This is a genomic window from Amycolatopsis sp., from assembly GCF_036008905.1.
Classification (GTDB): domain Bacteria; phylum Actinomycetota; class Actinomycetes; order Mycobacteriales; family Pseudonocardiaceae; genus Amycolatopsis.
In genome coordinates this window covers 56656-114124 of the sequence record NZ_DASYMU010000225.1, presented here as the reverse complement: position 1 = coordinate 114124, position 57469 = coordinate 56656, and the positions used below count along the sequence as shown (strand labels likewise).

Sequence of the window (57469 nt, the reverse complement as noted above, 5' to 3'; positions counted from 1 at the left end):
GGACCCGGCTGTGCTGCCTCACGTCTTCGACCGGTTTTCCAAGGCCGACAGCTCCCGCGCGCGCTCCGAGGGCAGCGGGCTGGGCCTGGCCATCGCACTCGAGAACGCCAGGCTGCACGGCGGCACCATCAAGGCCATGAACACCGGCAGCGGCGCGAAATTCGTGCTGACACTGCCCCTGATCCGGCGGCTCCCATGAGCGTGCGCCGCTTCGCCGCCTTCATGACGCTGCTGGCCGTCACCGCCTGCGGGGTGCAGCCGACGGGCGTGATCAACGCGGGGGACGCGCCGGGCCTCCCCGACGACCGCGGCACCACCGGTTACGTGATCCTCTACTTCGTCATCAACGGCAGGCTCACCGGCCTGTCCCGGCAGACGCCGAGCTCCTCGAGCATCCCCGTGGCGCTCGACCTGCTGCTGAAGGGGCCCACCAGCACCGAACGCGCGAACGGGGCCACGACCTTCCTGCCCACGACGTCCTCGAAGGCGTCGGTGTCCTACGACGACATCCCGATCGTGAAGGTGTCGTTCCCCGTGCTCGACCTGCCCCAGCTCGCCGTGTCGCAACTGACCTGCACCGCGCTCGCGACCGCCCGGCCGTCGAACACCGCCGATTTCGCGGTCACGCTGGTCGGGACGGACGGGAAAACCGAGCCGAGGCAGTGTCTGCCTTGATGGTGCACGCCGGACGGGGTGGGCTTGGAAGTACCCCAATGCGGCGTTGGGGTCGTTCAATGCCCCCAACGCCGCATTGGGGGCACGACACGGCGCGCTTTCTCACGAAAGTGCCTCTCTCGCAGGGTCCACCGCTCACGATGGCCCGCCAGGGCCCCACAAAGCTGTCGACTGATGGGGAAGGCTTTCTCTAGGCGAGGGTCTTCGCGAGGCGGTCGAGGCTGCGCGGGAGACCGGTCGCGAGCAGGTCGAGCTCGGTGTCACCGGCGATGAGCGGCGGGGACATGGCGAGTCCCTTCGCGAGTGGGCGCATCAGCAAGCCCTCCTCCCGGGCGGCCCGCTGCCAGAGGCCCACCGCGCCCGCGTTGGCGGCGAAGACCTCCGGCGCGAGGTCGACGGCGGCCAGGAAACCGAGGCCTGCCCGGACTTCGCCGACGAGTGGATGGCCGGCGAGCCCCGCGAGTGCGTCGGCCAGCGGCTTCTCCAGCTCGCGGCCACGCGGGATCAGGCCGTCACGCTCGTAGAGGTCCAAAGTGGCGTTGCCCGCCGCGCACGCGACCGGGTGCCCGGCGTAGGTCGCGCCGTGCCGCAGGATCGGCGCGCCCGGCTTGCCGGTGAAGAACGGCTCGGCGACGCGCGGCGCCACGATCAGCGCGCCCAGCGGGATGGTGCCGCCGGTGATGCCCTTGGCCACGGTGATCATGTCCGGCTGAACCGGCCACCGGTCGATCCCGAACCACGTGCCGAGCCTGCCGAACCCGGCGATCACGCAGTCAGCCACGAACAGCACGTCGTGGCGTCGGCAGATCTCCGCGACAGCCTCGATGTACCCGTCCGGCGGCAGCAGCACGCCCCCGGCGCCGATCACCGGCTCGCAGAAGAACGCGGCCACCTTGTCCGCCCCGACACCGACGATCTCGGCCTCCAACTCCTCCGCGCTGTCGTACGGCACATGCGAAACCGGCCCCGGCAACGGCCCGAACCCGACCGCGTTCGCCGCGATCCCGCCGACGGCCGTGCCGAACCCGTGCGTCCCGTGATACCCCTGGGTCCGCCCGATGAGATGCACCTTCTCGGGCCGCCCGGTGTGGAAGAAGTGCGCGCGAGCGACCTTCGCCGCCGTGTCGATGACGTCCGCGCCGCCGGACCCGAAGAACACCTTCGACCCCGGCGTCGGCGCCAGCGCGGAAACCCGCTCCGCCAGCCTGAGCGCCGGCTCGTTCGCGTAGTAACCGAACAGGTTGTACGAGTCGAGCTTGCGCAGCTGTTCGCTCACGGCCTGCGTGATCTCCTCACGCCCGTGCCCGAAGTTCGCGTACCAGAGCGACGCCGTCGCGTCGAAGTACCGCGTGCCCTGGTCGTCCCAGACATACGACCCCTCGCCACGGGTGATGACCATGCGATCACCGTCGACCGCCCCCATGTCGGCGAACGGATGCCACAACGGGTTCCCCGGCTGCTCTGTCACCATCGTCAGTCCTCCTCGGTTCACGTAGTCCTCCCCATCCTTACCCTGATCCCCCGCGCGCGCCTGGCCCGGCCCTAACCCTCCAGGAACCCGGCGATCTCCTCGGCCGTGTACCCGGCCTCCGCCAGCACCTCCGCCGTGTGCTGCCCGAGCAGCGGCGGCGCCGACGTCGGCCGCGCGGGGGTGTCCGACGCCTTCACCGGAAATCCCGTCCCCACATAGGTCCCCATGCCCGGATGCGGCAGCCGCACGATCTGCTCCCGCTCAGCCGCCCACGGATCCGCGTAAATATCGTCCACAGTGTTGATCGGCGCCGCCGGGATACTCGCCGCGTCGAAGATCTTCATCCACTCGTCGGCCGGCTTCGTCACCAAGACCGCCGACAACATCGCGTTCAGCTCGTCCCGGTGCGCCGCCCGAGCCGCGTTCGTCACGAACCGCGGCTCCTCGGCGATCCCCAACCCGAGCACCCCGCAGAACGCCCGCCACAGTTTCTCGCTGCCGATGGCGATGATCAGCCAGCTGTCGGCGACCTGATAAGCCTGGTACGGCACGATGCTCGGATGCGCGGACCCCATCCGCCGCGGCCTCGGCGCGTCGTAAAACGTCGCGCCGGCGGCGTAAACATGCCAGGCCAGCTGAGTGTCCAAAAGGGACACATCGAGGTACTGCCCGCGCCCGGTGAGATGCCGCGCCTGCAACGCCATCAGCACGCCGATGATCCCCCAGGTCCCCGCGTTCAGGTCCGCCACCGGCAGGCCGACCTTCGCGGGCGGGCCGTCGGCTTCGCCGGTCAGGTCCATCACCCCGCCCATGGCCTGCGCGACGAGGTCGTAGCCCGGCCGGTCGCGGTACGGCCCGGTCTGCCCGAACCCGGTGATCGACAGGTGGATCAGCCGCGGGTTCACCGCCGACAGGCTCTCGTAGCCGAGACCCCATTTCTCCAGCGTCCCGGGCCGGAAGTTCTCGACGAGCACGTCCGCCGAGGCCGCCAACCGGCGAACAGCTTCCTGACCGCGCTCACTCTTCAGGTCGAGCACGATCCCGCGCTTGTTCCGGTTCGCCGCCAGGTAGTACACCGCTTCGTCGGTCTCGCCGACGAACGGCGGCCCCCAGTTCCGCGTGTCGTCGCCGTGCCCCGGCGGTTCGACCTTGACGACGTCGGCGCCCATCTCGCCGAGGTACTGGGTGCAGTACGGCCCAGCCAGGATCCTTGACAGGTCGAGAACCTTGACGCCGTCCAACGGTCGCACGCTACGTCACGGAGCGGGCACCGGGAAACCGACGGGACTCCGGTGACCGGCCCGGTCCATCGCCCGCACCCCGAAGAACACGTTGTCCTTCGACAGCGCCACGGTGTACGCGGTGACCTCGCCGACCGGGATCGCGTGCGTCCAAGTGGGCTCGGTGGTCGGACGCCACACGATCTCGTACCCCGCCAGATCCGGCTCGGTGCCCCGCTCCCAGACGAGGTCGGTCTCGTTGGTCAGCCTGCTCGTGCGGATTTTGACGCCCTTGGGCGTGCCCGGCGCGATGGCCAGCGACCACACCGCGGCCGCGTTCACCCTGGCGACCCTTGCCAGGTAACGGAAATCGCAGAACTCGACCAGATCCCCGTACTGGACACCGTTTTCGAAGCGGACGTCCTGGTGCTGGTGTGCGTAGTCCTCATGCGGCTCGGTGAACCGCGCGGCCGGGAACCCCTGCTGCAGGAAGGAAATATGGTCACCACCGCGCAGGTACCGGTCTCGCCGGTAGACAACCTCGACGTTCATGTCCGTGGCGCTGTTGTCCGCCACCTCGGTGACGAACCGCGCGAGCTGACGGCTCGGCGAGTCGTTCTCGCCGCCGACGGACTGCCGGGTCGCGGCCTGCGCCGGGGTTTCCGACGTCGGAACGCCTTCCGCGAACAGCCGGACGACGTGCGGGTCCTTCGTGCCGTCGTCGGCGGTGCTGCTGCCGACGATGTCGTTGGTGAACATGCCCTGGACGTCGGCACCGGCGGCTTTCAGTTGTTTCGCCAGGTAGTCCGAGCCGAAAAGGCCCTGTTCCTCGCCGGCCACCGCGGCGAAGACGATCGTCGCCTCGGGCGCACGCGTGGCCATCACGCGGGCCATGTCCAGCACCGCCGCCACCCCGGAAGCATCGTCGTCCGCGCCGGGAGCGTCGCTGGTGGCGTTCATGACGTCGGTGACCCGCGAGTCGTAATGCCCGGCGACCACGTAGACGCGGTTGGGCGCGACCGAACCCCGCAAGGTCGCGACCACGCTGGTGATCGTGGTGGGGACGGGAATCCGCGGCCCGGCGGGCTGGACGTACGACTGCAATTCCACCGTCATCCGGCCGCCCGAAGTCGCCGCGTACCGCTGCAGCTCGGCGAAAATCCAGTCACGCGCCGCACCGATCCCGCGCTGCGGATCGGTCTGGCTCGACAGCGTGTGGCGCGTGCCGAACGACACGAGCCGCCGGACGGAAGCCTCCATCCGGCGCTCGTCCAACTCCGCGAGGAGCGATCTCAGCTCACGATCCGGCGCCTGCGGCCGGGTGCGCACACCAGGTCCCGGCGGCCAGACCCGTCCCGAGCCGTCTTCGGCCGCTTGGGCGGTGTGGCCCATCGCGGCCGAAGCCCCGAGGACGGCCGCCGACGCCGTGAGAAAATTCCGCCGGCTAGTGCCGGGGCGAGGGTTACTTTCCACCATCCACTGGGTCTATAGCAGGCGGAACCCCACGTCTACCGCTGGATGGCCTTGATCTCGAAGAACTCGTCCAACCCGAACCGGCCCAGCTCGCGCCCGTTGCCCGACTGCTTGTAGCCACCGAACGGCGCCACCGGGTTGAACGCTCCACCGTTGACAGTGACCTGACCGGCGCGGATCCGCTTCGCGACGGCTGTCGCGTGCTCGACGTCGCCCGCCCAAACACCCGCCGCGAGGCCATAAGCCGTGTCGTTGGCGATCTCGACAGCCTCGTCTTCGGTTTCGTAAGTCAGCACGGCGAGCACCGGCCCGAAGATCTCCTCACGCGCGATCGTCATGTCCGAGGTGACATCGGCGAAAACCGTGGGACGGACGTAGAAACCGGTCCCCATGCCGTCGGGAGCTTCCGAGCCCCCGGTGACGAGGGTCGCGCCCTCGGCGACGCCCTTGTCGATGTACCCGCGCACCCTGTCGCGCTGCACCGCGGAAACCATCGGCCCGAGCCGCGTCGACGCGTCGAGCGGATCGCCCGCGATGAACTTCTCGGCGACGCCCTTGAGCAGCGCCACCACTTCGTCGCGCTGGTCGCGGTGCACGATCATCCTGGTGAGCGCGGTGCAGGTCTGGCCACCGTTGAGATAAGCGTTGTTGACCCCGGCTTTGACGGCCGTCGCGAGGTCGGCGTCCGGCAGGATCACGTTCGGCGACTTGCCGCCGAGTTCGAGCGTGACCCGCTTGACCGTCGGCGCCGCGACTTCCGAAACCCGGGAACCCGCGCGAGCGGAACCGGTGAACGACACCATGTCGACGTCCGGGTGCGCGGCGATGGCCTCGCCGACGACCGGGCCCAGACCGCTGACCATGTTGAAAACCCCGGCGGGCACGCCGACTTCCTCGACGATCTCGGCGAACAGGTACGCGGCCAGCGGCGCGACCTCGCTCGGCTTGAGCACGATGGTGCAGCCGGCGGCGAGCGCTGGCGCGACCTTCGCGACGATCTGGTGCAGCGGGTAGTTCCACGGCGTGATCGCGCCGACGACCCCGATCGGCTCGCGCAGGATCAGCGAGTTGCCGACCTCTTCGGCCAGCTGCGGCACGACGGCGGGATCGGCGAAACTCGCCGACACCATCATCGGCGCTCCGACCTGCACCTGCTGCGCGATCTTGAGCGGGCAGCCCATGTCCTTGGAGATGGTTTCGGCGATCTCGGGCAGCCGTTCCTTCAGCTTCGCGGAGATCGCGCCGATGTACGCGCAGCGCTGCTCGACCGGCGTCGCGGCCCACGCCGGGAAAGCGCGCCGCGCGGCGATGACAGCGGCGTCGACGTCTTCGGCGGTACCCGCGGGAACGCGGTCGATGACTTCCTCGGTCGCCGGGTTGACCACGTCCAGCGTTTCGGCGGAGGTGGAGGCGATCCATTTGCCGTCTAGATAAAGAACATCACGCATCGAACGAACACTCCCTCTGACCGGCGACACTGCCCGACACAACTACTGTCTTTCTACACGCCCGAGGTTCCTTTGCGTTGATACGCGAGGAGTAACTGTTTCTCGGCGTCACGGAGATAACGGTCCAGCGCCTGCTCGGCGAGGTCGAACCGCTTACGCTCCAGGTGTTTCACGATCTTGTGGTGCCGCGCGATGTAGGGCTCGAAGAACCCGCGCGTGTTTTCGGTCAGCACGAAGAACAGCCGTGTCTCGGCGAGTACCTGACGCATCGTCGTGCTGACCCGCTCGCTGGCGGCGAGGTCCGCGACACCTTGGTGGAAGCCCATACTCGCCGTCCCCACGGCGATCCAGTCCTGTAGCGCGGCGGCTTCGCGGCCGTCGGCGACACTTTGTTCGACCGCGGTGAGGTCCAGCTCCATCAGCTCGGCGGCCCGGCGCACCGCGCCGCATTCGACGAGCCGCCGGACAGCGTAGAGGTCGCCGATGTCGTCCGCGGTCAGCTCCCGCACGAAAACCCCGCGGTTCAGCTCGTGGATCGCGAGGCGTTCATGCGCCAGCAGCTGGAATGATTCGCGCAGCGTGTTGCGCGAGACCCCGAGCGCGGTGCTGATCGCGGGTTCGGAAAGCTTTGTCCCCGGCAGGAAAACGCCTTCGGTGATGCGCTGGCGCAGGATCCCCGCGACCCGTTCCGCGGTACCACTGCGTTCCAGCAGATGTCTGTCTTCCTGCAGCGCCTCGGCGGCGTCCTGAGTAGACATGGCCGCTACCGCACGCCGAGTTCGAAGTCCAAGCTATAGCGGTTACCGGGCATCGCGCCGGCCGACTTCGCGCCGTCGATCGGCAGCACGATCCCGCTGATGAACCGGGATTCGTCACTGGCGAGGAAAACTACGGCCTTCGCGACTTCCCACGCCTCGCCGACCCGCGCCGCCGGGGTGCTCGCGACGAGCTGGTGCTGCTTGGCCTCGAAGTCTTCTGGCGACGCCAGCGTGCTGCGCAGCATGTCCGTGTCGATCGCGCCGGGGTTGACGGTGTTGACCCGGATCCCCTGGTGCGCGTGCGCGACGGCGAGCGACTTCATCATGCCGACCAGCGCGTGCTTGGTGGCGTTGTAGACCGGGTCGCCGGGGCGGCCCATCACCCCGCCGTTGGACGACGTCGTGATGATGCTGCCCGCCTTGCGATCGATCATGTGCGGCAGCACCGCGCGGGTGCCGAGGAACGCGGCCCGCACGTTGAGCGCGAAGATGTGGTCGAACTCGTCGAGGGTGGTGTCCGCCAGCGATTTCCCGAGGTGGATGCCGACGTTGTTGAACAGCACGTCGATCCGGCCGGCCTTGGTCAGCACTTCGAGCACGAACTGGCTGACCTGGAGCTCATCGGTCGCGTCGACGATGGTGTGCGTGTAGTTGACGTAGTCGAGCTTCTCGGCGGGCTCGCGGATGTCACTCGCGAACACCGTGGCGCCCTCGGCGAGGAACTCCTTCACCGTAGCGAGGCCGATCCCCCGCGCTCCGCCGAAAACCACCGCGACCTTGTCGTCCAACCGGCCCATTACTGTCCCTTTCCCCTCAACGACTGTGTCGCTTTTCCTTTTTTCCTCAACGACAATGTGGCCCGCTCGTCAACGCGGTAATCCTCCGGCAGCCGGACGAGCGCGTCCGCCTTGCCGGTGTACTGAATCTCGACGCCGTACCGCGTGCGAGCGGCCTCGATCGACACGTATCCGTCGACCACGTCCGCGAGCACCGCGCCCACCGCCCGCTCGTGCGGATCGCCGTAACCGCCCGCTCCCGGCAGGACGACGTCGACGACGTCAGATCCTCTCAGTGTCACGCGAGTTTTGCCCGGTAGATCGCCTCCCTGGGTGAGCCCGAATCTGCCGACGGTTCCTTCGCCACCGCCGTCCACGCCCGATGCCGGTCTGCGCGTGCGGTCGATGTTGCCGTTGACGCTCCACGAGATCTCCCCGCGCGCGGCCATCGTGGTGGACTGGCCGAGCCCGCCGCGCTGACGCCCGGCCCCACCGGAGTCGACGCGCAGCACCCGCTCCCGCTGGACCAGCGGTGCCATCGTCTCGATCACTTCGGTCGGCGTCGAGCGCAGGCCGCTCGGGAAACCGGTCGTGTTCAGCCCGTCCTTGGTGGCACGGGCGCCGATCCCGCCGGTCTGGAACACGTTGAGCATGAACTCCCGGCCGCCCGCGTCGGCCCCGCGCCAGATCGTCATCCACAACGCGTCGGCGCTGTGGGCCGATCCGTTGCCGGGCAGGGCTTCGTGCAACGCACTGAGCAGGAGCGACGGCAGGAAGTGCCCGATGAGATGCCGCGAGGCGACCGGCGCCGGAGGATCGCAGTTGAGCACGGAACCCGCGGGCGCGGTGACGTGGACCGGGCGGAACGAGCCCGCGTTATGCGGCACCTCGGGCGAAATCGCCGCTTTGATCGCGAAAGAGGCATACGCCCGGGTGTAGTTGAGGACGACGTTGATCCCGCGGCGGCTTTGCGGTGACGAGCCCGCGAAGTCGACGTGGATGTCCTCACCCGCGATCGTGACCTTCGCCTTGAGCACGATGTCTTCGTCGGTCGCCAGTTCGCTGGTGTAGACGCCGTCGGGCAGGTTGGCCAGCGCGTCCCGCAGGGCGCGCTCGGACCGGTTCATGATCTCGGCGGCGACCGGGTCGATCGAGTCGAGCCCGAATTCGTCCAGCAGCCGCACCAAACTCGCCGCGCCGACCTCGTTGCCGGTGACCTGCGCGTAGAGGTCGCCGATCGTCTCTTCGGGCGTGCGGACGTTCGCGCGGATCAGGAGTTCGAGATCAGCGTTGACCTCGCCCGCGCGGAGGAACTTCATGATCGGCAGGCGCAGGCCCTCTTCGAAGACCTCGTTGGCTTCCGCCGACACCAGCCGTCCGCCGATGTCCGGCGCGTGGCAGCAGGACGCGAACCACGCGACCAGCGTGCCGCGCAGGAAAACCGGGGTGGCCACGGTGATGTCGTTGATCTGCCCGGCCGTCTGCCACGGGTCGTTGGTGAGCAGCACGTCCCCGGGTTCGAGCTTCTCGGGCGGATACGCGGCGACGAAATGATGCATCCCGGTCGCCATCGCGTTGATGTGACCGGGAGTGCCGCCGACGGACTGGCCGATCATCTCGCCATGGGAGTCGAACACCGAGCACGCCAGGTCCAGCGATTCCCGGACCACCGAAGAAAACGCGGTGTTGACGAGCGCGTTCTGCTGTTCGGCGAGGATCGACCGCAGCCGGTTGCCGATGACGCCGACCAGAATCGGATCGGCGCCGGATGCCGCCTCCGCGGGAAAGAATGCGTCGGCGGTCATACCGTCACCACCAGGCTGGAGTCCTCACGCACAACACAGGAAGCGCCCGGCGGGACGACCACAGTGGACTCACGTTCTTCCACAATGGCCGGACCGCCGACGCGCACGCCCGGCTTCAGCCGATACCGGTCGAACACCGCGGTGTCGACAAATCCACCCGCGACAGAGAAGTACGCGGACCTGGAACCCTTACGCGCCTCACCTTCGGCGTCCCCGGTCTTGAGCCGCAACGCCACCTCGGGCACCGGACCGGAGGAAACGACCCGCCAGTTCAGGACCTCGACCGACACATCCGGTCCGCTGCGTTGGTACAGCGCCCGATAAGTCGTGCCGAAATCGTCGATCAGTGCGTCAGGCCAGTTCGCCGCACCGACCGTCACCGGTACGCGGATCTCGTAGCCCTGCCCGGAATACCGCATCTCGGCGACCCGGCCGTGGGTGATCTCCGAACCGTCCACTCCGGACGCTTTGAGCAGCTCCGTGCCTTCGAGTTCCATCTCGGCGAAGAGCGCGTCGACCTGTTCCCAGGTCAGGTCCAGCACATTCGCGCGCGCCGAACGCACGAAGTCGAACGCCAGCGGCGCGGTCAGGAACCCGACCGCGCTCATCACCCCGGCGGCCGGAGGCGCGACGACCCGCGGTGCGCCCAGAGCTCGCGCGACCCCGGCACCATGCACGGGACCCGCCCCGCCAAAAGTGAACAGTGGCAGCTTCGCCGGGTTCTTGCCACGCTCGACGGCGTGCACCCTGGCCGCGTTCGCCATGTCCTCGTTGACGCTGGCATGGATCCCGTACGCCGCTTCCTCGACGCTGACGCCCAACGGCTCGGCGATGCGGACCCGGATGGCTTCACGGGCCGCGTCGGCGTCCAAAGCCATTGTGCCGCCGAGGAAGTAGCCCGGGTCGAGGTAACCGAGCACGAGATCCGCGTCGGTGACCGTGGGCTCGGTGCCGCCCCGGCCATAGCACGCGGGACCAGGCTCGGAGCCCGCGGAATCGGGACCGACGGTGAGCAGGCCGAGCGAGTCGATCCGCGCGATCGACCCACCGCCGACGCCGATCTCGATCATGTCCGTCACCGGGACCTTCACCGGCAACCCGGACCCGGGCAGCAGCCGGTACTTCCGGTCGACCTCGAACTCGTGGGTCACCAGCGGGGCGCCGCCGGTGATCATGCACAGTTTCGCCGTGGTACCGCCCATGTCGAACGCGAGCAGGTCGGTCTCCCCTGACGCCGAACCGAACGCGGCCGCGGCGAGCGCGCCCCCAGCCGGTCCGGATTCCAGGATGCGGATCGGGTACCGGGCGGCGGTGTCCACAGTGGCTATTCCGCCGTTGGACAACATGATGTGCGGCGGCGGAACAACTCCCGTGCGATGCAGGCGGCGTTCGAGGTCACGCAGGTAGCGCTCGGTGAGATCCTGGACGTAGACGTTGGCGACCGTCGTGGACATCCGCTCGAACTCGCGGATCTCGGGAACGACCTCGGACGAGACCGCGATCCGCAGGCCGACGCTTCGCAGGATCTCGGCGGCTCGGCGTTCGTGCGCGGGATTCGTGAACGCGTGCAGGAAACAGATCGCGACAGCTTCGATCCCGCGCTCGGCGAGTTCGCGGCCCAGCCGTTCGACGTAGCCCTCGTCCAGCGGGGTGCTCACGGAACCATCGGCGAGAATCCGCTCCGGCACGTCGAAGCGCAAGTGCCGGGGCACCAACGGCGTCGGCAGCTCGATGAGCAGGTCGTAGAGCTCGTACCGATGTTCGCGGCGCATCTCCAGGACGTCGGAAAACCCGGCCGTCGCCAGCAAAGCCGTCCGCGATCCCTTGCGCTCGATCAACGCGTTGGTGACCAGCGTCGTCCCGTGCACCAGCTGCTCGACGTCCTCAGTGGACAGTCCGGTGGCACGCAGCGTGTCGACCAGCACGACCTCCACCGCGCGGGCGGGCTCGTCATGCGTCGTCAGCACTTTGCCGACGGCGACGACCCCGGTCTCGTCCAGCACGCAAAGGTCGGTGAACGTGCCACCGATATCGACTCCGACGCGGAGCCCGCTCACGTCCGATACCAGCGCGGGGAGGTGTTCACCGGCGGCGTGAGCTTCGCGCGCACCACGAGCACGTTCGGCTCGTCGGCGTCGATGAACTCGCTCAGCAGCCGCCGGAACGCGCGCCCGAACCCGGACACCCGCTCCGCGTGAACACCGAAAGACCTTGCCAGGCCGACGAAATCGGGGCTGTCGAGGTCGACCCCGCGATGCGGCAGGTTCTCCCGATCCTGGTCGTAGCGCAGCATTCCGTAGCCACCGTCGTCGACGACGACCACGGTGACCGGCAGTTCCTCCTGCGCGAGCGTGGCGAGATCCCCGCAGCCGTAAAGGAATCCGCCGTCACCGCTGATGCAGATCGTGCGCCCCTGCCCGGCCGCCGCGACGCCGAGCGACGCGGGGAAGCCGTAGCCGAGCGTGCCCCAGCCCATCGGATAGGCGAGCTTGCCGGGCGACGGGACGCGGTGGAACCCGCCGACCCAATAACCCGCGACGCACATGTCGGCGACGATCGCGGAATTCTTCGGGACCACTTCTTCGAGCGTCGACAGGAGATCCGCGGCCTGCGGCTCCTCTTCGCGGACGCGGTGGCGGAGCTTGTCGCCGATCTTCTTCAGCCGCACACTCAGGTCGTGCAGTCCCGGGCGTTCGGGCACGACCAGCGCTTCGACGGTGTCGCGGGCGTCGCCGAGCAGCATGATGTCGGGCGGGTAGTTCTTGGCCGCGTCGAGCGCGTCGACGTTGATCGCGATGAGTTTCGGCGGCTGCGGCATGGCCCAGTTCTGGGTCATCAGGCCGTCGAAGTCGGTGCCGACGGCGAGCACGACGTCGGCCTCGTCCCAGAGCGCGCCGACCTCGGGCGCGTGGACGGGGTTCGGCGCCAGGCACGGATGGTCGGGCGGCAGCAGCCCGCGGGCGGCGAACGTGGTGATCACGGGCGCGGCGAGCTTCTCCGCCAGCAAGCCGATGGCGGGCCCGGCGCCCGAGCGCAGCGCGCCACCGCCGGCCCAGATCAGCGGCCGCTTCGCGCCGATCAGGAGACGCTCGGCCTCCAACGTGTCTGGCAGCGCCAAAGCCGGCGGCGCCGCCGGCTTACGCCGATGGGTCGCGGCCGGCTCCTTGAGGAAGTCGGTCGGAATGCCCAGGTAGACCGGGCCGGTCTGCGGCCGCATCGCGAGCTCCGCGGCCTCACGGACGGTCGTCGCGATCTCGTCGGCGCTGATGACGGTGAAGCCGCCCTTGGTGACCGGGGTGAACATCGCCTGCTGGTCGGACGTCTCGTGCAGCACGCCCCGGACCACACCCGGCCGCCGCAGCGTCGACGGGATGTCCGTGGCGATGATCAGGATCGGCGCGCCGGACGCCTTCGCCTCACCGGCCGCGGCGAGCGTGTTGGCCGCGCCGGGCCCGGTGGTCACGATCGCGACGCCGAGCTTGCCCGTGGTGCGGGCATAACCGTCCGCCGCGTAACCGGCCGTCTGTTCGTGACGGACGCCGATGACGCGGATGTCCGTATGTGCCAAGGCTTCCCAGATCGGGAGGTTGTGCACACCGGGAAGGCCGAAGACGACCTCGACCCCGAGAGCCGTCAGAGTGTCGGCGAGATGCTGGGCACCAGTGGGTTTGGGCACCGGGCGAGGGTAGTGGATCGTTGAACGATCCAGCAACCACCATCGCGCTCACCTGCCATGGTGGCACTTCAGGGCGTTAAGTGACCGTCAGGTGTAGAGCTTCTTCGCGTACGCCGGGCCGTAGTAGCGCTCCAAGTCCTCCACGGACTGCTCCGGCGACTCCAGCGTCTGCGCGATACATGCCCGCGACGGCACATCACCGGAGTCCCAGGTCTCCGGCTTCCACAGCGACGAACGCAGGAACGCTTTGGAGCAGTGGTGGAAAATCTCCTCGATCTCCACCAGCAGCGCGAGTTTCGGGCGATGCCCCTTGACGACCATGTCGTCGAAGAACGGCGCGTCGCGCAGGAGCCGGGCGCGGCCGTTGATGCGCAAGGTGTCGCCGCGGCCGGGGATCAGGTAGAGGAGCCCGACGTGCGGGTTCGTCAGCACGTTGAGGAACCCGTCCAGACGCCTGTTCCCGGGTCGCTCCGGGATGGCGATCGTGGTGTCGTCGAGTACCAGGGTGGCCCCGGCGGGATCGCCCTTCGGCGAGACGTCGCAGGTGCCGTCCGCGGCGGCCGTCGCGACCAGGCAGAAGGGCGACGCGGCGAGCCACTGGCGGTCCAGCTCGTGGAGCCGCGGGCGCGCCTTGTTCGCCGCGCGCGCCATCGGCTCGGGGACCAGCTCCCGCAGCTCGGCTTCCGAAGTGACTTCCACCAGCTCGGCACTATCCACCCAAACCACCCCTCAAGGTTCCGGCGAGAGGTCTGGACCAGCGAAAACCGGTCAGCCGCCCCGCGTCGATCGCACAACCAAACGTAGCAGTGTGAGTAGACTCACGCCCCCAGCGTGAAAAGTCTCGGCAACGCCGCCGTAGCACGGAAGGTGGTCTTCGATGCCCTTGATGCCGGTGACCGACTCGATGTTCCTCCTCGTGGAATCACGCGAACATCCCATGCACGTCGGCGGGCTTCAGCTGTTCAAGAAACCCGACGGAGCCGGCCCGGACTACCTGCGGGACGTCCGCCGCAACCTGCTCGACAGCGACAACATGCGTTCGGTCTTCCGCCGCCGCCCGGCCAGGCCGGTGAACACCCTCGGTCACGTCGCCTGGACGACCGACGCGAATCTCGAGCTCGACTACCATTTCCGCCACTCCGCGCTGCCCCAGCCGGGCCGGATCCGCGAGCTGCTCGAGCTGACATCGCGGTGGCACGGCACGCTGCTGGACCGCCACCGGCCGCTCTGGGAGATCCACCTCATCGAGGGCCTGCAAGACAACCGGTTCGCGATGTACACCAAGGTCCATCACTCCCTTATGGACGGCGTCTCGGCACTGCGGCAGCTGCAGGGCACGCTCAGCGACGACCCCGCCGACATGGACTGTCCCCCGCCTTGGGGATCTCGCCGCGAGGCGGGCTCCAAGCGTCCGGCGCGGGCGTCCGGTTCCCTGTTCCAGAACGCGCAACGCACGCTCAGCCAGGTCGCCGGACTCGCGCCCGCCGCGGTCAAGGTGGCCAACGAAGCCTTCCGCGAGCACACGCTGACGCTGCCGATGCAGGCTCCGAAGACCATGTTCAACGTGCCGATCGGCGGTGCCAGGCGGTTCGCCGCGCAGTCCTGGTCGCTCGACCGCGTCCGCAAGATCGCCGCGAACGCCGGGATGTCCCGCAACGACGTCGTGCTCGCGATGTGCGCGGGTGCCCTGCGTGACTACCTCATCGAGCACAGCGCGCTGCCCGACGCGCCGATGACGGCGATGGTGCCGGTGTCGCTGCGCCGGAAGACCGACCCCGGCGAGGCCACCGGCAACAACATCGGCGCGTTGCTGTGCAATCTCGCGACCGACAAGACCGACCCCGCCGAACGCCTGACCGCGATCCACCAGTCGATGCGGGACGGTAAGCGACTGTTCTCCGAGCTGACACCGTTGCAGACGCTCGTACTGTCCGCGGTCAACGTCGCCCCGCTCGGTATTTCGCCGATCCCGGGCGTCGTCAAGAACACGCGGCCGCCGTTCAACATCGTCATCTCGAACGTGCCGGGCCCGCGCAAGCAGATGTACTGGAACGGTGCCCAGCTCGACGGCATCTACCCGGCGTCGGTGCTGCTCGACGGCCAGGCGCTCAACATCACGCTGACCAGCAACGGTGACAACCTCGACTTCGGCATCACCGGCTGCCGCCGCAGCGTCCCGCACCTGCAGCGCATCCTGATCCACCTCGACACCGCACTCGCCGAGCTCGAAGCCGCCACCAGGTAAGCGTCCGGGTGTTGCACGTCCTGATTCACCAACATGAACACCGATAGGCAGAGATCTTTACGAATAACGTGCAGACTTCGGTCATACACCTGGCGTTCCGGGGGCGGTCGCTCTTACTGTGACGGTGTTCATACCGAGCTCTCCAGGTGATCGCCTGAGCCGAGGCGACTGATGATCCGAGGAGTACATCATGATCGAAAGCACCCCCACCGAGGTCTGGACCACCCCGGACTTCGTCGAATACGAGGTCCCCATGGAGGTCACCGCTTACGCGGCACGCATGGAGTGACGACCCGGCGGGGGCCGGGCAGAGCCGGTCCCCGCTCTCCGCCAGTTCCCCGGGAGCACAGGAGGCAGTCGTTGTCCACGCCGATGAGCAGCACCGATTTCGTCGCCGCGTTGCGCGGCCTTTCGCACCGCTACTGGGGAACGCACCCGTTCCACCACCGTCTGCACGACGGCGACCTCAGCGAGCACGAGCTGAAGATCTGGGCCGCGAATCGTTACTACTACCAGTGCGTGCTGCCGCAGAAGGACGCGGCGATCATCAGCAACTGCCCACTGCCGGAGATCCGGCGCCAGTGGCTGGACCGGATCGTCTACCACGACGGAACGGCCGCGGGTGACGGCGGAATCGAGCGCTGGCTTCGGCTTTGCACGGCTGTCGGGCTCGACCGCGAAGAGGTTCTCGACGAACGCCACCTCGCACCCGGGGTCCGATTCGCCGTCGACGCCTACGTCACCTTCGCGCGCACCAAGCCGTGGGTCGAGGCGATCGCGTCCGGGCTGACCGAGATGTTCGCCGGTCACCTCATGCAGAAACGCGTCGCCGACATGCTCGCCAACTACTCCTGGATCGCCCGCGACGACCTGGCGTACTTCACGAACCGGATCGACGCGGTGTCCGGCGAGGGCCAGGCGACCGTCGACATCGTCGTCGAGCACTGCGTGACACGCGAGCAGCAGGACAAGGCCATCGCGGCGCTTTCGTTCAAGTGTGACGTGCTGTGGTCCATGTTGGACGCCATCGAGCGTGCGGGAGCCAAGTCATGACCACGATCGGCACCGATTCGGTTCCCCGGCTCCGGCGCGGGGTGCGGCTCACCTACGACAAGGTCCGCGAGACGCATGTTCTCCTGTTCCCGGAAGGGGTTCTGGTCCCCAATCCGACGGCCGCGGCAGTATTGAAACTGTGCGACGGGACCGCGACCGTCGCCGCGGTGACATCGGCGTTGCGGACGCAATACTCGGGCGTGCAGGACCAAGAGATACTGAATGTGTTGGCACGCTTGGAAGAACGGCGGGTCGTCGAATGGAAGTAGCCGCGGAACCGCCCTTGGGCATGCTCGCCGAGCTGACCCATCGCTGCCCGTTGCACTGTCCCTACTGCTCGAACCCACTTGAGCTGATCGCCCGCGACGGCGAGATGTCCACCGAGCAGTGGAAATCCGTCATCACGCAGGCCCGCGAACTCGGCGTGCTGCAGATCCACCTGTCCGGCGGGGAACCGTTGGCCCGCCCCGATCTCCCCGAGCTCGTGCAACACGCGAGCGATCTCGGCTGCTACGTCAATCTTGTGACGTCCGGCCTCGGGCTCACCGAAGCGCGACTGGCGGACCTCGTCGACCGCGGTATCGCGCATATCCAGCTGTCCGTGCAAGCCGCCGACGCGAAGCGCGCGGACCTCATCGCCGGGACCCGGGCGCACGACCACAAGATCGTCGTCGCCGGGATGATCAAAAAGGCCGAGCTGCCGCTGTCGGTGAACGTGGTGCTGCACAAGGAAAACCACGACCAGCTCGCCGGGATCATCGACGTCGCCGAGCGGATGGGCGCGGACAGGCTGGAGTTGGCCAACACGCAGTACTACGGCTGGGCGCTGCGCAACCGCGACGCGCTGATGCCGACGCCCGGGCAACTGGCGGCCGCCGAGCCGATCGTCCGTGCCGCGGCCGAGCGTCTGCGCGAGAAGATGCAGATCATCTACGTGGTCGCGGACTACTACGAGCCGTATCCGAAACCATGCATGTACGGCTGGGGCGCGAGGCAACTCACCGTCGCGCCCGACGGAAACGTGTTGCCCTGTCCCGCCGCGACGGCGATCAAGACGTTGAAACTCGACAACGTCCTCGAGACGTCACTGGCCGACATCTGGTACAAGTCCAGCTCCTTCAACGCTTATCGCGGTGAGGACTGGATGCAGGCGCCCTGCCGAAGCTGCGATCGACGCGGTGTCGACTTCGGTGGCTGCCGCTGTCAGGCGTTCCTGCTGACCGGCGACGCCGCCGCGACCGACCCGGTCTGCTCACGCTCGCCGCAACGCGGCCTCGTCGACGTGATCCTGGCCGCGCCCAAGGGAAATCCGGAACTGGTCATGCGAAAGGCGTCGCGGTGAGAGTGTTGCTGCTGGGCACCGCGGCGGGCGGCGGCTTCCCCCAATGGAACTGCGCCTGCCGACTGTGCAAATCCGGTGCCACGCCACGAAGTCAGGACTGTGTCGCGATCAGTGCGGACGGCAAGGGCTGGTACCTGCTCAACGCGTCACCGGATATCCGCTCGCAAATCCTTTCGACACCAGTGCTCGCCGCGGGTCCGGGTCCGCGGGAAATCCCGATCCTCGGTGGACTCCTGACCGACGCCGAACTCGACCACTCGCTCGGCCTGCTGATGCTGCGCGAAGCGGGCGGCGGCCTGCCGATCCGGGCGCCGGACGCGGTGTTGCACGCGTTGCGGGACTGCTTCGGAATGCGGGAGATCATCGACGGTTACGCGGGCTGGGAGTGGCTACCGATCTCGTCCGGCACGACTCTCGGCAGTCTTATGGTGCAAGTACTTCCGGTGAGCGACAAGCATCCCAAGTACGCCCGATCCTCCACTGTGGATGGACCTTGGGTGGTCGCGTACCGGATCGAAGACCCCGCGACGGGCGGCGTGCTCGTCTACGCGCCTTGTCTCAAGTCGTGGCCGGACGGTTTCGACGAGTTCGTCGAGGGTGCCGACTTGGTGCTCTTGGACGGCACCTTCTACTCGCCGAGCGAGATGTCCGGCGCCACCAGCGCCGGGGTCGCCGACGGCGTGCAGCACGCCATGGGTCACCTCCCGATCGCCGGTGAGCACGGCAGCCTCGCCCGGATCGCCGCGTCGCGCGGCACCACCCGCTGGGCCTACACCCACCTCAACAACACGAACCCGGTTCTCGACGCCACCTCCCCCGAGCACGCCGAAGTCCTCGCCTCCGGCGCCGAACTTCCCCTCGACGGCACCGAGTTCAAGCTCTGACCCCCGAGAACCTCCAAAGGAGTGTTTGGGGGTGTGGCATACTCGAAGACGTGCCTGAATCACCTCCGCTGGACGACCTGCGCGTACTCGCCCATCCGTTGCGGATGCGCATCCTTTCGCTGCTCACCGGTACCGCGATGAGCGCGTCCGAGGTCGCCAGGGAACTCGGCGAGTCCCAGGCCAACGTCAGTTATCACCTGCGGCGCCTGCATGTCGCCGGGTTGCTGCACATCACCGAGGAGGTCCGGATCCGCGGTGGTCAGGCCAAGCGGTACCGGCACGATCCGGAAAGCGGCCCCGACCTGACCAAGCGGGATCCGGCCGAAGAACAGGTGCTGGTGGCCATGCTCGCCGGGGAACTGCGGCGACGCGGCGCCGACCGCGACCCGGCCAAACTCAGCACGCTCACCGACGCCGAACTGTGGGTCGACCCGATCGTCTGGGAACAGGTCGTCGACCAGGCGCGTGAGCTGAGCCGCCTGCTGCACGCCGCCGCCGAACCGCCGCACACGGCGGGCACCGTCCGGGTCAGCGCCACCCTCGCCCTGTTCGAGATGAAGTGAAAGCGGGCCTGACCGCACCATTGCGGCATCACAACTTCCGCTGGCTGACCACCGGCCGCACCTTCGGCGAATTCGGCAACTCCGTCGCGCCGGTCGCGCTCGCGTTCGCGGTACTGGACCTGACCGGCTCGGCGATCGACCTCGGCCTGGTCGTCGGCGCGCGGTCGCTGGCCAGCGTCCTGCTCCTGCTGTTCGGCGGTGTGCTGGCGGACCGGCTGCCGCGTTCGGTGATCCTGCAAGGCACCGAACTCGCCGCGACGCTGACCCAGGCGACCATCGCCGCGAGCATCCTCTTCGGCTTCGCGTCGATCCCGCTGTTCATTTCGCTGAGCCTGGTCAACGGCGCCGTCGCCGCGTTGTCCTTGCCCGCGGCGGCTTCCATCACCCCGCAAACCGTGCCGCCCGAGTTGCTCACCCAGGCCAACGCGCTCGCCAGGATGCTGTCCAGCAGCGGCCGCATCGCCGGAGCCGCGCTCGGCGGGATCCTGGTCGCCGCCCTCGGCTCCAGCTGGGCGATCGCCGCGAACTCCGTGCTGTTCCTCTGCGCGGCCATGGCCTATCGCGGCGTGAAACTCGCCCGCGCCACGCGGACCGTCAAGACGCATCCCCTCACCGACCTCCGCGAAGGCTGGCACGAGTTCATCTCGCGGAACTGGGTCTGGGTGGTGGTCATCCAATTCATGGTGGTGAACGCCGTCGCCGTCGGCATGACGCTGGTGCTCGGCCCGATCATCGCCGACGACACCTTCGGCCGCGCCGGCTGGGGCTTCGTCCTCGCCGCCGGAACCGCGGGCGCGTTCGTCGGCGGCATCGTGGCGTCGAAATGGCAACCGCGGCGCGCGCTGATGATCGGGGTCGCGGCGATCTTCCTCGAAGTCATCCCGATGGTCACCCTCGCCGAAGCGCCCCGTGTGCTCCCTCTCCTGATCGCGATGTTCGTCGCCGGGGTGTCCATCGAACAGTTCGGCGTCGCCTGGGATGTCTCGCTGCAGGAGAACATCCCGCCGGACAAACTCGCGCGGGTCTACTCCTACGACATGCTCGGCTCGTTCATCGCCATGCCCATCGGCGAGGTCGCGGCCGGCCCGCTCGCGGAACACTTCGGCCGCGAGAACACCTTGCTCGCCGGTGCGGGCCTGATCGCACTGACCACGGCGTTGACTTTGTGCAGCAGCCAGGTCCGCGGGCTGGCCCGCAAACCCGTTAACCAGACGACACCACACCGTGGCTAGCGGTACCTTCCGCGCATGGCCATGACCGAGGAAGACACCGCCGAACGGGACGAGTTCCGCCGCGCGCAGGTCGACCGATTCCTCGAAGAGGACGCCGAACTACTCGACCTGCTGTCCCGATGATCGACTACTCGACCCTGGCCGACCTGGAGTACCTCATCGAGCGGGGGCTCGGCCAGCAGCCGAAGGTCGTCGTCCGGGACTGGGGGCTGCTGGACTCGGCGCTGCACCGGCCGGGCTCGACGGTGTTCGGCGACGAGGCGTACCCGACCCTGGACCTGAAAGCCGCGTCACTACTGCATTCCCTCGCGCGAAACCACCCACTGCTCGACGGCAACAAACGGCTCGCGTGGCTGGCGACAAAGCTCTGCTACGTCCACAACGGCCGCGACCTCCGCGCACCCGACTCGCGCGAGGCCGACGCCCTGATCCGCGCGATCGCCTCCGGCGACCACGAAGTCGAGGCCCTGGCTGTGCTCCTGGCCGCCTGGGTCCACAAACTTGTCTGAAGGGACCTTTCGTACGAATCATTCGTACGAAAGGTCCCTTCAGACCACGTGATGTGTACGAAAGGTCCCTTCAGGCGAACGAGTCAGCTGTGCAGGACCTCTTCGAGGAGCTTCGCGACGGCCAGCACGAGGTCGTCGGAGTGCCGCGGGCCGACGATCTGCAGGCCCACCGGCAGTCCTTCGGTCGTGAAGCCGACGGGCACGCTGATCGCCGGCTGCTGCGTCATGTTGAACGGGTAGGTGAACGGCGTCCACTCCGGCCAGCCCTCGAACTTGCTGCCCGGCGGCACGTCGTGGCCCGCTTCGAACGGCGAGATCGGCATGGTCGGGGTGATCAGCACGTCGTAGCGGGTGTGGAACTCACCCATCTTGATGCCGAGCGCCGCCCGTTCCGCGTTGGCGTCGAGGTAGTCGCTCGCCGAGTACGTCAGGCCCTGCTCCCACACGCGGCGCAGGCCGGGATCGACGAGTTTGTCCGAGCCCTCCGGAAAGGTACTGAGCCACTTCGCCGCGCCGGTCGACCACAGCACACCGAACGCGTCGAGCGGATCGGTGAAGCCGGGGTCGGTCTCTTCGACCTGCAGCCCGGCTTCGGCGAGCTTCGTCACCGCGGCCGCGACCAGTGTGGCGATCTCCGGTTCGACGTCGACGTAACCCAGTGTCGGCGAGAACGCCGCGATCAGGCCGCGGACATCCCGGCGCACGGCCTCGCGGTACGTGCCGACAGGCGGCGCGAGTGCGGCCGGGTCGCGGTGGTCCGGCGTCGCGAGGATGTCGAGCAGCAGCGCGATGTCGTCGACCGAGCGGGCCATCGGGCCCGCGTGCGAGAGCGGGCCGAACGGGCTCGCCGGGTACAACGGGATCCGGCCGTGGGTCGGCTTGAACCCGACGATCCCGCAGAACGAAGCCGGGATCCGGATCGAGCCGCCGCCGTCGGTGCCGACCGAAAGCTCGCCCATCCCGGCGGCGACGGCCGCCGCGCTGCCGCCGCTCGAACCACCCGACGTGCGCGAGGCGTCCCAAGGGTTGCGGGTGATGCCGGTGCGCGGGCTGTCCGTGACGGCCTTCCACGCGAGCTCGGGCGTGGTCGTCTTGCCGAGCAGCACCAAGCCGTTTTCGCGCAGCCGCGCGGTGACCGGGCTGTCGACGTCCCACGGCTGGTTCGCGTCGATGCAGTTCGAGCCGCGCAGTGTCGGCCAGCCCTGGGTGAGGAACATGTCCTTGATGGACGTCGGCACCCCGTCGAGACCGCCGATCGGGTTCCCGTCACGCCAGCGGGCCTCGGACAGTTTCGCCTGCGCCAGCGCGCCTTCCGGGTCGACGAGGCAGTACGCGTTGTACTTCTGGTCGTGCTCCTCGATCGCCCGCAGCGCGACCTTGGTGGCTTCGACCGGCGAGAGCTCCCCAGTCGAATAGGCGACGACGAGCTCACTCGCCGTCAGAGAAGTACTCACGTTGTTCATGCCCCTCCTGCACTCATGAGGGCTCACCGCGCCGACGGCACGTAACCCAGCTGCTTGTCCACCACGTTATCGAGCGGCTGCCCGGCCAGCCAGCGGTGGAAGTTGTCCGCGAAAACCTCGACGAGCGTGTTCCGCCAGCCGACGAAGTCACCCGACATATGCGGCGAAAGGAGCACGTTCTCCATGCTCCACAAGGGATTGTCGGCGGGCAGCGGCTCGGTCTCGAAGACGTCGAGCGCGGCACCGGCGATTTCGCCCGCTCGCAGGGCGTCGATCAGGTCGCCGGTCACGACGAGTTCGCCGCGGCCCACGTTCACGAACCGGGCGGTCGGCTTCATCGCGGCGAACGCGCGGGCGTCGAAGAGGCCCTTCGTCTGCTCGGTCAGCGGCGCGACGGCCACGACGTAGTCGAACTGCGGCAGGTTGTCGACAAGGTCGGCCGACGCGCGCACGGTCCCGAAGTCCGGGTCTCCGCCCCGCGCCGTCCGGCCCGAACCGGACACCTTCATCCCCGCGGCCCGCAGCAGGCGCGCGATGGCCCGGCCGATCGGGCCGGTGCCGACGACGAGTACCTCACGACCGGCGATCCGCTCTGTTTCCCTATGTTTCCAGCAGGTTTCACGTTGGAGGGCGCCTGATCGAGTGAAATCCTTGGCGAACGCGAGGACCACGCCGAGCACGTACTCGGCGATCGAATCATCGAAGACGCCCCGCGAATTCGTCAGCACGACGTCGCTTTCGACGAGTCCGGGGAAGAGCACCGGATCGACGCCGGCACTGGCGATATGCAGCCACCGCAGGCGATCCGCGGCGTGCCAGGCGCCGGGGACCGCTGTCGAGAGGAAGTCGTAGACGAACAACGCGTCGGCTCCGCGCAGGGCCTCGGCGAGATTGTTTCCCTCGGTGTAACGAACGGCGGCTACCTTTTCGATGCTGTCCATGTCCGGCGGCCGGTTGTCGCCGCAGAGGACTGCGAGCACAGGAATATCCACGCCGATCACGTTGACACCGTATGAGCCGCTCGTATGATTGTCAACAATCCGAAGATCTACCGGAGGGCACGTCATTGGAGTTCGACTTCCCAGGGTTCGACGGCCCGATGGCCCAGCGTGGCATCGGTGTGATCGCGCCCTTCGACCTCGCGCTGGAGCGCGAGCTGTGGCGCTGGGTACCGATGGAGGTCTCCCTGCATCTCGCACGTACCCCGTACGAACCCGTCCCGGTCAGCATGGAAATGGCGCAGCTGGTCAGCGACAGCCGCCACCTCGCGGCCGCGACGAGGGACGTGCTGCATGTCGAACCCGAAGTGGTCGCCTACCTGTGCTCCTCGGGCAGCTTCGTGAACGGCGTCGACTACGAGCGCTCGCTGGTCAAGGCGATCTGCGACGCGGGCGCCCCGGACGCGGTGACGACCTCCGGCGCGCTGGCCGAAGTCCTGCAGCAGCTCGACCTCACCCGGGTCTCGGTGCTGACGCCGTACGTCGGTGACCTCACCGAGAAGCTGCACGACTTCCTCACCGAACTCGGCGTCAAGACCGTGTCCAGCGACCACCTCGGACTCGGTGGCGGCATCTGGAAGGTCAGCTACCGGACCATCGCCGAGCACATCCTCGCCGCCGACCATTCCGACGCGGAGGCCATCTTCGTCAGTTGCACGAACCTCCCCACCTACGATCTCATCGAGCCGCTCGAAACCGCGCTCGGCAAACCCGTCTTCACCGCCAACCAGCTCACGATGTGGGCCTGCCTCAAGCGGATGGGCCTGCCGATCGTGGGTCCGGGCAAGTGGCTGCGGGAGGTCTCTTGACGCCTCCGTTTAGGATTGTCGACAATCTACGGAGGTCCGTGTGCCCACGATCGGTTTCATCTATCCAGACCACGCCGCCGAGGACGACTACCCCCTCGCCGAGCAACTCCTCGGCAGCGACCTCGGAGACGTCGCGCTGCGGGTGGAACACATCTACGGCACCGATCTCCACGCCGTGCCCGAGCTGCTCGACCTGGGCAGCGAGCAGCGCCTCGCCGAGGGTGCCGCGCTGCTCGCGAAGCACGGGCCGGACGCCGTCGTCTGGGCGTGCACGAGCGGCAGCTTCGTGTATGGCTGGGAAGGCGCCCGCGAACAGGTGGACAAGCTTTCCGCCGCCGCCGGCGTACCCGCCTCCAGCACCTCCTTCGCGTTCGTGCACGCGGCGCGCGCGCTCGGCATCTACCGGGTGGCCGTGGCGGCCAGCTACCCGGACGACGTGTCCCAGCTGTTCGTCGAGTTCCTCAACACCGGCGGCATCGAGGTCGTCTCGATGGGCCACGCCGACATCCACACCGCGGCCGAGGTCGGCGACCTCTCCGCCGAGGACGTCGTCAAGCTCGCGTTGAGCTACGACCACCCCGCCGCCGAGGCCGTCCTCGTGCCCGACACCGCCATGCGCACCCTGGCCGAGATCAACACCATCGAAACCGCACTGGGCAAGCCCGTGCTCACGGCGAACCAGGTCACGGTGTGGGAAGGACTTCGGCTCACGGGTGAGACCAAGCTGGTGCGCTCCCTGGGCGCCTTGTTCCGGAGAAGGAGCGAATGACGATGCCCTTGGCGGATATCGAGCCGGTCAACCGCGAGTCGACGGCCGGGATCATCGCGCGCCAGTTGCGCGACGCGATCATGACCGGCGGCCTGCCACCCGGCACCCAGCTCGGCGAGACCGAGCTGGCGTCGAGGTTCCAGGTATCGCGGGGACCGCTGCGTGAAGCCATGCAGCGCCTGGTTTCCGAAGGCCTCCTTCGTAGTGAGCGGCATCGCGGGCTGTTCGTGATCGACCTCGAACCCGGCGACGTCTTCGACATCTATTCGGCCCGCTGGGCCATCGAGCGCGCCGCCGCCTTCCAGATCATGAAAGGCGACCGGGAGGCCGCCGCCGCGGCACTGGACATCACCGTCAAGGCGATGGCCGAGGCCGCCGACGGCGACGACCCGACAGCGCTCTCCGCGGCGGACCTCCACTTCCACGAGACGCTGATCAGCGCGTCCGGCAGCAAACGGCTGGTCCGCATGGCCAGCACCCTGCTCATCGAGACCAGGATGTGCCTGGCCGCGTTGCAGAGCACGTATCAGCGCGTCGAAGAACGGGTCAACGAGCACAACCAGATCATCGAAGCCATCCGCGGCGGCGACTTGGACACCGTGCTGTCACTGCTGGAAGCCCATATGGAAGACGCCGTGCTGCGGCTCGCCCCCGGCACGAGCCTCCACGCGTAGCCGGACATACCAGATATCACTGGAGATCACCGGCTTCTCGGGCCGAGGACGGGTTGGCCGCCGCGATAGCCGGGTTCCCACGGCCAGTGGCCGCGCGCGTCGGCGTGCACGAGCTGGATCGCTTGGATGCCGGGGCCGTAGAGGCTGACGGCCGTGTGGAGATGCGCGGACGGCTCCGACAGTTCGACGACTTCGATGAGCGGGCCGCCGCAGAGCGGGATCTGGTCCCCGTGCTTGGGCGCGGTGTCGTGCAGGACGTGCGCGGCGACGCCACCGAGCAGCGCGCTCGCCTCGCGGAAGTCCATGCCGGTGACCACCAGCTCCGGCTGTCTGCGCCGGGTCAGGCCGACGGTATACGCCCAAGGCGGATGGATCCGGTCCCCTTCAACGCCTTGCACGGTGTAGCCGTGTTTGTCGATGAGACCTTCGAGCAGGTTCAGGTAGTCGTGCGGACCGGCATCCGGGTGGTCGCAATCCCAGCACATTCGGTTTCCCCTCTTGCGGTAGTGGGCGTACATCCACCTTGCGGAGGGGCACCGACAAATTCCGGGGCCAGGAGGTGCGAACGGTCATCTCGTGCGGCCTAGCCGCACGAGATGACCGTTCGCGGCGTCAGCCGAGTGCTTCGGCGATCGCCTTGCCGAGATCCGTGGTACTCGCGCGCCCGCCGAGATCCGGGGTCAGGACCGCACCTTTGGCGAGCACCCTCTCGACCGACGTGGTGATCGCTTGCGCCGCAACGGTTTCCCCGAGATGGTCGAGCATCATCGCGCCGGCCAGAATCTGCGCGACGGGGTTCGCGATGCCCTGTCCGGCGATGTCCGGCGCGCTGCCGTGCACCGCCTCGAACATCGACGGGTACTCCCCCTGCGGGTTGATGTTGCCCGAGGGCGCCATGCCGAGCCCGCCCGTGACGGCGGCGGCGAGGTCGCTCAGGATGTCGCCGAACAGGTTCGAGCCCACGACGACGTCGAGCCGGTCCGGTTGCAGAACCATGCGTGCGGCCAAGGCATCCACGTGACACTGCTCCGCTTTGACGTCCGGGTATTCGGCGGCCACCTGGGCGAAAATCTCGTCCCAGTAAGGCATCGAGTGGATCAGGCCGTTCGACTTGGTCGCCGAGCAGACCCGGCCTGTCCGCGTACGCGCCAGGTCGAAGGCGTACCGGATAATCCTTTCGACACCCACACGAGTGAAAACCGACTCCTGCAAGACGAATTCACCGGGCTGGCCGGCGTTGTGCCTGCCGCCGATTTCCGAGTACTCACCCTCGGAATTCTCCCGTACGATCACCATTTCCAGCTCGTCCGCGGTGCGGCCGGCGAGCGCCGAAGTGGTTCCCGGGAGCAATCTCACCGGCCGCAGATTGACGTACTGTGAAAACGCGCGCCGCACCGGGATCAAGAGTCCCCACAGTGAAACGTGGTCCGGCACCCCAGGAAAACCCACCGCCCCGAGGAAGATCCCGTCGAATGCCGAAAGCCGCTCGATCCCGTCGTCCGGCATCATCTTGCCGGTTTTCGTGTACCGCTCACAGCTCCAGTCGAACTCTGTCCACTGTAGACCGAAGTCGTGCAGCTCGGCCGCGCGGTCGAGCACCTTGCGGGCCTCGATGGTGACGTCGACACCGATGCCGTCGCCGGGGATGCTCGCTATCCGATAGGAGTTCACAGGTTCACCGCGATGTACTTGATCTCGAGGAACTCCTCGATGCCCATCTTGCCGCCCTCACGCCCGAGGCCGGATTGCTTGACGCCGCCGAAGGGCGCCGCCGGATTGGAGACGATGCCTTGATTCAGCCCGATCATCCCGGCGTCAAGGCGCTCGGAAACACGCAGCCCGCGCTTGAGATCACTGGTGTACAAGTAGGAAACCAGCCCGAACTCGGTGTCGTTGGCCGCCGCGACGACCTCGTCTTCGGTGTCGAAGGTCAGAATCGGTGCTACGGGACCGAAAATCTCCTCGAACACCAGCTTCGCGCCCGAGGGGACGTCGACGAGCACAGTCGCCGGGTAGAAGTTCCCGGGGCCGTCCACGGCCGACCCGCCGGTGAGCACCTTCGCGCCGCGATCCACGGCGTCCTTGACGAGCGAACTGACCTTGGTCACCGCGGCTTCGTCGATGAGCGGCCCGACGACGACACCGTCTTCGGTGCCACGGCCCATCGGCAGCGCGGACATCCGCTCGGTCAGGCGCCGCGAGAACTCGTCGACAAGGCCGCGCTGCACGTAGATCCGGTTCGCCGCGGTGCACGCCTCGCCGATGTTGCGCATCTTGGCCTGCATCACACCGTCGAGCGCGGCTTCGAGATCGGCGTCCTCGAAGACCACGAACGGCGCGTTGCCGCCGAGTTCCATCGACGTCCGCAGCACCTTCTCCGCGCACTGCTCCAGCAACTTGCGGCCGACGGCGGTGGAGCCGGTGAACGAAAGCTTGCGCGCGCGGCCGTCGCGGATCAGCGGCTCCATCACGCCACCCGAGTCGGTGGTGGTCAGCACGTTGAGCACGCCTTCGGGCAGTCCTGCCTCGACGAGGATCGCGGTCAGCGCGAGCATCGAAAGCGGGGTCTGCGCGGCGGGTTTGATCACCATCGTGCAGCCCGCGGCGATCGCCGGGCCGATCTTGCGGGTGCCCATCGCCATCGGGAAGTTCCACGGCGTGATCAGCAGCGTCGGCCCGACGGGCTGGCGCGTGACCAGGAACCGCCCGGCGCCATTCGGCGCGACGGCGTAATCGCCGCCGATCCGGACGGCTTCCTCGGCGAACCACCGGAAGAACTCGGCCGCGTAGGTGATCTCGCCCTTCGCCTCGGCGAGCGGCTTGCCCATCTCCAACGTCATCAGCAGCGCCAGCTCGTCGCGGCGCTCGATGAGCAGCGCGTAGGCCCGGCTCAGAATTTCGCCCCGCTCGCGTGGCGCGACGGCAGCCCAGTCCGCCTGCGCGGCGACGGCGGCATCCAGTGCCGCGACCCCGTCTGCCGGGGTGGCGTCGGCGACCTCACACAGGACTTCGCCGGTCGACGGGTCCTTGACGGGGAAGGTCTTTCCGCCGCTGGCGGAGACCCACTTCCCGCCGATGAACAGGTCCTTGTCGACCGATCCGACAACCCCAGTCTCGCTGATCGCGCTCATTCAGACCGCTCCTCGATTGATTGCAGTGCGCCTCAGGGCCATGCTATGGATATTGTCAACAATCGACAACCAGTCAAGCCGACCTAGGAGCCCGCTGCCATGGCCCAGCTCTCCCCGCTGCTCAAGCAGGCAACGCCCATAGTCGTCGACCACGGCGAGGGCGTCTATCTCTACGACGTCGACGGCAACCGTCATCTCGACTTCACCGCCGGCATCGGCGTGACCAGCACCGGACACTGCCACCCGAAGGTGGTCGAAGCGGCCCGTGAGCAGGTCGGCAAGCTCATCCACGGCCAGTACACGACGGTCATGCACCAGCCGCTGCTCGAGCTCACCGAGAAGCTCGGCGACGTGCTGCCGACGGGCCTCGACTCGCTGTTCTTCGCCAACTCCGGCAGCGAAGCCGTCGAAGCGGCGTTGCGTCTTTCGCGCCAGGCCACCGGCCGGCCGAACGTCATCGTCTTCCAAGGAGGGTTCCACGGAAGGACAGTTGCCGCAGCCTCGATGACGACGTCCGGCACGCGGTTCAGTGCCGGGATCTCGCCGCTGATGGCGGGCGTGCACGTGGCGCCGTTCCCCTACGCGTTCCACTACGGCTGGGACGAGCAGACAGCGACGAAGTTCGCGCTGCGCGAGCTGGATTACCTGTTCGCAACCGTTTGCGCCCCGAACGAGACGGCCGCGTTCTTCATCGAACCCGTCCTCGGCGAAGGTGGCTACGTCCCGGCGAACACGGAATTCATGGCCGGACTCCGGGAGCGCGCCGACGCCCACGGAATCCTGCTCGTGATGGACGAGATCCAGACCGGGTTCGGCCGGACGGGCAAGTTCTGGGGACACGAGCACTTCGACGTCCACCCGGACATCGTGCTGATCGCCAAGGGCCTCGCGAGCGGCTTCCCGCTGTCGGGCATCGCGGCGTCGAAGGAACTGATGGCGAAGGCGCTGCCGGGCTCGCAGGGCGGGACGTATGGCGGCAACGCGGTTTCGTGCGCGGCGGCCGTCGCGACGCTCGGCGTCATCCAGGACGAAGGCCTGGTCGAGAACGCCGCCGAGCGCGGACGGCAACTGCTCGAAGGCGCGCGGCTCATCGGCGACAAGACCCCGGGGATCGGCGATGTCCGGGGACTCGGGCTGCTCGTCGGCTCCGAGTTCACGAAACCGGACGGCGAGGCCGACCCGGCCACCGCGGCCGCCGCGCAGAAGACCGCCGCCGCAACGGGACTACTGCTGTTGACCTGCGGCGCGTACATGAACGTCGTCCGGATGGTGCCGCCACTGGTGGTCAACGCGGAACAGATCGAGGACGCCCTGCGCATCTGGGCGGACGTCGTCGCAACAGTCACAGGGAGCTGACACATGGCCCGATACATCACCATCAGTCTCGACAAGCGCGGTGTGTCCTGCCGCGCCCGCCTGCTCGACGCGGAAGCACCGCGCACCTGCAAGGCCGTGTGGGAAGCACTGCCGCAGAGTGGGTCGGCGTACCACGCGAAGTACGCCCGCAACGAGGTGTACGCGCTGGTGCCGCCGTTCGCGGAACCCAAGCCCGGCCGGGAAAACCCGACGGTCACGCCGATTCCCGGCGACGTCGTCTACTTCGGCTTCGAGGCCTGGGAGATCGGCAACCCCGCATACGGCTACGACACCGGGAGTGAGGCCCACGGCGATCAGGGCGCGACGGACCTCGCGATCTTCTACGGTCGCAACAACCTGCTGATCAACGGCGACGCGGGCTGGGTCCCCGGCAACGTGTTCGCGACGATCGAAGAGGGCCTCGCCGACATGGCCGCCGCCGCCCAGGACCTCTGGCTACGCGGCGTCGAAGGCGAAACCCTCTCCTTCGCCCGCGCCGACTAAAACTCCGGAATATGTCGACAACTTCCGTTAGCTTGCCTAACGGAAGTTGTCGACATATTCGGAAGATCAGGCGATGTTTTCGCGTTCGCAGTAGTTCAGGACGTCGTCGGAGCGTCGGTCGCTGTAGTTGTAGAGGTTCTGGACGCTCGCGATGGGACCGATTTCGCGAGCCGCGACAAGTTGCTCGACAGTGACCTCGGAGAGGCCGATTCGGGCGATCTTTCCTTCCTCTCGGAGCCGCAAGAGGGCGCCGATCTGGTCGCTGAGCGGGACCTTCGGGTCGATCCGGTGCAGCTGGAACAGCTCGATCCGTTCGACGCGCAGCCTGCGCAACGAGAGTTCCGCCTGCTGACGCAGGTACTCGGCCCGCCCCAGCGGCACTCATTCCCCCGCACTCGGGCGGCCCTGTCCCGCTTTGGGGTGATGCCGAGGTCGGCGGCGCGCCGGGCGACGGCGAGCGCGTCGGCGTGTTCGGCGGGCGGTTTGCGGTCGTACCCGGTGAGCCGCATGGCCCCGAAACCCAGCCGTGGCACGGAAAGATGCTCGTCGAAGGTGGACTGAGAAGTCATGTCGCCAGCGTAGGCCCAGCCGATCCTCGGGCCCACAGATTTAGTTTCACGTGAATCCAACAACATGAAAATCTTTCATCACTACGGTCAGGGGTTCCGTACTACGCTCTTGTGACCAGGCAATGACGCGAGGAAGAAGGCTCAGATGGGCGACGTTGCGGCAGTGCTCGCCGAGATCGTCGGTGACAAGCACCTGCTGACCGGGGACCAGATCTCGGAGGACTACGCGCATGACGAGGCGCTCTCCTGCGAGCCGGTGAAGCCGAAGTACGTGGCGAAGCCGGCCAGTACCGAGGAAGTCGCCGCACTGTTGGTCGCCGCTTCCGAGAACAGCCTCCCGGTGACCGCCCGCGGCTCCGGAACCGGCCTGTCGGGCGCGTCGAGGCCCCGCCAAGACGGCCTACTGGTGTCCTTCGAAAGGATGAACTCGATCCTGGAGGTCGACGTCGACAACCAGGTCGCCGTCGTCCAGCCCGGTGTCACCCTGACCGAACTCGACGAGAAGACGGCCGAAGCCGGGCTGATCTACACCGTCCACCCCGGCGAACTGGCCGCGAGCGTCGGCGGCAACGTCGGCACGAACGCGGGCGGGATGCGCGCGGTCAAGTACGGCGTCACGCGCAACAACATCCTTGGCCTGCAAGCGGTTCTCCCCACCGGCGAGATCATCCGCAGCGGCGGCAAGACGGCGAAGATCTCCACCGGCTACGACCTGACCCAGCTGATCATCGGCTCGGAAGGCACCCTCGCACTGGCCACCGAGATCGTCGTCAAGCTCCACCCGCGCCTCGCCCACGGCGCGACGGTGCTGGCGCCGTTCGGCGATCTCGACCAGGTCATGAACGCCGTGCCGAAGGTCATCGCCAGCGGCCTGAGCCCGAACATCCTCGAGTACATCGACGCGTTCACCATGGCCGCGATCACCTACACCGCCGATCTTTCCCTCGGCATCCCCGACGCCGTCCGCGACGCCACGCAGGCGTATCTGGTGGTGGGATTGGAAAACGCCGAAGACGGACGTCTCGCGGAGGACGTGCAGCGAGCCGGCGAACTGCTCACCGAACTCGGCGCCGCGGACGCGTATGTGCTCGACGGGCCGTCCGCGCGCAAGCTCATCGAAGCCCGCGAGAAAGCCTTCTGGACGGCCAAGAACGCCGGTGCCGACGACGTGATCGACGTCGTCGTCCCGCGCGCGGCGATGCCGAAATTCCTCAGCAGCGCAAGGGAACTCGCCACGGCCGCCGAGTCAGGCGTGGTCGGCTGCGGGCACGCCGGAGACGGCAACGTGCACCTCGCCGTCTTCTGCAAGGACCCCGAAAAACGGCACAAGCTGTTGCACGACATCTTCGCCGTCGCGATGGACCTCGGCGGCGCGATCTCCGGTGAGCACGGCATCGGCAACACCAAGAAGAGCCATTTCCTCGAACTCGAAGACCCGGCGAAGGTCGAACTCCTGCGGCGCATCAAGCAGAGTTTCGACCCCAAGGGCATCCTCAACCCCGGAGTCCTCTTTGACTGACACGAACGAAAAGGCGAGCAGCATGAACGGCGCACAGGCCCTGATCCGCACTCTGGTCGACTCGGGTGTCGACGTGTGCTTCTCCAATCCCGGCACCTCGGAGATGCATTTCGTCGCCGCGCTCGACACCGTGCCGGAGATGCGCGGCGTGCTCGGCCTGTTCGAAGGCGTCGTGACCGGTGCCGCCGACGGTTACGCCCGCATCGCCGACAAGCCCGCCGCCACGCTGCTGCACTTGGGACCTGGCCTCGGAAACGGGCTCGCGAACCTGCACAACGCGCGGCGCGCGAACACCCCGATCGTCAACGTCATCGGTGACCACGCGACGTACCACAAGCAGTACGACGCGCCGCTGGAGTCGGACATCGAGTCCGTCGCGAGCTCGCTGAACGGCTGGGTCCGCCGCTCGGAGAGCACCGCCGACGTCGGCGCCGATGCCGCGGCCGCGGTTGCCGCGGCGCAGGACGCGCCCGGCCGGGTCGCGACGCTCATTCTTCCGGCCGACGTTTCTTGGGGCGACGGTGGAAAACCGTCCGCTCCCGCACAGGTTCGCGGCCCGCGCGGCGTGGAGGAGTCGACGGTCAAGTCGATCGCCGACGTCCTGCGCTCCGGCGAGCCGATCGCGCTGCTCATCGGCGGCCGCGCCTGCCGCGAAGAAGGCCTGCGCGCGACCAGCCGGATCGCCGCCGCCACCGGCGTCAAGGCGTTCGTGGAAACTTTCCCGAGCCGGTTGGAGCGCGGCGAAGGCCTGCCGACGATCGAGCGGCTCGGCTACCTCGCCGAGCAGGTCGCGTACCAGCTCGACGGCGTCAAGCACGTCGTCATCGCGGGCACGCGCGCACCGGTTTCGTTCTTCGCCTACCCCGGCAAGCCGAGCGACCTGGTACCCGAAGGCGCGAAGGTGCACGTGCTCGCCGAGATCGACGAAGACGCGACAGCGGCACTCGTGGCGCTCGCGGAGCAGGTCGCGGCGGACACGGAACCCGTGCTGCAGCAGGCTTCCCGGCCCGCGCTGCCGTCTGGTGACCTGACGCCGCAGAACTGGGTCGACGTCATCGGCGCGCTGCTGCCGGAGAACGCGATCATCGCCGACGAGGCCAACACGTCCGGCCTGCTGCTCCCCGGCGCGACAGCCGGAGCGCCTCGCCACGACGTACTGACGCTGACAGGTGGCGCGATCGGCTTCGGCATCCCCGTGGCGACGGGTGCGGCCATCGCGGCGCCGGACCGGCCGGTGATCAACCTGCAGTCCGACGGCAGCGCGCTGTACACGATCTCCGGGCTGTGGACGCAGGCGCACGAGAACCTCAACGTCACCACGGTGGTGCTGAACAACCGCGCGTACGCGATCCTGCGTCTGGAGCTGCAGCGCGTCGGCGCGGAAGGTTCCGGCCCGAAGGCGAAGGCATTGCTGGACCTTTCGGGTCCGGACATGGACTTCGTCAAGATCGCCGAAGGCCTTGGCGTCCCCGCGACCCGCGCGACCACCGCCGAGGAACTCGCCGAACAATTCGCCGCCGCACTTGCGGAGCCCGGCCCGCACCTGATCGACGCCATCATCCCGCCACTGTTCTGACCCTGCGTGGCTCGTGGCGACAAGTGTTCTATTGATGGGTAAGGCAAACATGGAGTGCTGTGCGGTTAGCAGCCTTCGCCATCTGTCGACAGATGGCGGTAGTTGCGGACGGTGGCTCGTGAGTGGCTACAAGTGTTCTAACACTCGTAGCCACTCACGACTCCGACAGTTACGGGTGATGCAAAGCCGTAACGTGCGGCTCCGGACGTGTGAATTGGTCGCGTCATGACGGCGAATTCGAGTGGCGTGGACTTACGTTGGGGCGATGACCACGTGGAAGCCTGTGATGTCGACCGGGCGCGGCCGTGAACTCGGTGGCGAGCTCAGACGTCTTCGTGAGCGCGCGCATTACAGCGGGCATGAGCTCGCGCGCAAGGTCGGGTGGAACCCGGCGAAGATTTCGCGGATGGAGACGGGGAAGTGTGAGCCGTCCGAAGTGGATGTGGCCATCTTCCTGACCAGCTGCGGAGTTTCGGGTGATGAGCTCGAGCGGCTGCTTGATATGGCGACGGAGACGAGCGAGGGTTATTGGTATCGGCAGCATGATCAGCAACTGCCGGACGAATTGCGTTCGCTGGTGGTGCAGGAAAACACCGCCGAGACCATCACCGACTTAGAACTGACACGAATTCCCGGACTGTTACAGGACGAGCACTACGCTCGCGCACTACTTGTAGGCGCCGGGATAGTTTCGGCTGAAGGTATCGAGCCGCGGGTCGAAGCGAGGATGGCAAGACAAAGTCTGCTCAAGCGCCGAGATCCCCCGCGTTGTGTCTTCTATATCCACGAGCACGCGTTCCGCCTGACCGTCGGCAGCGCCGAGGTCATGCGGCATCAGATCTGGCATCTTCTGATGGCGACCTCGCATCCCCGATGTGCCATTCGGGTGATCCCTGTAACCGCCGGTGCACACGCGGGCATGGCCGGGCCGTTCCGCTTCCTGGAGTTCTACGAACACAAACCCATGGTCTACGTGGAAAACGAGACTTCCAGTCTGTTCCTGGAGGAAGAACAGCACATCGAGACCTACCGCAAGGTGCTCAATCAGCTCTCCGAAGTCGCTATGGATGCGGCACAATCCCGGGAGTGGCTCGCCGACCTGGTGAGCGAGTACGACTGAGCGAAGGCGGCGGGAATGGCGTGGCGCAGGAGCAGTTACAGCGGCAACAACGGCAACTGTGTGGAGGTTGCCTGGCGGAAGAGCAGCCACAGCGGCGACAACGGTGACTGCGTGGAAGTCGCCTGGCGGAAGAGCAGCCACAGCGGCAACAACGGTGACTGCGTCGAAGTGGCGAACTCTGAGCGTGCCGTGGCCATCCGTGACTCCAAGGCCCCGCACACCGGCCACCTCCACGTCCCACCAACCGCCTGGCGTGAGTTCCTGTGTCACCTCTCGGCTTAGCGAAGCGCTACGCCGTTGAACTGGCGGTCTCAGCGCTCGTCCTCGGCGAAGCGCTGTTCACCTCGCTCGACGACGCCAGCGAAGTCCCGCATCGACTCGCGTTCGGCCTGACGCTGACCGTCCTGGCCTGCGCGTCCCTGTTCCTCCGCCGCCGCTTCCCCCTGCCGGTCGCCGCCTTCACCCTCCTCGCCTGCGGCCTCTACTACCCGCTGACCGAACCCGACGGCATCGTCCTGCTGACCTTCGCCGTCGGGCTCTACACCGCCGCGGCCGAGGGGCACGTGCGCGGCGCGATCGCGCTCAGCGTCGCCGCGATGGCCGGGGTGACGATCGGCGAGTTCCAGTCCACCACCGGCCGTCACGTCGACAACTTCGCGTTCTTCCTGATGACCGGCTGGTTCATCGCTGTCATCGCGGTGGGCGCGGTGACCCGCTACCGGCGAGAGGCCGAGCGCACCAAGGAAACCGAGGCCCGCCGCCGCGAAACCGAGGAGCGCCTGCGGATCGCGCGTAAGCTCCACGACGTCCTCGGGCACCATCTCGCGCTCATCAACGTCCAGGCCGGGGCCGCTCTGCACCTCAAGGATCCCGAGCAGACCGAAGAGGCACTCGGCACGATCAAGAGGTCCAGCAAGGAAGCATTGCAGCAGCTCCGCGCGACGCTCGGCATGTTGCGTCAGGTCGACATGCCGGGCTTGGCCGACATAGACAAGCTGGCCGAATCCCTGCGCGCGAACGGGCTGAGCGTGCGCACCGAGATCGCCGGGACCGTACGTGACCTGCCGGCCGACGTCGATCTCGCCGCGTTCCGGGTCGTCCAGGAGGCGCTCACCAACGTCACTCGCCACGCCGCGGCGAGCGCCGCGGTGGTCCGGATCACCTACACCGACCATGATGTGTCCGTGCGGATCGACGACAACGGCAGCGGCGGCCAGGTGGCTCCCGGCAACGGCATCCGTGGCATGTCCGAACGCGCGGCGGCACTCGGCGGCGAGCTCACCGTAGCGGCCCTGCCCGAAGACGGCTTCCGCGTGCACACCAGGCTTCCGCTGTGATCCGGCTATTGCTGGTCGACGACCAGACCCTCGTCCGCGCCGGGTTCCGGTCCATTTTGGACGCCGAAGCCGACTTCTCAGTAATCGCCGAAGCCGCGAACGGCCGGCAGGCACTCAGCTTGGCCCACCAGCACCAGCCGGACGTCGTGCTGATGGATATCCGGATGCCCGAGATGGACGGCCTCACCGCGACCCGGCAGCTGCTCGCCGACCCGGCGCTGACCGGCACCAAGGTCATCATCCTCACCACCTTCGACCTCGACGACGAGGTCTACGGCGCGCTGCGGGCGGGCGCGAGCGGATTCCTGGTCAAGGACACCGAACCCACCGAGCTGATCCACGCCGTGCGTGTCGTCGAGCGGGGTGACGCGCTGCTCTCGCCGTCGGTCACGCGGCGGCTCATTTCGGAGTTCGCCGGCCGCACGCCGCAGCCGCCGCCATCCCCGCGTCTCGGTTCGCTGACCGAGCGGGAACGCGAGGTCATGCAGCTCGTCGCGGCCGGGTTGTCCAATGACGAGATCGCCGCGAAACTCGTGCTCAGCCCGTCGACGGCGAAGACGCATGTCAGCCGGATCATGACCAAACTGTCCGTGCGGGACCGCGCGCAGCTCGTGGTGCTGGCGTACGAATCCGGCATGGTGACCCCGAACTGGCTCGGCTCCTGACAACTCGGGTACTACGGGACTTCCCCTAGGTGTCACCTGCGGTACCGCCATCAGTGACTCCCCCGGCCGGACGACCGCGCGCAGTGATCTGAAGATCCTTGGAGGCATGGAAAATACCTCCGAAGGCAGGCTCGCCCGGCTGGCGGGCTGGTCGCAACGGCACCGCTGGCTCGCTGTCGTGCTCTGGGTGTTGACGCTCGTGGGCATCACCCTCGCCTCCCAAGCCGCGGGCAGCGCGTACCGCAACGACAACTCCTTGCCCGGCACCGAATCCCAACAGGTGCTCGACCTCTACAAAACCTATTCACCGGCCGACGCCGGTGCCACCATCCAACTCGTTTTCCAGTCGGACAACGGAATCTTCGCCGACCCGGTGCTCGCCGACGTGCGCACCCAACCACACGTCGTTTCCGTAAGTCCGCTGACGTTGTCCGAGAACGGCACTATCGGCTACTCGACCGTCCTGCTCGACAAGCCGTCGACTGACATCCCGGCCGAGGACGTCCGCCGGATCATCGAAGTCGCCCAGAAAACCGACCTGCGGGTGGAGCTGGGCGGCGACCCGATCCGCAACGCGCAGGAGAGCGGCGGCGGGGCGTCGGAAGGCATCGCGTTGCTCGCGGCGCTGGTGATCCTCGTGTTCATGTTCCGCTCGCTGCTCGCCGCGGGGTTGCCGGTGATCACCGCGGTGTTCGCCGTCGGCAGCACACTCGGGGTGATCGTGCTCGTGTCGCACCTCGTCGACATCGCGAGCTACACGGCTCCGCTGATGATGCTGGTCGGGCTGGGCGTCGGCGTCGACTACGCGTTGCTGATCTTTTCCCGCTACCGCACCGAATTACTGGCTGGTTACGACCGCGAGCGGGCCGCGCGCCGGGCACTCGACACCGCGGGCCGGTCGGTTCTGTTCGCCGGGTGCACGGTGATGATCGCGCTCCTCGGGCTGCTCGCGCTCGGTTTGGGCTCGCTGCGGGGTGTCGCGCTGGCGGTGGCGTTGACCGTGCTCGTCACGATGATCGGCTCGATCACACTGTTGCCCGCGTTGCTGTCCATCCTCGGCGCGCGGATCGAACGCGGGATCAAGCGTCGCGCGGACAAGCGACCTCAGGGTGACCGCTGGCGGCGCCTTGCCGTTGCGGTGCAACGTCGTCCGTGGACTCCGCTGGCCATCGGGCTCATCGTGTTGGTGGGCTTGTCTTTGCCTGCTTTGGGAATGCGGCTCGGGTTCGCCGATTCGGGCACGGACGCGCCTTCGACGACCAGCAGACAGGCCTACGACCTGCTCGCCGAAGGCTTCGGACCGGGCTTCAACGGCCCGCTCGTCGTGGTCTCCGAAGGCGGTGATCCGGTTGCGCTGCAACAGAAACTGGCGTCGACGCCGGGCGTGGCCAGTGTCTCGCCTCCGCAAGGACAAGGCGTGACGACCCTGCTCGTCAATCCGGTGGCGGCTCCGCAGGACGAGGCGACGTCGGAGCTGCTCACCACGCTGCGCACCGAAGTCCTTCCCGCTCTGCCAGGGAGACATCTCGTCGGCGGGAGCGTCGCGGCCACGGCCGACTTCGCGGACGCGGTGGCCGATCGGCTACCGCTGTTCATCCTGGTGGTGGTCGGGCTTTCGGCGTTGCTGCTGATGCTGGTGTTCCGGTCGATCCTGATCCCGATCAAGGCCGCGTTGCTGAACCTGCTGAGTATCGGCGCATCGCTCGGCGTCATCACGTTGGTGTTCGGCAACGGGATGTTCGGCGCGCAGCCGGGTCCGATCGAGGCATTCGTGCCGGTGATGATCTTCGCGATCGTCTTCGGGCTTTCCATGGACTACGAGGTGTTCCTGGTGTCGCGCATGCACGAGGAATGGCGGCGGACCGGGGACGCGTCGGTCGCCGTCCGTGAAGGGCTCGCGGCGACGGGCGGGGTGATCACGGCGGCCGCGGCGATCATGGTCGTGGTGTTCGGGGCGTTCCTGTTCGATCCGGGGCGGATGCTCCAGCAGTTCGGGCTCGGGCTCGCCGTCGCCGTGCTGCTGGACGCCGTGGTGATCCGGTGCCTGATCGTGCCCGCCGTCATGCGGCTGCTGGGCCCGCGCGCGTGGTGGCTGCCGCGCTCGCTTCGCCGTCTGCCCGAGCTTTCCGGCGTCTAGGAATGCGTTGAGGACAGGCGGAAAGTGAGCAGACCGCCATGGGTGAGGTCGGCGGTCTTCCAACCCTGGGGAACACCGTCGCGGCGGACGGATTCGACGTACTTACCGTCACCGGAAGTCGTGATCAGGGTCGGAAGGCCGCCTGCGGGCAGGATCAGCGCCCTCGGGAACAGCGGGCTGGACAGCAGAAGCTCGGAGCTGCCGGGGGTTCGTGGATAGATGCCTAGCGCGGAGAAGACGTACCAGGCCGACATCGTGCCGAGGTCGTCGTTGCCGGGTAGGCCCGCGGGACCAGTAGTGTAGACCGTGTTCACCAGCTCTCGCACGGTTTCCTGCGTCTTCCACGGCTGGCCGAGCTCGTTGTACAGCCAGGGCGCGTGGATACCGGGCTCGTTGGTCGGGTCGTACTTGAGCGGGCCGCCGCCGCGCAGCAGCCAGTTTCCGTTGGCATCGTGGAAGAAGTCGTCGAGCCGCGTCACGGCTTGCTCTTTGCCGCCCATCGACGCGGCGAGTCCGCTGACGTCCTGCGGGACCATCCAGGTGTAGGTCGCGCTGCTGCCCTGCGCGAAACCGCGGTCGCTCGCCGGGGCGAAGGGCGTCACCCAGCTGCCGTCGAGGTTGCGGGCCTGCATGTAGCCGGTCGCGGGGTTGAAGACGTTCTTCCAGTAGGAGCCGCGTTCGGTCAGCGTCTGGAATTCCTTGTCGCGGCCCAAAGCCTTGGCCCACTGCGCGAGCGAGAAGTCGGCGACCGAGTCTTCCAGCGTCTCGGCGGCGCCGCCCCAGCAATGGCAGACGTCGTTGGCCGCGTAGTGCGAACTCAGGTACTGCGCGAGATTCGGCCGCTGGCCGACGCATTGACCCGGACATCCGGCGTCCTGCAAGCCTTCCGGCCGGGGCACGGTCGCCTGCGCGTACAGCGAATCGAACGCGCCGCGGAAGTCGAAGTTGCGGACGCCCATCGCGTAGAAGGTGGCGATGGTCGCCGCCGACGGGTCACCGGTCATCACGTGCGTGGCGCCGTTGACGTGGACCCAGCGGTCCCAGACGCCGTTGTTCTGCTTGGCGTAGTTGAACAACGACTGCGCGAGGTTCCCGGCGACGCGCGGTTCGAGCAACGCGAGCAGCTGTACCTGCGCTCGGTATTGGTCCCAGCCGGAGAAGTTGCCGTACTGCGCGTCCTGTCCGCGTTCGAGCCGGTGGGGCAGGCGATCCATGCCGAGGTACTGGCCGTCGACGTCGCTGACGAGGTTCGGCTGCTGCAGGCTGTGGTAGAGCGCGGTGTAGAAAACCGTGCGCTGGTCCTCTGACGTGCCGCCGATCTGCACACGGTTGAGCCGCTCGTTCCAGGCCCGCTTTCCCGCCGCCGCAACGCTTTCGACCGAAGCGCGCGGCGAGATCTCGGCGCGCAGGTTGTTCTCGGCGCCTTCCAGGCTCACGTATGACACCGCGAGGCGCATCTTGACGTTCTTGCTGCCGAAGGTGACGTACCCGCCGGAGCCGCGGCCCGCGCGGTCGGCGCCGGTCGAGTAGCCCTCGCCGCCGGTGGCATCGGTCGTGCCGGGCTTGAGCGTGCCGTCGGTCCAGGTGCCCGTCGCGGTGAAGGCGCTGTCGAACTTCGCGACGAAGTGCAGGCGGTAGTAGGTCTTGCGGTTGTTGACGCCGCCGTTCGCGCGGCGGCCGCAGAACGCGCCGGTGAGCACCGAGCCGGTGACCTGCTGCTTCGCCGGGTCGAGGTGGACCTCGGCGTCCTCGCTGCCGTTGAGGGAGTTCGACGTGCGGAAGAGGAGGTTCGCGGGCTTGTCCGCGGGGAAGGTGAAGGCGCCGATCCCGGCCCGGTCGGTGGCGGCGAAGTCGGTCTTGACGCCGTTCGCGAGGCCAAGGCGATAGCGGCCGGGCTCGGCGATCTCGTCGGCGTGGGAGAAGTCGCTCGCGTAGATCGCGTCGGTCTTGTCGGCGCTCGGTGAGGACGTCACGTCGCCGGTGAACGGCATGATCGGGATGTCCCCGCCGCGCCTGGGTTGCAGCCCGCGCCGTTGACGTGCGTGAGACTGAAGCCGCGGATGCGGGTGGTGTCGTACTGGTAGCCGTTGGCGGCGCCCGTGCTGGTCTGATCGCCGCGCGTGCTCGTGGGGCTCCAGGCGAGCATGCCGAACGGCGTCGTCGCGCCGGGGAAGGTGTTGCCGTCACGGGCCGAGCCGATCAGCGGGTCGACGTAGTCCGCCGGCGAACTCGTCGGGGCTGCATCGGCGACGGGGTTGAGCCCGCTGGCCAACAAAACCGCTGTCAAAACTCCCGCTGTAACCCGGCGCATGCGGCGACCGTAGCTGATCTACACGGCCGATCAGCGAACTTCAGAAGACAGATAAAAGGTCAGGAAACGCCAACGAGTTCACGTTTGTCGACGCGCGCCGGGACGAACGCCGTGAGCACCAGGCCGATGAGCGCGGCGACCGCGGCGACGATGAACGTCGCGCGGAACCCGTCCGCCGACGGCACAGTCGTGGTGCCGACGACGATGGTCAGGTGGGCGAGCATGGTGGCCATGACAGCGCTGGACGTCGACGTCCCGACCGAGCGCATGAGCGCGTTGAGGCCGTTCGCCGACGCGGTTTCGGTGATCGGTACCGAGCCCATGATGAGCGCGGGCATCGCCGCGTAGGAGATGCCGACGCCCGCGCCGATGATGATCGACGCGATGACGAGGTCGGCGACGTTGTCCATCATCAGGGTCACGAAAATGTAGCCGACGGCGATGACGGTGGCGCCGAGCATGAGCGTCAGGCGCGGGCCGAAACGCGTGGTCAGGCGGGCGGAAACCGGCGAGAGCAACATCATGACCAGGCCGTTCGGCGCCAGGCAAAGCCCCGCCTGCACGAGTGTCTGACCGAGTCCGTAGCCCGTCGAGGACGGCGCCTGGAGGAGCTGCGGGAACGACAACGCCATGGCGTACATGGAAAACCCGACCATGATCGACGCGAAGTTCGTGAACAGCACGGGACGTCTCGCGGACACGCGGAGGTCGACGAGCGGGTCACGCGTCTTGAGCTGGTAGGCGCCCCAGCCGAGCAGGATCACGATGGCCGTCACGGCGAAGCCGATCGTGCGCGCGCTGCCCCAACCCCACTGGCTGCCTTTGACGATCGGGAGCAACAGGCCGGTCAACCCCACGACCAGCCCGAGCGTGCCGAGGAAGTCGAACCGGGCCTTCGTACGCAGCGGCGATTCGGGGACCACCACCATGATCAGCAACGCGCACGCCGTGCCGAGCGCGGCGGATCCCCAGAACAGGACGTGCCAGTCGGCGTTCTGGGCGACCAGCGCCGCCACCGGCAGCCCGATCGCGCCGCCGACACCGAGCGTCGCGCTCATCAGCGAGATCGCGCCGCCGATCCGTTCCTGCGGCAGTTCGTCGCGCATGATGCTGATGCCGAGCGGGATCACGCCCATCGCGCAGCCCTGCAGGCCACGGCCGATCACCATGAGCCACAACGAACTCGTCGTCGCCGACAGGACCGAGCCGAGGATCAGCAAACCGAGGCTGAACAGCATGATCCGGCGCTTGCCATAGAGGTCACCGAGCCGCCCGCTGACCGGCGTGATGACCGCGCCCGCGAGCAACGTGACCGTGACGACCCAGGACGCGTCGGTGGCGGAGGCGTTGAGGAGGCGGGGGAAAACCGGGATCAGCGGGATGACCAGCGTCTGCATGAACGACGCGACCAGCCCGCAGGAAGCGAGGACGGCGACGACGACCGTCGGGGATCCGGAACGTCTCAACCCAGTGTCTCCCAGCGGATTTCGTGCACGATGAACGTACTCCGCACGATACATAGCTATAGCAAGGAGTTTCCCGATGAGTGAGCGAAACAACTCGGTCACCGCGCTATGAAGGGTCCCTTCCTCTCAAAAAACGGGAGGAAGGGACCCTTCATAGCACTCCACCGACCGAAGCCGACTTACTCGTAGATTTCGCCCTTTTCGGCCTTCGCCACCAGCGACTCGGGCGGCAGGAAGTGGTCGCCGTAGCGCTCCGCCAGCTCACGCGAGCGGGCGACGAAGCCCTTCAGGCCACCGTCGTACTGGTTGATGTACTGGATGACACCGCCGGTCCAGGCGGGGAACCCGATACCGAAGATCGACCCGATGTTGGCGTCCTCGACGGTCTTGAGGACGCCCTCGTCGAAGCACTTCACCGTCTCGAGTGCCTCGGCGAAGAGCATGCGCTCCTTGAGGTCCTCGAACGGCACTTCGGCGCTGCCGGACTTGAAAGCGTCACGCAGGCCGGGCCAGAGGCCGGTGCGCTTGCCGTTCTCGTCGTAGTCGTAGAAACCGGAGCCGGTGGAGCGGCCCTTGCGGTCGAACTCGTCGACCATGCGGTCGATGACGGCCTCGGACGCGTGCCCGTTCCAGGTGCCACCCTCGGCTTCGACGGCCGCGCGGGTTTCCTTGCGGATCTTCTGCGGCAGCGTGAGCGTCAGCTCGTCCATCAGCTGCAGCGGCGGCGCGGGGTAGCCGGCCTGCGCGCCGGCCTGCTCGATCGACGCGGGCTCGACACCCTCGCCGAGCGCGGCGACGGCCTCGTTGATGAACGTGCCGATGACCCGCGAGGTGAAGAAGCCGCGGCTGTCGTTGACGACGATCGGGGTCTTCTTGATCTGCAGCGTGTAGTCGAACACCTTCGCCAGTGTGGCGTCGGAGGTCATCTCCCCGCGGATGATCTCGACCAGCGGCATCTTGTCGACCGGCGAGAAGAAGTGGATCCCGATGAAGTCTTCCTGGCGCTTCACGCCCTCGGCGAGCGAGGTGATCGGCAGTGTGGAGGTGTTGGAGCCGAGGACGGCGTCCGGGTTCACGATGCCTTCGATCTCACCGAAGACCTTGTGCTTCAGGTCGACGCTCTCGAAGACGGCCTCGATGACGAAGTCGACACCGGCGAAGTCGGCGGCGTCGGCCGTCGGCTTGATGCGGGCCAGCAGCGCGTCGGACTTCTCCTGCGTGGTCTTGCCACGCGAGAGGGCCTTCTCTTCGATCTTGGCCGCGTAGCCCTTGCCCTTGTCGGCGCCTTCCTGGGTGACGTCCTTGAGCACGACGTCGATCCCGGCCTTCGCCGAGACATACGCGATCGCGGCACCCATCATCCCGGCGCCGAGCACGCCGACCTTGGTGGCCTTGAACTTCTCGAAGCCCTCGGGGCGCGAGCCGCCGGAGTTGATGGCCTGGAGGTCGAAGAAGAACGCCTTCGTCATGTTCTTCGAGACCTGGCCGGTCACGAGGCTCACGAAGTAGCGCGTCTCGATCTGGATCGCGGTGTCGAAGTCGACGACCGAACCCTCGACGGCCACCGCGAGGATCGCGCGCGGCGCGGGCATGTTGGCGCCCTTGATCTGCTTGCGCAGGTTCGCCGGGAACGCGGGCAGGTTCGCCGCGAACGACGGGCTGTTCGGGGTGCCGCCGGGGATCTTGTGCCCCTTGACGTCCCACGGCTGGACCGAGGCCTCAGGGTTGGCCTTCAGCCACTCCTTCGCCTTCGGCAGCAGCTCGTCGACCGAGCCGACGACCTCGTGGATCAGGCCGAGCTCGAGCGCCTTGGCCGGCTTGTGCCGCTGGCCCTGCACGAGCACGTTCATCACGGCGCTGGCGATACCGAGCAGGCGGACCGTGCGGACCACGCCGCCGCCACCGGGCAGCAGGCCGAGGGTGACCTCGGGCAGGCCGATGACGGTGCCCGGTACGTCGGCCGCGATGCGGTGGTGCGTCGCCAGCGCGATTTCGAGGCCGCCACCGAGGGCGGCACCGTTGATCGCGGCGACGACCGGCTTGCCGAACGTCTCGAGCTTGCGGAGCTGTGCCTTGAGCTGCGCGCTGTGCGCGGTGATCTCTTCGGCCTGCTCCGGCTTCGCCTTGATCAGGTCGTTGAGGTCGCCACCGGCGAAGAAGGTCTTCTTCGCCGAGGTGATGACGACACCGGTGATGGAGTCCTTCTCGGCCTCGAGCCGGTCGACGATGATGCCCATCGACTCGACGTAGTCGGCGTTCATCGTGTTCGCCGACTGCTTGGGGTCATCGAGGGTGAGGACGACGATGCCGTCGGAGTCCTGCTCCCAGCGGATGGTCTTCGCTTCAGACATACTCTGTTCCTTAAAAGAGAAAGAACGAAAACGGTCCGTCAGACCCGCTCGATGATGGTCGCGACGCCCATGCCGCCGCCGATGCAAAGGGTGACCAGCGCGCGGCGCGCCTGGCGGCGCTCCAGCTCGTCGACGACGGTGCCGACCAGCATGGCGCCGGTCGCGCCGAGCGGGTGGCCCATCGCGATGGCGCCACCGTTGACGTTGACCTTCTCGTCGGGGAGCTTCAGGTCCTTCATCCACTTGAGCACCACGGACGCGAACGCCTCGTTGAGCTCGAACAGGTCGATGTCGTCGACGGTCAGGCCGGCCTTGGCCAGCACCTTCTCGGTCGCCGGCGTCGGGCCGGTCAGCATGATGGTGGGCTCGGAGCCGATCGCGGCGGTCGCGACGATCCGGGCGCGCGGCGCCATCCCGAAGTCCTTGCCGAGTTGCTCGTCACCGAGGAGCACGATGGCCGCGCCGTCCACGATGCCGGACGAGTTGCCGCCGGTGTGGACGTGGTTGATGCGCTCGACCTGGTGGTACTTCTGCAGCGCGACGGCGTCGAAGCCGCCCATCTCGCCGATCGCGGCGAAGGCGGGCTTCAGCTTGCCGAGGCCCTCGACGGTGGAGCCGGGACGGCGGTGCTCGTCGTGGTCCAGGATCGTGACGCCGTTGATGTCCTTGACCGGGACGACGGACTTCGCGAAGTAGCCACCGGACCAGGCCGCTTCGGCCTTCTCCTGCGAGCGCACGGCGAACGCGTCGACGTCTTCACGCGAGAAGCCCTCGATCGTGGCGATCAGGTCGGCGCCGGTGCCCTGCGGGACGATGTAGTTGTCGTACGCGGTGGTGGGGTCGAGGAACAGCGCGCCGCCGTCCGAGCCCATCGGCACCCGCGACATGGCTTCCACGCCACCGGCGATGATCGCGCGCTCCCAGCCCGAGCGTACCCGGGCCGCGGCCTGGTTGGTGGCTTCGAGGCCGGACGCGCAGAAGCGGTTCAGCTGGACACCGGCGACGCTCTGCGGCAGGCCGGAAACCAGCGCGGCCGTGCGGGCGATGTCACCGCCCTGCTCGCCGACGGGGGAAACGACGCCGAGCACGATGTCGTCGATGACCGCGGGGTCGAGGTTCGGGTGGCGGACCTGGAGCTCCTTGATGAGCCCGGCCACGAGGTCTACCGCCTTGGTGCCGTGAAGGGCACCGCCCTTGTTCTTGCCGCGAGGCGTGCGTAGCGCCTCGTAGATGTACGCCTCACTGCTCACTGAGATCTCCTCGGGTACTGCGGTGGACTTCCGAGAGTAATGCTAATAACCACTAACATATGCCTGAAGAACCCCATGGTGTCAACGGGTTGCGACCTAGTCAACACCAGGTAGAACAGCGTCGCAAAGCGACTCCGTTGAGGGTGGTGGAGGGAGACGGGTGAGCTACAGTGTGTTCACCTATGGATCACTCGACCGTGCGCCCCCGGCGACCGCGAGACCGCAAGGCCCAAGTGGCCGCGGCCGCCGCGGAACTGTTCCGCGCCCGCGGGTTTCACGGCGTCGGCATCAACGACCTGGCCGCCGCGGCGGGCATCACCGGCCCCGCGTTGTATCGGCACTTCGCGGACAAGCAGGCGATCCTGGCGTACGTCGTCCTGGCCGGGATCGACGACATGGAAGCCGCGACGACAGAGACGCTGGCGGGCGTCGATACGCCTGTGCCAGAACAGATTTCAGCCCTGCTGACCGCACTGGCGACCGAAGCCGTGGAGCGTCGCGAGGTCGCCGCACTGTGGCGCTGGGAGGGCAAACACCTCCCCGCCGAACACCAACGCGAGATCCGCCGCCGCTCGAGCGCGGTGCTCGCGGCGTGGACGAAAGCACTGCTCAGCCAGCGTCCCGAACTGTCACCCGAAGACGCCGAGCTGCTCTGCTGGGCCGGACTCAGCGTGTTCGGCAGCGTCTCGGTACATCACACGACCGTGGCGAAGCGCCGGTTCATCCAGCTACTCGTGAAGCTCGCCCAGCGTGTGCTGCACGCCACACTCCCCGAGCCGCCCGAAGTGGCGCCGGTCACCCTGCCCGCGTTCAGCGTCGGTACCCCGTCCCGCCGGGAACAACTCCTCGCGGCCGCCTCCGACCTCTTCGGCCGCCGCGGCTTCCACGCCGTCAGCATGGAAGACATCGGCGCCGCCGCCGGCATCACCGGCCCGAGCGTCTACCGGCACTTCCCGAGCAAGGCCGCCCTGATGGTCGCCATCGGCCACCGCGCGGCGGACAGGCTCGCCGTCGGCGCCGACCACGCGCTCCGCCTCGCCGCCCCCGCCGACGAACGCGAAGCCCTGCGCGGGCTCGCGACGTCGTACGTCCAGACACTGCTGCACACACCCGAGCTGTCGGTGTCGTTCTCCGGCGACCCGGTGACCATGCCCGAACGCGACATGACCGACCTGCTGCGCGTCCAACGCGACTACGTCGGCCGCTGGGTTCAACTCCTCGCCGCCGCCCACCCGGAACTGAACGCACGGGACGCGAAAATCACCGTGCATGCGGCGCTGACCATTGCCAACGACCTCACTCGCACGCGCCGCATCAGCTCACGGCCACACCTGGAAACAGAACTCGGCGCGCTCATGACAGCGGTTCTGGGTCTCTGAACCGACCCAAGTCGTGAGTGCGTAACAGTGTTATTGACGGGTGAGGCAGATATGCGCGTCTTGGGTGTTCAACGACCTTCGCCATCTGTCGACAGGTGGCGGTAGTTGCGGACGCGGGGTATCACGTGATGTCGACATCTCGTGGCTAGCGGGCCGGGCTGGGTGAGCGGGCTCGGCTCGGGCGGGCGGGTGGCTTGTGAGTGGCTACGAGTGTTAGAACACTTGTTGCCACTCACAACCCCACCTGACCAGCAGCGACGCCCGGTAAGACCGTCACCTGCTTGCGACCGCCCGCGTCATGCCATGTTTGCCTCATCCATCAATAGAACACTGTTACGCACTCACGACTGTCGCTCGTAAGGATCACCTCTGGCGCCGTCACCTGACTCAAGGTAACCTACTCGCGAGTAGGTAACGTGAGAGCCGGTTCCCGGCTGAGGGGAGAGGCGACGGTGGCTGCGCCAAGGAAACGGGACGCGATGGGCTTCGGCCTGGGTGCGCTCACCCGGCTTGCCGGAAGCAAGACGATCGAGCGGGCAGGGCTGCGCAAACCCGTGCAGAACCTGGTGACCGCGGGCACGCGGAGCGGCTTCCGGGCGGCGGGCGCCGCGGGGCGCACGTTCAAGTCGGTGCGGAAGCTCGGCAAGCCTGCCCGGCTCGCGCCGGCCGAGGACACCGGGATGTTCGACCTCGCGCCGAGCGAAGACCAGCAGATGATCGTCGAGACGGTCACCGAGTTCGCCGCCGAGCAGTTACGGCCTGCGGCGGCCGACGCGGATGCGAAGCTGGCGGCCCCGGAAGGATTGCTCACGCGGTCCGCGGAGCTGGGCATCACGCTCCTCGGGATTCCCGAGGAAGCGGGCGGGGTCGGCGAGGGCCGGTCCGTCGTGACCAACGCGCTGGTGGCCGAGGCGCTCGCGCACGGCGACCTCGGGCTGGCTGTCGCGGTGCTCGCGCCGTCCGCGGTCAGCACGTCCCTGGTGCTTTGGGGCGACGCGCAGCAGCAGGCCGACTATCTTCCCGCGTTCGTCGGCGACAACGTTCCGGCGGCGGCTTTCGCGCTGCAGGAGCGGACGCCGTTGTTCGACCCGTTCAAGCCCGCGACCAAGGCTCGCCGGACGCCTAAGGGGTACCAGCTCGACGGCGTGAAGTCGCTGGTCCCGCGGGCCGCACAGGCCGAGCTGTTCGTGGTGTCCGCCGATCTTGAGGGGCGCGGGCCGGCCCTGTTCATCGTCGAGTCGTCCAACGCCGGTGTGAGCATCGAGGGCGAGCCCGCGATGGGGCTTCGTGGAGCGGCGACGGGCAAGCTGCACCTGGACAAGGTTCAGGTGCCTGCGGGCGCGTTGCTCGGTGGCGGCAAGGTCGAGGTCTTCACGGAGGCTGTCCGGCTTTCGCGGCTCGGGTGGGCCGCGCTGGCGGCGGGAACGGCGAAGGCCGTGCTCGACTATGTCGTGCCGTACGTCAACGAGCGCGTCGCGTTCGGCGAGCCGGTGAGTCATCGGCAGGCGGTGGCGTTCTCGATCGCCGACATGGCCATCGAGCTCGAAGGGCTGCGGCTGGTCATGTTGCGCGCGGCGTCGCGGGCCGAGCAGGGCAAGACCTACGCCCGAGAGGTCGCGCTGGCCCGGAAATTGGCCACCGACAAGGGGATGCAGATCGGCAACGCCGGGGTGCAGCTGCTCGGCGGGCACGGATTCGTCAAGGAACACCCTGTCGAGCGGTGGTACCGCGACCTCCGTGCCATCGGCGTGATGGAAGGCGCCGTCCTTCTCTGAAAGGCAGTTCACCATGATCAACCTTGAAGCTCCCAAGAAGGCCGGGCCGCTGATCAACCAGGCGTACCAAGCGGCGGCCCAGGTTTTCCGGCCCATTTCCCGGAAGTACGACCGCGCCGAGCACACCTACCCGACCGAGCTCGACATGTTCGCCGCCCTGCTGGACGGGCTGAACTCGTCCGGCGAGGGCGGCGCGGGTGCCGCCGGGGTGCGACGCAATGAAAAAGACGGCGAAAAAAAGGGAAACCGCAACGGCGCCAACCTCAACGTCGTGCTCGGCACCATCGAAATGTGCTGGGGCGACGTCGGTCTGCTGCTTTCCATGCCGCGCCAAGGTCTTGGCAACGCCGCGATCGGGTCCGTCGCGACCGACGAGCAGCTGAAGCGGTTCTCCGGGCTGTGGGCCGCGATGGCGATCACCGAGCCGAGCTGCGGTTCGGACTCGGCCGCCATCACCGCGACGGCGAAGCTCGACGGCGACGAGTACGTGCTCAACGGCGAGAAGATCTTCGTGACTTCCGGCGAGCGCGCGGACGCCGTCGTCGTGTGGGCGACCCTCGACAAGAACAAGGGCCGCGCGGCGATCAAGTCGTTCGTGGTCGAGAAAGGCACGCCGGGCTTCGAGGTCGTGCGGGTCGAGCACAAGCTCGGCATCCGCGCGTCGGACACCGCCGTGCTGCGCTTCGAAAACTGCCGCGTGCCGGCCGGAAACCTCTTGGGCACGCCGGAAATCGACACCAAAAAGGGTTTCGCCGGGGTCATGCAGACCTTCGACAACACCCGCCCGCTGGTCGCCGCGATGGCCGTCGGCCTGGCCCGCGCCGCGCTCGAAGAGACGCAGCGCATCCTGGCCGGAGCCGGGGTGACCATCGACTACGACAAGCCCGCCAACTCCCAGCACGCCGCCGCCGCGACCTTCCTCCAACTGGAGGCGGACTACGAATCGGCGTACCTGCTGACGCTGGAATCGGCGTGGATGGCCGACAACCGGAAGCCCAACTCGCTGCAGGCGTCCATGGCCAAGGCGAAGGCCGGGCGCTCGGTCGTCGACATCACGCTCAAGTGCGTCGAGCTGGCCGGAACCGTGGGTTACACGGAGGAATCCCTGCTGGAGAAGTGGGCGCGCGACGCGAAGATCCTCGACATTTTCGAGGGCACGCAACAGATCCAGCAACTCATCGTCGCCCGCCGCATCCTGGGGAAAACGAGCTCCGAGCTCAAGTAGGGCAGAAGTGCTATGAACGGACCTTTCCTGGCGAAAAACGCTAGGAAAGGTCCGTTCATAGCACTCTGGCGCTCCCCGACACCAGCAGCTCCACCATCCCCGTCCAGCTGAGCCGGTACCCCTGTCGCTCGGCCGCCGCGCGCTCAGCCGGGTCGAACGTCGGGTCCAGCGCCGCCTCGACGGGCCCCAGCCCGACGCCGACGATGCTGTCCGGCCAAAGTCCCAGCCGTTCGGCGTGGTGCGAAACCGCACCACGCAGGGTGAAACCGCGCAGAGGCTCATCCGTCAGCATCAGGGCGACCGCGCCCGCGCGTAGCACAGCGAGGGTGTAGCTCACGTCTTCGTCCTCACGGAACCAAGCCAGAGCCCGGCGAAGCGCCGCGAGGGCGTCGCTGATCGAACCGGCTGACACCGCCGCGCGGCGCATCATCGATTGGGCGATGCCCAGTTCCGACCAGCCCGCCGCCCACAGGTATCCGCACTGCTGCGCGAGTTCCGCGGCCGCGGCCAGGTTTTCCTCGCCAGGCACCGGCTGTCCTTTGAGGACATACGAGCCACCCAGCGCCATCTGGCCGCCGACGACGAGCCAGTCCTCGTCCAGTTCCCTGCCCACGGCGATCGACTGCTCGGCCGCTTCCCGTGCCGCTTCGACGTTGCCGCTCAGCAGGCCGCCAAGCGCGGTGTAGTAGAGCGCGCGGCCGTACAGCACGTGGTGTTCGTGGTCGACGGGCTCGCCCAACACCGAGTAAGTCTCGTCGCCGCAGCGTTTCGCGTCGACGAGGTCGCCCGCGTAGTAGGCCAGGCTGGTCAGCGCGACCCAGGCTCGGGCACGGTCGAGCGTCGGCGCGGCGGGCGCGGCCAGGAGCGCGGCGCCGAGCTGACGTCGCCCTTCGGCGATGTGGCCGCCGCGGGCCCAGAACCAGTTGAGCTTGGCGACCGTGTGCAGCGCCAGATCCGGCCGGTGCGCGAGGTCGTAGCTGATCCCCGCGCGCAGGTTGGGCAGCTCGCGCGTCAGCACGCGGTTCGACCACGCCGAGCGTTCGCTCACCGAATCGATGGCCCAGCGCGCGACGAACTCGCGGATCCAGCGGGCGTGCGCCTCCTGCGAAGCGACCGCGTCCGGGTCGATTTCCCGGCAGTAGGCGCGAATCGTCTCCATCAGCCGGTAGCGCGTCGGCGTCATCGTCGTGTCGGCCATGATCATCGAGCGCGCGACCAGCGACGACAGCGACTCCAGCAGTGAGGCGTCCACCGTCTTCGGCTGGACGGCTTCGGCTGCCTCCAACGAGAATCCGCCTTCGAACGGCCAGAGACGCAGCAGCAGCGCTCTGTCCTCATCGGACAGCAGGTCGACGCTCCACGAGATCGCCGCTTCCAGCGTCGTATGCGGCGTCAGCGATCCACGCGGGACCGAGCCGAGCACGGCGAACCTGTCGTCGAGGCGTTCGGCGATCTCACCGAGTCCCAGCACCCGGGCGCGGGCGGCGGCGAGTTCCAGCGCCAACGGCAACCCGTCGAGCGCCGCGCACACCTGGCGCGCCTGCTCGCGCGCTTCGGGTGTGGGTATCCATCCGGGCCGGATCGCGCGTACGCGGTCGAGGAGCAGCAGCACCCCGGCGCCGTCGGAACCGTCGTCGGCCTTGAGCGGCAACGGATCCAGCGAGACGATCGTCTCGCCGTCGATGTCGAGGGGCACCCGGCTGGTCGCGAGGATGCGCAGATGCGGGCAGCTTTCGAGCATTTCGATCGCCAGCTCGGCCACCGCGTCGACGAGGTGCTCACAGTTGTCCAGCACCAGCAGGCCGCGGCGCGGGCCGAGCGCGCGGATCAGCGCCAGCCGCGGGTCTCCCGCGATCTCGGCAAGCCCTGCCGCATCGGCGACGGCGTGTGCGAGCACTTCGGGCTGCCGGACGTCGGAAAGCCGGACCAGCCAGGACATCTCCGCGCCGGCGACGTACTCGAAGGCCAGCCGCGTCTTGCCCACACCCGCCGGGCCGACGACCGTCACCAGCCGCTGTTCGGCCAGCAACCGTGCCACCGTCGCGACTTCGTCGTCCCGCCCGATGAACGACGACAGCCGCCGTCCGACACCGGTCGTCAGCGCGCCAGGTGCCGGCAGGAGGAGCCTCGGGTCCTGGGCGAGCACGCGTCCCTCAAGCTCCTGCAGCTCGATACCCGGGTCGACACCCAGGTCGTCCGCGAGCAGGCCACGCACGCGTCGCAACGCCGCGAGCGCGTCACCCTGACGTCCGCAGCGGTACAGCCCGAGCGTGAGCAACGCCCAGCGCCGCTCCCGGTACGGCGCGACCCGCACGCCCGCCTCCAGCTCGGCCACCGCGCTCGCGGCGTCGCCCATCGACAGCTGCGCGGCGAGCCGCTCTTCGACAGCGACCTCGCGCAGCTCGCCGAGGCGGCCACGGGCGGCTTCGAGCGCCGGTGAATCGTGCAGATCGGCGTACGCCTCGCCGCGCCACAACGCCAGCGCTTCGGTCAATACTTGGAACGCCTGTTTGGCAGCGCTCTCAGCGAGCATTTGCTTACCGTCGGCGACGGCCTTGGTGAAGCGGGCCGCGTCGGTCGCGTCCGGTTCCAGCGCGATCCGGTAGCCGGTCCCGCTGCGCTCCACCAGCCCCTGGCCCTGCGGTCCGAGCGCGCGTCTCAACCGCGAGACGTAGACCTGTAAGGCGGCTACAGCCCGCGGCGGGGCGTCTTCGCCCCACACGATCTCGACCAGTTGATCGTCGGGAACGGCATGTCCGTCGGCGGCTACCAGCGCGGTCAGCAGGCGTCGGGGCAGCGGCCCGCCCACATCCAAGTGGGCACCGCCGGCCTCCACCTCCACCGGGCCGAGCACGAGGCACACAAGCACACCAAGACCCTAGCCGCGCAGGACCGAATCGTCTGTAAGTCGACTGTAGGAACACAGCGTCAAACTTCGAAGAGCTGGATCCGAGGAGGACGAAATGAAGCTTGACGACAACATCCGGGTGACGCTCGACGACCGCGATCTCACCCTCCGCAGCGCTCTGGCGGCCGTCGAGGGGATCACCCTGGCCGACGACCGCCCGGACGTGGTGCTGCTGGACCTCTCCGCGCACACCACGATCGGCGGGATCCTGCGTGCCACACCGGGCGCCACCGTGCTCGTGTTCGCCGGGCCGGACGACGACCGGTCGCTGCTCGCCGCGCTGAGGGCGGGCGCACGTGGCTACGTCGCCAAGTGCTCCGGGGTGGACGAAGTCGTCCGGGCGATCCGCGAGCTCGCCGGCGGCGGCGCGTTCTTCGGCGCACCCATCGCGGACAGGCTGGCGGGCCTGCTCGCCGGTACCCGGGACCACTTCCCGTACCTCGAGTTCACCAAGCGCGAGCGGGACGTGCTCGACCTCGTCGCCGACGGGCTGGCCAACTCCGTCATCGCGAGCAGGCTGGAGCTGGCCCCGAAGACGATCCGGAACCTGACGTCGACGATCTTCGCCAAGCTGCACGTGTCGAGCCGCGCCGAAGCGATCGAACGATCGCGGGATTTCGGCTTCGGCCGTCAGGTCGCCGCCGCGATCTGCTCGGCCTGAAACTCGTCTATGTAGCGCCAGGTGGTGCCGCGGGCCTTCCGGCCGGTGAGCACGCCGAGGTGCCCGCCGGGCGCGGTCTCGAACCGCACCGACTGCGCGTTGTCCAACAGCTCGACCACGCGCTCGACCGACGGCCTCGGGGCGATCGTGTCGTTCTCCCCCGCGACGATCAGCACCGGCACCTTGACGTCGGACAGCGCGATGACACGGCCGTTGAGGTCGACCGTGCCTTCGGCGAGATCGTTGGTGCGGAAGAGGCGGTGGTAGAGCTGGCCGAAGGTCCGGCCGGGGTAGGCGATCATGTTGTCCATGAAGTGGTCGACCGCTTCGATCTGCGCGAGGTAGTCACGGTCGTCGAGGTTCTTCAGGATCGCCAGCGGCTTCGTGATCTCCTTGCTGATCCCCGTCGCCCGAAACACGCGGCTGACCAGGTACGACGGCGCGCCGCCCAGCGCTCGGTAGATCGGCGTCAGCAGATGGCCGCCGGTCAGGTCCACGAGCGGGCGGAACGGCGCCATGATCGGGATCGCGGTGAAGTCGACCGGCGAGCCGACGGCCACGATCGACTCGATCGGCAGCTTCGGCTGGTCGGCCGCGACCAGCAGCGAGAAGATGCCACCCAGTGACCACGACACGAGGTGCACGCCCTGGCCGCCGGCGTCCTCGCTGACCTTGCGGATCGCGCGCGGCAGCACCTCGTCGATCCAGTGCTCGATGCCGAGCCGCCGGTCGGAGAACGCGACGTTGCCGTAGTCGACGAGGTAGGTGTTGCGCCCGTTGTCGACGAGGTGCTCGATCAGGCTGCAGCCGCGGCGCAGGTCGAAGCAGATCGCGGGCGCGGCGAGCGGCGGCACCAGCAGCACCGGCGGGCCGGAGCCGATGCCGGTGCCCTTGCTCGTGGTCATGCGGTAGACCGACCGGTTGGGGCCCTGGTCGATCAGCACGCGGGGCATCGGGCGCAGATCGGCGACGCCGCCGTGCAGCACCTTGCCGACCACGTTCGAAGCGGCGGCGGCGAGCCGTGCGGGCGGTGATGCCATGAGATTGCCTCCAGAAAGTGAACTCCGGTGAGCAATCTTGCCGTGCGCGGACTCACGTCTCAACAGGCGATCACCGCAAGCACCCAGCAAGCAGTCCACTTCGGACGGTCCGTTAGGCCGTCCGAGTCACTCGGTGTCGACGGCAGGAGCGCTCCCGGCGGCCCGCGCTTCGTACCCCGCGCGGGCGGTGGAATGGGCCGCTGAAGCCAAAAGCTGGTCCCCGCCGAGCGAACGCGTGATCCATTCGCCGGTCTTGCGCGGCAGCAGCCTGGTGATCCTGCCCATGGCGTCGAGGGCTTGGGGAACGTAGACGTCGAAACGCGGCTTGCGCAGCGCGCCGACGATCGCCTCGGCGACGTCTTCGGGCAGCACGGACTTGAGCATCTTCGCCTCACCCAGCCCGGCGGCCAACTCCGTCCGGACGATCGCGGGCATCACGCACGAGACGTAGACGCCGGTCCCGCGCAGCTCCAGGTGGACCGCCTCGGAAAGACCGACGACAGCGTGTTTCGTGGCGCAATAGGTTGCCGCGCCCGGAAAACCCGCTTTGCCCGCCATCGAGGCGACGTTGACGATGTGCCCGGTCCGGCGCGGGCGCATCCGCTTGATCGCCTCGCGAGTGCCGTGGATGACGGCGTGCAGGTTGATCTCGAGCTGGCGGCGTGTCGAGGCGTCGTCCTCTTCGTCGAGCGGCGCGAGCGGCATGATCCCGGCGTTGTTGATGAGCACGTCGATCGGGCCGAGACGGGTTTCGACCTCGTCGAGGAACGCGGTGAAGCCACGGGTGTCGGTGACGTCGAGGGCCAGCGCGATCGTGTCACCACCCAGCTCACCTGCGGTCTTCTCGGCACGGACCTGGTCGAGGTCGCCGATCGCCACCTTGGCGCCGTGGCTGACGAGCGCGGCGGCGGTCTTGGCGCCGATCCCCTGCGCCCCGCCGGTGATCACGATGACCTTGCCTCGCAACGAACGCGGTTTACCCATGATCGGCTCCCTCTTCGTCCACATTGACATTGTTGACGCCGTGCCAACAGTGTCACCCGGATCGCCGCTCAGCGCTAGTCCACGCGTTGCTCCAGCACCTGGCCGACCCAGCCCAGAACGTCGAACTGGACCGTGGATTTGAAGCCCTGGCTCTCGTAATAGCGCACGAGATCGCCGTCGCCACCCGCCCAGCAGTCCACCCGGACGAGGGAAATCCCGCGACGCGACGCCTCCTCCAGCGCGTACGAAATCAGCTTCGAACCAACGCCGCGCCCGGCGAACTTCCGGGACGTGATCAGCAGGCGGACGTAGAGCTCACGCTCGTCCACCTGCGGCACGTGCTTGAAGGTCTCTTCGTCGAC

52 protein-coding genes (2 of these 52 running past the window's edge) are annotated in these 57469 nt (G+C 67.8%); 27 read left to right on the top strand and 25 right to left on the bottom strand.

Translation table 11 applies throughout. From position 1 onward, the window contains the following. Together VGP60_RS36830 and VGP60_RS36825 are read left to right on the top strand one after the other, a co-directional pair. Positions 1-199: the end of a HAMP domain-containing sensor histidine kinase gene (locus VGP60_RS36830; protein ID WP_327552827.1), read on the top strand. Its footprint begins 1211 nt before the window's first position; only the last 199 of its 1410 coding nucleotides appear in the window; the start codon falls outside the window, past its left edge; the stop codon is at positions 197-199. Further along, a complete protein-coding gene (locus tag VGP60_RS36825; protein WP_327552826.1) occupies positions 196-675 on the top strand; it encodes a hypothetical protein in 480 nt (159 codons plus the stop codon). Before VGP60_RS36830 ends, VGP60_RS36825 begins: the two co-directional genes overlap by 4 nt. 190 nt (positions 676-865) lie before the next feature. On the opposite strand, the gene VGP60_RS36820 is transcribed toward VGP60_RS36825, so the two are convergent. The 10 genes from VGP60_RS36820 to VGP60_RS36775 form a co-directional block, all read right to left on the bottom strand. Beyond that, the gene (locus VGP60_RS36820; protein WP_327552825.1) at positions 866-2146 is read right to left on the bottom strand and encodes an aspartate aminotransferase family protein; all 1281 of its coding nucleotides are present in this window, start codon (positions 2144-2146) and stop codon (positions 866-868) included. Between the two features lie 71 nt (positions 2147-2217). Continuing rightward, complete coding sequence (locus VGP60_RS36815; protein ID WP_327552824.1) at positions 2218-3396, bottom strand: CoA transferase; 1179 nt, start codon at positions 3394-3396, stop codon at positions 2218-2220. A 6-nt stretch (positions 3397-3402) separates the two neighbouring features. Beyond that, positions 3403-4842, bottom strand: coding sequence for a M20/M25/M40 family metallo-hydrolase (locus VGP60_RS36810; protein ID WP_327552823.1), 1440 nt, complete (start codon positions 4840-4842; stop codon positions 3403-3405). A gap of 32 nt (positions 4843-4874) precedes the next feature. After that, positions 4875-6287 carry an aldehyde dehydrogenase family protein gene (locus tag VGP60_RS36805; protein WP_327552822.1) on the bottom strand — a complete coding sequence of 471 codons (1413 nt, stop codon included), beginning with the start codon at positions 6285-6287 and terminating at the stop codon, positions 4875-4877. Between the two features lie 53 nt (positions 6288-6340). Beyond that, on the bottom strand, positions 6341-7045 hold the full coding sequence (locus tag VGP60_RS36800) for a GntR family transcriptional regulator (protein ID WP_327552821.1): 705 nt from the start codon (positions 7043-7045) through the stop codon (positions 6341-6343). 5 nt (positions 7046-7050) lie between these two features. Continuing rightward, complete coding sequence (locus VGP60_RS36795) at positions 7051-7842, bottom strand: SDR family oxidoreductase (RefSeq protein ID WP_327552820.1); 792 nt, start codon at positions 7840-7842, stop codon at positions 7051-7053. After that, positions 7842-9626, bottom strand: coding sequence for a hydantoinase B/oxoprolinase family protein (locus VGP60_RS36790; RefSeq protein WP_327552819.1), 1785 nt, complete (start codon positions 9624-9626; stop codon positions 7842-7844). Before VGP60_RS36790 ends, VGP60_RS36795 begins: the two co-directional genes overlap by 1 nt. Next, positions 9623-11683 (bottom strand): hydantoinase/oxoprolinase family protein, encoded by a 2061-nt coding sequence (locus VGP60_RS36785; protein WP_327552818.1) that lies wholly within the window; start codon positions 11681-11683, stop codon positions 9623-9625. The genes VGP60_RS36790 and VGP60_RS36785 overlap by 4 nt, the downstream gene beginning before the upstream one ends. Then, positions 11680-13302 (bottom strand): thiamine pyrophosphate-binding protein, encoded by a 1623-nt coding sequence (locus VGP60_RS36780; RefSeq protein ID WP_327552817.1) that lies wholly within the window; start codon positions 13300-13302, stop codon positions 11680-11682. The genes VGP60_RS36785 and VGP60_RS36780 overlap by 4 nt, the downstream gene beginning before the upstream one ends. Positions 13303-13389: 87 nt before the next feature. Then, positions 13390-14019, bottom strand: coding sequence for a pyridoxamine 5'-phosphate oxidase family protein (locus tag VGP60_RS36775; RefSeq protein WP_327552816.1), 630 nt, complete (start codon positions 14017-14019; stop codon positions 13390-13392). Between the two features lie 160 nt (positions 14020-14179). Between VGP60_RS36775 and VGP60_RS36770 the strand changes: the two genes are divergently transcribed. The 9 genes from VGP60_RS36770 (at position 14180) to VGP60_RS36730 (ending at position 21130) form a co-directional block, all read left to right on the top strand. Continuing rightward, positions 14180-15547: a wax ester/triacylglycerol synthase family O-acyltransferase gene (locus VGP60_RS36770; RefSeq protein WP_327552815.1), complete on the top strand. Its 1368-nt coding sequence runs from the start codon at positions 14180-14182 to the stop codon at positions 15545-15547. Between the two features lie 190 nt (positions 15548-15737). Beyond that, complete coding sequence (gene pqqA / locus VGP60_RS36765) at positions 15738-15836, top strand: pyrroloquinoline quinone precursor peptide PqqA (RefSeq protein WP_327552814.1); 99 nt, start codon at positions 15738-15740, stop codon at positions 15834-15836. An 83-nt stretch (positions 15837-15919) separates the two neighbouring features. Beyond that, on the top strand, positions 15920-16600 hold the full coding sequence (gene pqqC / locus VGP60_RS36760; RefSeq protein ID WP_327552844.1) for a pyrroloquinoline-quinone synthase PqqC: 681 nt from the start codon (positions 15920-15922) through the stop codon (positions 16598-16600). After that, positions 16597-16869 (top strand): pyrroloquinoline quinone biosynthesis peptide chaperone PqqD, encoded by a 273-nt coding sequence (gene pqqD / locus VGP60_RS36755; RefSeq protein ID WP_327552813.1) that lies wholly within the window; start codon positions 16597-16599, stop codon positions 16867-16869. The genes pqqC and pqqD overlap by 4 nt, the downstream gene beginning before the upstream one ends. Then, the gene (pqqE, locus tag VGP60_RS36750) at positions 16860-17942 is read left to right on the top strand and encodes a pyrroloquinoline quinone biosynthesis protein PqqE (RefSeq protein WP_327552812.1); all 1083 of its coding nucleotides are present in this window, start codon (positions 16860-16862) and stop codon (positions 17940-17942) included. Before pqqD ends, pqqE begins: the two co-directional genes overlap by 10 nt. Further along, positions 17939-18826: a pyrroloquinoline quinone biosynthesis protein PqqB gene (gene pqqB, locus VGP60_RS36745; protein WP_327552811.1), complete on the top strand. Its 888-nt coding sequence runs from the start codon at positions 17939-17941 to the stop codon at positions 18824-18826. Before pqqE ends, pqqB begins: the two co-directional genes overlap by 4 nt. Positions 18827-18876: 50 nt before the next feature. After that, on the top strand, positions 18877-19389 hold the full coding sequence (locus VGP60_RS36740) for an ArsR/SmtB family transcription factor (RefSeq protein ID WP_327552810.1): 513 nt from the start codon (positions 18877-18879) through the stop codon (positions 19387-19389). Beyond that, entirely contained in the window at positions 19386-20621 is a 1236-nt protein-coding gene (locus tag VGP60_RS36735; RefSeq protein WP_327552809.1) for an MFS transporter, read from the top strand. The genes VGP60_RS36740 and VGP60_RS36735 overlap by 4 nt, the downstream gene beginning before the upstream one ends. A gap of 119 nt (positions 20622-20740) precedes the next feature. Further along, a complete protein-coding gene (locus VGP60_RS36730) occupies positions 20741-21130 on the top strand; it encodes a type II toxin-antitoxin system death-on-curing family toxin (protein ID WP_327552808.1) in 390 nt (129 codons plus the stop codon). An 83-nt stretch (positions 21131-21213) separates the two neighbouring features. On the opposite strand, the gene VGP60_RS36725 is transcribed toward VGP60_RS36730, so the two are convergent. Together VGP60_RS36725 and VGP60_RS36720 are read right to left on the bottom strand one after the other, a co-directional pair. Continuing rightward, positions 21214-22593: an amidase gene (locus VGP60_RS36725; RefSeq protein WP_327552807.1), complete on the bottom strand. Its 1380-nt coding sequence runs from the start codon at positions 22591-22593 to the stop codon at positions 21214-21216. A gap of 23 nt (positions 22594-22616) precedes the next feature. Continuing rightward, the gene (locus VGP60_RS36720) at positions 22617-23534 is read right to left on the bottom strand and encodes a D-2-hydroxyacid dehydrogenase (protein ID WP_414640461.1); all 918 of its coding nucleotides are present in this window, start codon (positions 23532-23534) and stop codon (positions 22617-22619) included. A 158-nt stretch (positions 23535-23692) separates the two neighbouring features. Here VGP60_RS36720 and VGP60_RS36715 point away from each other — a divergent pair, with 158 nt between their 5' ends. Genes VGP60_RS36715 through VGP60_RS36705 form a run of 3 tightly spaced genes read left to right on the top strand, consistent with a single transcriptional unit; the run spans position 23693 to position 25843 of the window. After that, positions 23693-24400, top strand: coding sequence for a maleate cis-trans isomerase family protein (locus VGP60_RS36715; RefSeq protein ID WP_414640460.1), 708 nt, complete (start codon positions 23693-23695; stop codon positions 24398-24400). Between the two features lie 40 nt (positions 24401-24440). Next, positions 24441-25169 (top strand): maleate cis-trans isomerase, encoded by a 729-nt coding sequence (locus VGP60_RS36710; RefSeq protein ID WP_327552804.1) that lies wholly within the window; start codon positions 24441-24443, stop codon positions 25167-25169. 2 nt (positions 25170-25171) lie between these two features. Beyond that, positions 25172-25843 (top strand): GntR family transcriptional regulator, encoded by a 672-nt coding sequence (locus tag VGP60_RS36705; protein WP_327552843.1) that lies wholly within the window; start codon positions 25172-25174, stop codon positions 25841-25843. Positions 25844-25869: 26 nt separating this feature from the next. On the opposite strand, the gene VGP60_RS36700 is transcribed toward VGP60_RS36705, so the two are convergent. The 3 genes from VGP60_RS36700 to VGP60_RS36690 all read right to left on the bottom strand — a co-directional run bounded on the left by VGP60_RS36700 (position 25870) and on the right by VGP60_RS36690 (position 28974). Further along, on the bottom strand, positions 25870-26328 hold the full coding sequence (locus tag VGP60_RS36700; RefSeq protein ID WP_327552803.1) for a DUF4262 domain-containing protein: 459 nt from the start codon (positions 26326-26328) through the stop codon (positions 25870-25872). A 127-nt stretch (positions 26329-26455) separates the two neighbouring features. Continuing rightward, positions 26456-27514: a tartrate dehydrogenase gene (locus VGP60_RS36695; RefSeq protein ID WP_327552802.1), complete on the bottom strand. Its 1059-nt coding sequence runs from the start codon at positions 27512-27514 to the stop codon at positions 26456-26458. After that, entirely contained in the window at positions 27511-28974 is a 1464-nt protein-coding gene (locus VGP60_RS36690; RefSeq protein WP_327552801.1) for an NAD-dependent succinate-semialdehyde dehydrogenase, read from the bottom strand. The genes VGP60_RS36695 and VGP60_RS36690 overlap by 4 nt, the downstream gene beginning before the upstream one ends. A gap of 99 nt (positions 28975-29073) precedes the next feature. Here VGP60_RS36690 and VGP60_RS36685 point away from each other — a divergent pair, with 99 nt between their 5' ends. Then, the gene (locus VGP60_RS36685; protein WP_327552800.1) at positions 29074-30330 is read left to right on the top strand and encodes an aspartate aminotransferase family protein; all 1257 of its coding nucleotides are present in this window, start codon (positions 29074-29076) and stop codon (positions 30328-30330) included. A 3-nt stretch (positions 30331-30333) separates the two neighbouring features. Further along, complete coding sequence (locus VGP60_RS36680) at positions 30334-30834, top strand: DUF3830 family protein (protein WP_327552799.1); 501 nt, start codon at positions 30334-30336, stop codon at positions 30832-30834. Positions 30835-30900: 66 nt separating this feature from the next. Here the strand turns inward: VGP60_RS36680 and VGP60_RS36675 are convergent, their stop codons facing one another. After that, a complete protein-coding gene (locus VGP60_RS36675; protein WP_327552798.1) occupies positions 30901-31215 on the bottom strand; it encodes an aldo/keto reductase in 315 nt (104 codons plus the stop codon). Between the two features lie 333 nt (positions 31216-31548). On the opposite strand from VGP60_RS36675, the gene VGP60_RS36670 reads away from it, so the two are divergent. From VGP60_RS36670 to VGP60_RS36640, 7 genes are all read left to right on the top strand, one after another. After that, positions 31549-32922, top strand: coding sequence for an FAD-binding oxidoreductase (locus VGP60_RS36670; protein ID WP_327552797.1), 1374 nt, complete (start codon positions 31549-31551; stop codon positions 32920-32922). Positions 32923-32944: 22 nt separating this feature from the next. After that, on the top strand, positions 32945-34498 hold the full coding sequence (locus tag VGP60_RS36665) for an acetolactate synthase large subunit (protein WP_327552796.1): 1554 nt from the start codon (positions 32945-32947) through the stop codon (positions 34496-34498). A gap of 265 nt (positions 34499-34763) precedes the next feature. After that, on the top strand, positions 34764-35618 hold the full coding sequence (locus VGP60_RS36660) for a helix-turn-helix transcriptional regulator (RefSeq protein WP_327552795.1): 855 nt from the start codon (positions 34764-34766) through the stop codon (positions 35616-35618). A gap of 15 nt (positions 35619-35633) precedes the next feature. After that, positions 35634-35900 (top strand): DUF397 domain-containing protein, encoded by a 267-nt coding sequence (locus VGP60_RS41835; protein WP_327552794.1) that lies wholly within the window; start codon positions 35634-35636, stop codon positions 35898-35900. Next, positions 35882-36955 carry a sensor histidine kinase gene (locus VGP60_RS36650; RefSeq protein WP_327552793.1) on the top strand — a complete coding sequence of 358 codons (1074 nt, stop codon included), beginning with the start codon at positions 35882-35884 and terminating at the stop codon, positions 36953-36955. The genes VGP60_RS41835 and VGP60_RS36650 overlap by 19 nt, the downstream gene beginning before the upstream one ends. Beyond that, complete coding sequence (locus tag VGP60_RS36645) at positions 36952-37620, top strand: response regulator transcription factor (protein ID WP_327552792.1); 669 nt, start codon at positions 36952-36954, stop codon at positions 37618-37620. The genes VGP60_RS36650 and VGP60_RS36645 overlap by 4 nt, the downstream gene beginning before the upstream one ends. Positions 37621-37726: 106 nt before the next feature. After that, positions 37727-39757, top strand: a complete 2031-nt coding sequence (locus tag VGP60_RS36640; RefSeq protein WP_327552791.1) for an MMPL family transporter — start codon at positions 37727-37729, stop codon at positions 39755-39757. On the opposite strand, the gene VGP60_RS36635 is transcribed toward VGP60_RS36640, so the two are convergent. From VGP60_RS36635 to VGP60_RS36615, 5 genes are all read right to left on the bottom strand, one after another. Beyond that, positions 39754-41748, bottom strand: a complete 1995-nt coding sequence (locus tag VGP60_RS36635) for a GH92 family glycosyl hydrolase (RefSeq protein WP_327552790.1) — start codon at positions 41746-41748, stop codon at positions 39754-39756. The genes VGP60_RS36640 and VGP60_RS36635 overlap by 4 nt on opposite strands. Then, positions 41727-42044 carry a hypothetical protein gene (locus tag VGP60_RS36630; protein ID WP_327552789.1) on the bottom strand — a complete coding sequence of 106 codons (318 nt, stop codon included), beginning with the start codon at positions 42042-42044 and terminating at the stop codon, positions 41727-41729. The genes VGP60_RS36635 and VGP60_RS36630 overlap by 22 nt, the downstream gene beginning before the upstream one ends. Before the next feature lie 83 nt (positions 42045-42127). Continuing rightward, entirely contained in the window at positions 42128-43534 is a 1407-nt protein-coding gene (locus VGP60_RS36625; protein ID WP_327552788.1) for an MFS transporter, read from the bottom strand. Between the two features lie 179 nt (positions 43535-43713). Then, positions 43714-45885, bottom strand: coding sequence for a 3-hydroxyacyl-CoA dehydrogenase NAD-binding domain-containing protein (locus VGP60_RS36620; protein ID WP_327552787.1), 2172 nt, complete (start codon positions 45883-45885; stop codon positions 43714-43716). Between the two features lie 38 nt (positions 45886-45923). Next, positions 45924-47135 carry an acetyl-CoA C-acetyltransferase gene (locus VGP60_RS36615; RefSeq protein WP_327552786.1) on the bottom strand — a complete coding sequence of 404 codons (1212 nt, stop codon included), beginning with the start codon at positions 47133-47135 and terminating at the stop codon, positions 45924-45926. Between the two features lie 182 nt (positions 47136-47317). Between VGP60_RS36615 and VGP60_RS36610 the strand changes: the two genes are divergently transcribed. The 3 genes from VGP60_RS36610 (at position 47318) to VGP60_RS36600 (ending at position 51514) form a co-directional block, all read left to right on the top strand. Continuing rightward, entirely contained in the window at positions 47318-48514 is a 1197-nt protein-coding gene (locus VGP60_RS36610; RefSeq protein ID WP_327552785.1) for a TetR/AcrR family transcriptional regulator, read from the top strand. A gap of 479 nt (positions 48515-48993) precedes the next feature. Next, the gene (locus tag VGP60_RS36605; RefSeq protein WP_327552842.1) at positions 48994-50289 is read left to right on the top strand and encodes an acyl-CoA dehydrogenase family protein; all 1296 of its coding nucleotides are present in this window, start codon (positions 48994-48996) and stop codon (positions 50287-50289) included. 13 nt (positions 50290-50302) lie between these two features. After that, positions 50303-51514 carry an acyl-CoA dehydrogenase family protein gene (locus tag VGP60_RS36600; protein ID WP_327552784.1) on the top strand — a complete coding sequence of 404 codons (1212 nt, stop codon included), beginning with the start codon at positions 50303-50305 and terminating at the stop codon, positions 51512-51514. Positions 51515-51569: 55 nt separating this feature from the next. Here VGP60_RS36600 and VGP60_RS36595 read toward each other — a convergent pair whose 3' ends face one another. Further along, positions 51570-54383: an AfsR/SARP family transcriptional regulator gene (locus VGP60_RS36595; protein WP_327552783.1), complete on the bottom strand. Its 2814-nt coding sequence runs from the start codon at positions 54381-54383 to the stop codon at positions 51570-51572. A 94-nt stretch (positions 54384-54477) separates the two neighbouring features. Between VGP60_RS36595 and VGP60_RS36590 the strand changes: the two genes are divergently transcribed. After that, a complete protein-coding gene (locus tag VGP60_RS36590) occupies positions 54478-55083 on the top strand; it encodes a response regulator transcription factor (protein ID WP_327552782.1) in 606 nt (201 codons plus the stop codon). On the opposite strand, the gene VGP60_RS36585 is transcribed toward VGP60_RS36590, so the two are convergent. The 3 genes from VGP60_RS36585 to VGP60_RS36575 form a co-directional block, all read right to left on the bottom strand. Beyond that, a complete protein-coding gene (locus VGP60_RS36585) occupies positions 55053-56123 on the bottom strand; it encodes an alpha/beta fold hydrolase (RefSeq protein WP_327552781.1) in 1071 nt (356 codons plus the stop codon). The genes VGP60_RS36590 and VGP60_RS36585 overlap by 31 nt on opposite strands. Before the next feature lie 126 nt (positions 56124-56249). After that, positions 56250-57107 carry an SDR family oxidoreductase gene (locus VGP60_RS36580; RefSeq protein ID WP_327552780.1) on the bottom strand — a complete coding sequence of 286 codons (858 nt, stop codon included), beginning with the start codon at positions 57105-57107 and terminating at the stop codon, positions 56250-56252. 74 nt (positions 57108-57181) lie between these two features. Further along, positions 57182-57469 carry the 3' portion of a GNAT family N-acetyltransferase gene (locus tag VGP60_RS36575; protein ID WP_327552779.1) on the bottom strand. 225 nt of this gene lie beyond the right edge of the window, so the window shows 288 of its 513 coding nt (coding positions 226-513); the start codon falls outside the window, past its right edge; its stop codon occupies positions 57182-57184.

Bases quoted from the DNA above. Each gene is read 5' to 3' on its own strand.
- VGP60_RS36770 (WP_327552815.1), top strand. From the start codon at position 14,180: ATGCCCTTGATGCCGGTGACCGACTCGATGTTCCTCCTCGTGGAATCA.
- VGP60_RS36720 (WP_414640461.1), bottom strand. From the start codon at position 23,534: ATGGACAGCATCGAAAAGGTAGCCGCCGTTCGTTACACCGAGGGAAAC.
- VGP60_RS36605 (WP_327552842.1), top strand. From the start codon at position 48,994: ATGGGCTTCGGCCTGGGTGCGCTCACCCGGCTTGCCGGAAGCAAGACG.
- VGP60_RS36700 (WP_327552803.1), bottom strand. From the start codon at position 26,328: ATGTGCTGGGATTGCGACCACCCGGATGCCGGTCCGCACGACTACCTG.
- VGP60_RS36580 (WP_327552780.1), bottom strand. From the start codon at position 57,107: ATGGGTAAACCGCGTTCGTTGCGAGGCAAGGTCATCGTGATCACCGGC.
- VGP60_RS36665 (WP_327552796.1), top strand. From the start codon at position 32,945: ATGAACGGCGCACAGGCCCTGATCCGCACTCTGGTCGACTCGGGTGTC.
- VGP60_RS36620 (WP_327552787.1), bottom strand. From the start codon at position 45,885: ATGTCTGAAGCGAAGACCATCCGCTGGGAGCAGGACTCCGACGGCATC.
- pqqD (WP_327552813.1), top strand. From the start codon at position 16,597: ATGACCACGATCGGCACCGATTCGGTTCCCCGGCTCCGGCGCGGGGTG.
- VGP60_RS36810 (WP_327552823.1), bottom strand. From the start codon at position 4,842: ATGGTGGAAAGTAACCCTCGCCCCGGCACTAGCCGGCGGAATTTTCTC.
- VGP60_RS36730 (WP_327552808.1), top strand. From the start codon at position 20,741: ATGATCGACTACTCGACCCTGGCCGACCTGGAGTACCTCATCGAGCGG.
- VGP60_RS41835 (WP_327552794.1), top strand. From the start codon at position 35,634: ATGGCGTGGCGCAGGAGCAGTTACAGCGGCAACAACGGCAACTGTGTG.
- VGP60_RS36600 (WP_327552784.1), top strand. From the start codon at position 50,303: ATGATCAACCTTGAAGCTCCCAAGAAGGCCGGGCCGCTGATCAACCAG.
- VGP60_RS36590 (WP_327552782.1), top strand. From the start codon at position 54,478: ATGAAGCTTGACGACAACATCCGGGTGACGCTCGACGACCGCGATCTC.
- VGP60_RS36705 (WP_327552843.1), top strand. From the start codon at position 25,172: ATGCCCTTGGCGGATATCGAGCCGGTCAACCGCGAGTCGACGGCCGGG.
- VGP60_RS36685 (WP_327552800.1), top strand. From the start codon at position 29,074: ATGGCCCAGCTCTCCCCGCTGCTCAAGCAGGCAACGCCCATAGTCGTC.
- VGP60_RS36640 (WP_327552791.1), top strand. From the start codon at position 37,727: ATGGAAAATACCTCCGAAGGCAGGCTCGCCCGGCTGGCGGGCTGGTCG.
- VGP60_RS36670 (WP_327552797.1), top strand. From the start codon at position 31,549: ATGGGCGACGTTGCGGCAGTGCTCGCCGAGATCGTCGGTGACAAGCAC.
- VGP60_RS36725 (WP_327552807.1), bottom strand. From the start codon at position 22,593: ATGAACAACGTGAGTACTTCTCTGACGGCGAGTGAGCTCGTCGTCGCC.
- VGP60_RS36820 (WP_327552825.1), bottom strand. From the start codon at position 2,146: ATGGTGACAGAGCAGCCGGGGAACCCGTTGTGGCATCCGTTCGCCGAC.
- VGP60_RS36585 (WP_327552781.1), bottom strand. From the start codon at position 56,123: ATGGCATCACCGCCCGCACGGCTCGCCGCCGCCGCTTCGAACGTGGTC.
- pqqE (WP_327552812.1), top strand. From the start codon at position 16,860: ATGGAAGTAGCCGCGGAACCGCCCTTGGGCATGCTCGCCGAGCTGACC.
- VGP60_RS36790 (WP_327552819.1), bottom strand. From the start codon at position 9,626: ATGACCGCCGACGCATTCTTTCCCGCGGAGGCGGCATCCGGCGCCGAT.
- VGP60_RS36610 (WP_327552785.1), top strand. From the start codon at position 47,318: ATGGATCACTCGACCGTGCGCCCCCGGCGACCGCGAGACCGCAAGGCC.
- VGP60_RS36690 (WP_327552801.1), bottom strand. From the start codon at position 28,974: ATGAGCGCGATCAGCGAGACTGGGGTTGTCGGATCGGTCGACAAGGAC.
- VGP60_RS36660 (WP_327552795.1), top strand. From the start codon at position 34,764: ATGACCACGTGGAAGCCTGTGATGTCGACCGGGCGCGGCCGTGAACTC.
- VGP60_RS36635 (WP_327552790.1), bottom strand. From the start codon at position 41,748: ATGCCGTTCACCGGCGACGTGACGTCCTCACCGAGCGCCGACAAGACC.
- VGP60_RS36805 (WP_327552822.1), bottom strand. From the start codon at position 6,287: ATGCGTGATGTTCTTTATCTAGACGGCAAATGGATCGCCTCCACCTCC.
- VGP60_RS36825 (WP_327552826.1), top strand. From the start codon at position 196: ATGAGCGTGCGCCGCTTCGCCGCCTTCATGACGCTGCTGGCCGTCACC.
- VGP60_RS36715 (WP_414640460.1), top strand. From the start codon at position 23,693: ATGGCCCAGCGTGGCATCGGTGTGATCGCGCCCTTCGACCTCGCGCTG.
- VGP60_RS36680 (WP_327552799.1), top strand. From the start codon at position 30,334: ATGGCCCGATACATCACCATCAGTCTCGACAAGCGCGGTGTGTCCTGC.
- pqqA (WP_327552814.1), top strand. From the start codon at position 15,738: ATGATCGAAAGCACCCCCACCGAGGTCTGGACCACCCCGGACTTCGTC.
- VGP60_RS36795 (WP_327552820.1), bottom strand. From the start codon at position 7,842: ATGGGCCGGTTGGACGACAAGGTCGCGGTGGTTTTCGGCGGAGCGCGG.
- VGP60_RS36800 (WP_327552821.1), bottom strand. From the start codon at position 7,045: ATGTCTACTCAGGACGCCGCCGAGGCGCTGCAGGAAGACAGACATCTG.
- pqqC (WP_327552844.1), top strand. From the start codon at position 15,920: ATGAGCAGCACCGATTTCGTCGCCGCGTTGCGCGGCCTTTCGCACCGC.